The sequence below is a fragment of the Lederbergia ruris genome, from assembly GCF_018332955.1.
Classification (GTDB): domain Bacteria; phylum Bacillota; class Bacilli; order Bacillales; family Bacillaceae_C; genus Lederbergia; species Lederbergia ruris.
In genome coordinates, this window is the sequence record NZ_BORB01000027.1 from 1 (window position 1) to 57,671 (window position 57,671).

The window sequence follows — 57,671 nt, forward strand, 5'->3', positions numbered from 1 at the left end:
TAATGGTCCAACAGGAAGTGTAGTTAATTATTGAGTTGTTAGCAAGTGGCTTTTTCTTTTATGCATAGCCCTATAGGCCATGCATAAAAGAAGTGCCATAACCTACATTTTTAGTTTGCCATAAACATCTTTTATGGTAAGATAAGGAAAACTTTAAATGGAGTGGCGGCAGTGAAAATAAATTTTACGAAAAAGCAGTATAGACAGCTACTTGATCTTGTTTATCTTGGTGAGTGGACGGCTAATTCCTCAAAAGTGCACGAGGAACGAAATGAAGAGTATGATGAAATTTTTCAATATGTCTGTTCCTTTAGCAAATCATTTGGTTGTGAGAATCTTATTGATTTTGATCAATCGTTTGGGGAGTATTTTCCAACGAAGGAATATGAAGAAAGTATGCACTCTTATATTCAGGAAAATGATGATGAGATTTTCTGGAATCAGATTAGTTTGCGACTGGCAAAAAGGGATATCCAAAAAATCGGAAGGAAGTACCGCTCAGAGGAAGAATACTTAAGGCATCTTTTCCAATTGGAGGAGGAATATGAAACTGAATTTGAGAAGCATGGGATTGAACGCCTTGTCATTAGGGAAAAGGAATCGAAATCGTAATAGGGGGCAGGTTTTAACATAATTCAGGATCTTGTCTGAACCTTGCACCCCCGCGAGGAGTAATGAGTGTAGATCACCTTTTTTGGTGTCAAACTTCATATAATATTAATAATGTATTGATTTTATGATAAAAAGGTACGTATTTTTTTAATGCACTCTTCAACAACGTTTTCTGGTGCTTGACCTTTTATCTGAATGTTTCTTGCTTTGAAATCTAAATTTTTTAATTGGTCAGTAATAACCACTCCATCAACCACCGACCCATCTGGCAAATGAACATGGAAGCCCCATTTTCTTTCGGTTCTACTGATTGGACATACTGCTGCATAGCCTGTTGTTCGATTAAAAGCTTCGGGAGACAAAACAATCGCTGGTCTTCTTCCTGATTGTTCTCTCCTTGTTTGAGGGTCAAAATCTAAAAAAACAATATCCCCTCTATCTGGTATCTGCATAAGTTATATTTCTTCCCTTCCCATTGGTGCAGCAAAATATTCTGGATGGGGATTCTCTCCCTCACACTGTGCTAATAGTTCCTCTAAAGTATACTCCTCATTTTCAACACGCTTCAAAATAATTTGTTCTCCGTCATCTGTGATCTGAATTTCCGAACCATTTTCAATACCATATTTCTTTGCTATTCTTTTAGGAATGCGAACGCCTATAGAATTTCCCCATTTTTGTGCTGTGGTCACCATAGTTAACACCTCTTTCTCGCTATTTAAGTCCATTATATCACCTTCCTGCTTATGTGTATATATTAGTATATACGTAAAGCGGAAAAATGATACATGATTTTTACATAAGGACCATCAAACGTAAATCCAAGCTGGGTTTGGATCCACGAAAAAGCGAAAGTTCGTCAAAAATGTAAATCCAAAGTAAGGTTGGATGTACGAAAGGTCGAAGGACCATCGAAAATGTAGATCCAAGCCGGCGTTGGATCTACGAAAAAGTGGAAGTTCGTCAAAAACGTAGATCCAAAGTAAGGTTGGATGTACAAAAAGTCGAAGGACCGTCGAGAATGTAGATCCAAGCTGGGGGTGGATCTACAAAAAAGCGAAAGTTCATCGAAATCGTAAATCCAAAGTAAGGTTGGATGTACGAAAAGTCGAAGGAACATCGAAAATGTAGATCCAAGCTGGGGCTGGATCCACGAAAAAGTGGAAGTTCGTCAAAAATGTAGATCCAAAGTAAGGTTGGATGTACGAAAAGTCGAAGGATCATCGAAAATGTAGATCCAAGCCGGGGTTGGATCCACGAAAAAGTGAAAGATCGACAAAAACGTAAATCCAAAGTAAGGTTGGATGTACGAAAAGTCGAAGGACCGTCGAGAATGTAGATCCAAGCTGGGGTTGGATCCACGAAAAAGCGAAAGATCGTCAAAAACGCAGATCCAAAGTAAGGTTGGATGTACGAAAAGTCGAAGGACCATCGAAACCGTAGATCCAATCTGGGGTTGGATCCACGAAAAAGCGAAAGTTCGTCAAAAACGCAGATCCAAAGCGAAGTTGGATTTACAAAAAGTCGAAGGACCCTCGAAAACGTATTTTTCTTTTGGTGATTATACTGGATGTTCAATAAAAATTGTGGTTCCCCAACCTTTTTTACTCCTGATAATAAAAATGTAATTGTTATTAAACACTAGTGATAAACGCTTTTTAATATTGGCTAAACCAATATGATTTGTGACATATTCATCTTTATCAAGTTCAGCATGTAATTGATGCAAGGCATGTTTACTCATTCCTTGTCCATTATCAGTAATGCGGAATCTCATATTATTATTTCTTCGCTCTATTTTTATCCTGATCTTACTTGTGCGCTCGCCGTGGGTCCCATGCTTAAGGCAGTTTTCTAATATGGGTTGTAATATGAATTTCAAGACTTGCTGATTAAGATCAGTCTGGTTATATTCCCAGTATATATGAAAATCACTTTGGGATCGTATTCTCATGATCTTTACATAATTTTTAGCATTTTCAATCTCCTCTTTCAAGGTCACTGTATGTTTTTTGGTTCTTAACGAGAAATTTAGAATATCGGTTAATGTTTCCAACATCTCAGTTACTTTATTTGGTTTCCCAGTTAAAGCTATTGCCCTCCAATAAATAATAGCTAGTGTATTCGACAAGAAATGAGGATTAATCTGATTATGCAAAGCAGATAACTCTGCTGATTGAAGTTGATACTTTTGTTCGCTTAATTCTTTTTCAAGGTTGTTTTGGTATATATAATTTTTTAAAATTCCTTTGACAATGAAATGATATTCATTGTCCTTGAATGAGATATCGTTGGTTAAGTTTTCTTTCTTTTGATTCGTCATATTTAAGATCGTGATAATATCACTAATATGGCGGGCATTTTTTCGGGATAAATAGTAGATGATTGCAATTCCGATAATAAAAGATAAGCTGGCAAAAACGATGGTTAATAATCGTAACTGGTTGGGGATCCAGTAAATAATATTCTTTTCAACAATGGAGTAGTATCTAAGATGATCATTCTCCGAATGAAGTTGGTTCACAATATAGGCTTTATGATCCATTTTAACTTCAAATGTTTGTTGATCATTTGCGAGATCCCAATCTTCTAGATTTAACATTTCACTATTTTTATTGCCATATAATTTGTTATTCTGATCATCTAAGACAAAAATGCTTTGATTATGATAATTATTCCATTCATTGATTAAGTCTTCAAAATAATCTTGATGTATATTTAGGACGATCAAACCTTCAGAGGTAGGTGCATTCGTTTTGAACACATTTTTAAATACGGTGATAACCGGTTTGGGGTCTTCGAATGGAAATTGTGCCACCTTTCTATTTTTTATCCAAATATTCTCTTCGGTGGATGTGGGATCAAACTCGTCAAACCAAGACTGGTCATTCATGGCATCCATTGTCGTAACCCCTGTTTGGGATGTTAAGACACGATTTTTCGTATTCGTGTAAAATACATAAATGGAATGAATATAAGGTGTGGCAATTTCTTTTCGCCGAAGTGTCCCTTCCCGGTACTGCAGTTTCTGGTTTTGAGTGAGAGTTAAGTAATCAGAATCTAAAATATCTTGAAGAGAAAGGATAATATCAGGATTCCAGTTGTAATCCAAGTTTAACAAGTGCATTTCATTTAATACAATATTTGTTTGTTGCTCTAGCTGTTGTAAGGCATTAAAATTATTACTCGTAATGGATTCCTTCATATATTTATCTGTGACGACTATGGCAAATGATCCTAAAATGAACAAGGGAATTAGTAAAGGAAAAAGAAATAGCAAAGTATTCTTCAATAAGAATTTTCTATTGCTAATCACAATGATACAGCCCTCTGATTTCGATATTCCCGTGGAGATACACCGTAGTACTTTTTAAACATTCTAGTAAAACTCTTTGGATTGTTATAGCCTAATAGGTAACTAATCTCATAAGTTTTATAATGATAATCCACCAATAGTTCTGCAGCCTTCTTCATCCTAATCTCCGCTAAATAAGTAGAAAAGTTCATACCTGTCTTTTCTTTAAAAAATGTACTAATATAATTTGGAGACATTTTCAATAATTGGGATAAATCATCAAGTGTCACCTCTGCGTAATGCTCCTCTGTATACTTTTTAATGGTCTGAGTAATGTTTTCTGAGTAACTATTGGTTGTAGATTGGTTGTTATTCCATTCTTGATCTAAATCTTTTTTGAGAATAGTAAAAACCTCTTCAATTTCTTCGTACTTTCCTGGCTTTACAATATAATCCCTTACCCCATATTTAAGGGCATTTTGTGCATAATGAAAGTCCTTATATCCACTTAGAAAAATGGTTTGAATAGGGAATTTCCTCTCCTTAATCTCCCTAGCTAAATCAATCCCATCCATTACAGGCATTCGAATATCTGTTAATACGACATCTATCGGATTTTCTTTCAAAAACTCAAGGGCTTGTTGTCCGTTTTCGCAATCATGTATAACAGCAAAGCCAAGGTTGTTCCATGGGAAGTAATTTCTTAAACCGAAACGGATTTCTTGCTCATCATCAACAAGAAGTATTTTGTACATATCGAAGCTCCTTCCGCGAAAAAAGGTATCATATTTTATGGAACAAAAGAAGAAAAGATACTTTTATATGTAAACGCTTAACATATTGGTGATTATAAGTAATAGAATGCCTTTTTTTGATTGGAGAATTACTATACTCTTTTTATACAGTCATTTTAATGGAAATGAAGAACAATATCAACTAATGGTGGAAGAGGTGACAAACCATACTTCATGCAAAATTAACGGAAACCGTGTATGTGTTTTGTGTTTACGTATTGAAGCTCGTTTATGTAAATCTTTTGTGGTTCCTTTTCACCTTATTGGGTCTTGGTATACTTGGCATTTTCCCAGCGAGCGTAGCGCTTTGTAAAATACAACAGCAGTGGTTAACACAGAAAAATGAGTCTTCCCCTATATTTATCTTATATTGGCAAGAATATAAGCAAAATTTTTTAAGAGTCAATATGTTAGCGGTTACCTTGTTCGTTATTGGGTTTATTATCTACTTTGATTTAAGGTTTTTTGTACAAAAAGGAGGGATGATCAATCAAATTATCAGTTTAGGTATCTATATTATATCTGTTTGGTATTTGATTGTCTTAATGTATATCTTACCCACGTATACCACATACCAACTAAAACTACACAAATATATTCAATATGCTTTTATTATCGGAATGTTAAATCCATTGAAGACCCTTGGATTAGCCATTGCTGCAGGAGGCATGATGTATCTATCCTTATATTTTCCACAAATTTTGTTTTCGGTGGGGGTGAGTCTAACCTTTTTCATTATCATGATTGTAGGTGGTCAAGCCATCCATCGGGTCACCGTGCTTAAGGGAAGTTTCAGCAAATAATGAAGGAATAAAAGGGGAGAGAAAAATGCACAGGAAAAGGAAATATTGGATCGCTATAATCCTATTATGCTTAACCGTTGGTATGTTGGCAGGTTGTAATTCAAAAAAAGGAAACTCTGGCGGTAAGTCTGATGGAGATCAAGTAGAGTTACGAATGGTATGGTGGGGTTCACAGGACCGACATGATCGCACGCTGAAAGTGATAGATCAGTACATGGAGGAAAACCCCAATGTAACGATTTCCCCTGAGTTTACAGGATGGGATGGTTATTGGGAAAAGATGGCAACACAAGCGGCAGGGGGGAATTTACCGGATATTGTACAAATGGATTATAAATATTTATCAGAATATGTAGGGAAAGGATTGCTAGCAGATTTAAATCCTTTTGTAGAAAATGGTGCACTTGATTTAAGTGATGTGGAAGATACCTATATTAATGGTGGAAAACTTGATGACAACCTGTATGCGGTCAATATTGGGGCCAATGCTCATGCCATTCTGTTGGATAAGGCCATGTTTGAAAAAGCCAATGTACCTATATTAGAACCTGGTTATACATGGGAAGATTTAAAGGATGTGGCCCAACAATTATCAGATAACTTGGGAGATGGTGTGTACGGTGTTCAACCGCATGCAGGCGTTATGGGATTCAAGCATTATTTACGCGAACATGGAAAGTGGTTATATAATGATGAAGGTACCGGATTAGGTTATGAGGATGATCAATTACTCATTGATTTTCTACAAATAACTGTAGATATGTTGGAATCTGGAGCGGCTGCACCACCTGATGTATTTAAAGCTGCTGGTGGCAATGTTGAACAATTACCGATCATTAATGAAAAAACGGCCATTGTGACGGATTTCCATAGTAATCAATTGATTGCCGTTGAAGCGGCTGCTGGTAGACCACTAGATTTAATGATTCAACCCATGCTAGAGGGTGGAGAATTGGGTCATTATATTAAACCAGGACAGTTCCTCTCCGTGTCGGCGCATTCCAAAGAACAGGAAGAGGCTGCGAAATTTATCAGCTATTTTACAAATAGTATAGAAGCCAATGAAATATTAGATGCTGAACGTGGTGTTCCAATTGCAACGAAAGTTCGAGAACATTTAAAAGAAAAAGCATCTGAAGCAGGGAAGAAGATGTTTGAATATGTAGAACTTGCTGGGGAATACAGTCGTGAGATTGACCCACCAGACCCACGGGGTTCAACAGAAATCGAAACATTATTCGAGAATGAAGTAGCAGACCCAATTTATTATGGGGAAATTACACCCGAAAAGGCTGCAGAAAACTTTAGAAAGAAAGCATCAGATATATTAGCTAAAAATAAGTAAGATCGTCTGAAGCCATCTCCTTTGATGGCTTCTCGATTATAATAAATGGGAGGTAGGACAAGGTGGAGATAAAAAAACCGCAACACTTACACCAACCAAATAAACCGCAAAGCCGCTTAAAGGATGATTTAATCGGTTTCGGCTTTATCGCACCATGGTTAATCGGTTTTGTAGGTTTCATTGTTGGACCTATGATTGCGTCTTTATATTTTTCCTTTACCAATTATGATTTATTATCTGAGCCTACCTGGATTGGCTTGGATAATTATATGAAGATGTTTACAAATGATGGCCGTTTTTGGCAAGCGATCAAAATTACCTTTATATTTGTATTTGTTAGTGTGCCCCTTAAACTAGCATTTGCCCTTTTTGTTGCGATGTTATTTAATACAAATCGGCGTGGGGTAGGATTATACCGTACATTATATTATATTCCATCAATTCTAGGTGGAAGTGTAGCCATTGCGGTCGTGTGGAAGCAACTTTTTGGTGGAGAGGGTGCGGTAAATGATATACTATCCCTTTTTGGTATCCCGTCCATTAGTTGGGTTACAAGCCCAGATTTTGCTCTCTCTACATTAATTTTGTTAGTTGTTTGGCAATTTGGTTCGCCAATGCTTATTTTCCTAGCGGGTTTGAAGGCGATTCCCAATGAGCTGTATGAGGCGGCTGCTGTGGATGGGGCCAACCCTATTTTGCGATTTATGAAAATTACACTACCAATGCTGTCACCTGTTATATTCTTTAACTTAGTTATGCAAACGATTCAAGGATTTATGGCTTTTACTCAAAGCTTTCTAATCACAGCGGGTGGGCCAATGGATCGTACTTTATTCTATGCGGTGTATTTATATGAGAAAGCATTCGGTCATTTTGACATGGGCTATGCTTCTGCATTAGCTTGGATATTACTACTTATTTGTGCTGTCTTTACAGCCTTTATTTTCCGAACTGCGAAAAGTTGGGTTTATTATGAGTCAGAAGGAGGGAGATGAAGTTGAAAAAGAATAAAACTTTAAAAACATTTATTTATCATGGCTGTATTTTGGTTTTAGGCTTATTGATGATTTATCCTATATTATGGACGATTGCAAGCTCATTAAAGCCGGAAAGTGAAATCTTTCGAAATGCAGTCTCATTGATTCCTTCTGAATGGAAATGGGAGAATTATGCGACAGGTTGGAAAGGTTTTGGGAACTTAAGCTTTTCGACTTTTTTTCTTAATTCTACATTTGTTACAACGATGGTGGTCATCGGGACTTTATTTTCTTCAACTTTAGTTGCATTTGGTTTTGCTAGGCTTAAATTCCGGTTTCGTACCCCTTTATTTGTATGTATGATCATAACGTTAATGTTGCCTTCACAAGTAACCTTAATTCCGCAATATATTTTATTTCATAATTTAGGGTGGGTGAATACGTATTTACCTTTAATAGTACCTGCATTTATTGGAGGCACTCCTTTTTTTATCTTTCTAATGATCCAATTTATTAGGGGAATACCTAGAGAGTTAGATGAGGCAGCCTATATGGATGGTGCAACTACATTTGGCATTTTTTGGCGGGTGATTTTACCTTTAACTATCCCAGCTCTTGCCACTGTCGCAATCTTTTCTTTCTATTGGACATGGGACGATTTTATGACACCACTTGTTTATTTAAATGATACAAAATTATATACAGTTGCATTAGGTTTACAATTGTTTTCTGATCCTTCGTCTGTATCTGCATGGGGGCCAATGTTTGCGATGTCAGTAGCATCCATCGTTCCTCAGTTACTTATTTTCTTGTTTTTCCAAAAGTACTTGGTAGAAGGAATTACAGCTGGAGGAGTGAAGGGTTAAAAATGAATTGTTTTTCATTAATTAACGTGTAAAAGTTATTCCGCTTTAACGGGCAGTAGACCCCCACTGCAAGATTATAGGAAAAGTGAAGGGGATTGTGCGAGGAGTAAGCGCGCACATCTTCAAAAGAACGGTTCTAGAAAAAGAGAAAACCACCCTACGCCGTCAGAAGGTAAAGGGTGGTTCTCGAAAACAAAGGTAATTTTTTGACAACCACCACCCTGACGGTAGAGGTTGCGGGAGAAGTGTTCGCTGCACTTCTCTTTTTATTATATTCTCATTATGACATAAATAAACTAATAAAGGAAATGTAGAGGCGTTTTTACGTATTGAGTAAAACATCCAAGTTTTGCGGTATCCAGAGAGTTTCTCGATCGAAGATGTAAAGTCATATAATAATTTAGCCGTATTAGAAATTTGCGTATAACGAGGAACGTTTGTTTTTATATCGGATAGCCATTTATATAAAAATATGATAATATCAAACTAGCAACCGGATATTGTTGGGGTGGTTGGTTGTCACTCTTCTTTCCATCTATGGATAAGGAGGTGATAACCATGGAAGTTCTTGAATTTCTAGGAGAGGTTCTAAAGGGGATTGTGCGAGCAATAAGCGCACACATCTTCAAAAGAACGGTTCTGGAAAAAGAGAAAACCACCCTGCGCCGTCACAAGCATAAGGGTGGCTCTCAAAAACAGAATTAATTTTTGACAACCACCACGCTGACGGTAGAGGTTGCGGGAGAAGTGTTCACAGCACTTCTCTTTTTTTATTATATTCTCATTATGACATAAATAAACTAAAAAATAAAGGAAATGTAGTGGCGTTATTTTTTAGTTTATTTAACTCGGGTAATACGAGTAAGAATCGCTCCCTTTCTTCTAGGCTTGTCGTGTTCCTATTAAGCTATAAAGCGAACTATATCAATGGTACTGTCGTATCCATCGATGGTGGTTTCACTTCAATTTAAATTAAAACAAAAGAGGCCCTTTTTAATACCGAGTTCTCTTCCGGAGGACAAAAGATAACACTGGGTACCAGATTCCAACTTTTCACTTTAGATGAGGAATGTCACAAGAAATCCTTCGAACTTCTGTGACGTTCCCATTTCAATTTATATCATCAGGCCGAAACATCAAAAATTGAACTTTTTGCTTGGTGGAGGGGCGGGTTGCCGTCCAAATATCTAGTCCCTGTTCCTCGATTTCTTCCATTAGGCTTTCTAGGGCGCCCGCTACGGCCAAATTTAAGATAGGATGTTGCCCCCAGCCGTCAATGCTTTCTTCTTCCCAATAATAGAAACTCGCAAACGCATCATAATAATTCTCGTACTCCGTGTACGAAACTTGAATGCGCAAGCCCCTATGTGTCGTCCAAAACGTTCCTCCGTCCTTTGGTAATGGTTGCATTTTTATCCCTCCGATTTCGGTTTCCATGATACAACTCTCCGTGCACATAATTTGTTTTCTACTTAAGTGTTGTGATTATAAATACCCATGTCTATTATCTTATAAGGAAAAGAAGATTCCAAATCATTTGATTACCAATTTTACCTCTTCTGAAAAATTAGATGACAAAGGATCCACTGGCTAGCTGACATGAATAAGTTCATTTTCTAGGTAAATTTTATTAAAAAAACCTCCTACTACAGGGAGGGATATAACATTGAAGAGAATGATAGAAACTATTATTGAAGCTTATACTCATACCGTCAGTCAGATATTCCTCGTTCTACTTTTTCCCCATCAATTTATACCATTTCTTAAAGATAAACCTGCTTAGTTCAACCCATCCCCAGCTATATATGAATGAAAAAATGTAAATAAAACCTATAATTTTTATTGAAAGGGATTTACTGGCGATTGGTCCTAAAACGGGGAATTGGACAATGTATAAAAGGAAGCAAATTCCACCTAACAATAATAAAGACGTGAAAACGATGATACCGATTCGTCTTTGTAATATGTGAAGCGCTATCCCGATTCCTATACCTACTAGCCCGGTTGTAAACGGGAAAACAAAAAACTCGCTAGGTTGGATTAGAATTAGTAAAAGAATCGTCAAAACGTAACTTTGAAGCCCAAAGGAAATGGAGACCATGGTACAAATCAAAATAGGAGCAGTGGCAAAAGGACTGATTAAATATCCGACACCCGGCAGAAGATTTCCGGTTGACTGTAGGATAGCTGCAAGTGCCGAAAGAAGGGCGGTTAGTACAAGCTTTTTAGAATAAGAAAATGTTTTTAAATATTGATGAAGCTTGTATGATTCATGTGATAAAATGCTAAACCAATACATAACTTTCTCCTTCGAGAATTTTTGGCTAATGCTGGATCTAGCTCCAGCGCCCAGCGACTATAGTATTAAGTAGAATATAATCGTTATGAATCTGAAACAATTTCAAAAACAGTACCTTGGTTAAAATCAGTCACTTTCATAGAGCCATAAACCCCTAAGAATAATCTGGTTTGATTCAGATTCGTTCCCAGACTGACATAATAAGCTGATTGGGAACCAAAATGATAATCGGTTTTCATCACACTAAAATCATTTAGTTTACCATCTGTTCTTACCCTGGTATAAGCTAAAACCCCTCTAACTGGAGATTGAGATTCTTCGTGCCGGGCAAGATCGGTAAACACAACGCTTCCTGTTAAATCGGAGATTCCATTCCCCATATAGGCCTGCACACCTGTAAGGGCAGTTCCTCCAAATTTATCGGGTCGGGGATCTTTGTGATAATAACTAGTTAAAGGCTGAAGACGCCTCGCTGAAGTTTTTACTGCCTCATTGTAATAAGCCATTGTTTTCTCATCCAAAGTCGGATTGGATGAGCAGCCCCTTATAGTTGAAGTAGGAAAAGCACCTTCCCACCCGCGCCAGCCGAAGTTAATAAATCCCTCTTGGTCAGGTTCAGATTTTAGTAAAGAAGATTGAATAAGCTGAGTAACCGGGATTGGTTGATAATAAACGAATGAAAAAATCGACTCTACCATATCCTGTCCAACATTTCCCACATATTTGATATATTGATTATTCACCCTTTGAAATGTAATGCCTGGTATATTGCGAACCCCTTTGGCAATGACCGTAAGTGTTTCCTGAATCGTTACGGGAAGTTCATTAAAACGTGTGACAACGGGTGGATGATAGATAAATGTATCCTTACTTACATCAATTTCAATTATTTTACCAGCGATTTCCATGTCGTCCTGGCTTAAATTAAATGGATCATAGCCTGCTCCACCATCTCCGGTTGTTAAAACAAGTCTTCCGGTTTCAGGTGAAAAGTTTAAGCTATTGACACCATTATGATTAAAAAATGGTCTTCTTAAATTAAGTAATGTCCGTCGTTTTCGGGAGTGACCATTCGGTTGTAAAATCCATTCTTCAACGGTATCAATATGATCATATTGGGTTTCTCTATTGACCCACCTTAGGTTTAAAGTTTGAGGATCACACGGGTTAGGCTTAAAACGTTCGGAAAGAGCACCTGGACCTTGTGTTCCAGCTACTGAATAATGAAGATAAAACAGACCGTTATAATAAAATTGGGGATGAAATGCTAGTCCTACCAATCCCCGTTCATCATATCCACGACCAGAAACACCTTCTTCAGAGGCACCTAGTTTTATGACCCGCGAGCGTATATCTAAAAACGTCCGTATATCTCCGTTTCCTATGTAGAAGATCTCTCCCACCTGGGTTGCAATAAATAATCTTTCAATGGAGTCACCCGGGGGTATAGTTGTTTTCAAAACGGTGGGTAAATTTATCTTACTTACAATGGGCCGTAAACGAACCTTAACTTTTTTCAACTAACTGTACACCCCCTTCGTATTGTTTTCTTTTATAAGAATATGATAAGAATTGTTCATTTAGTATTAAATGGGGGGAATTGCAGAAAGATTTTAACGCTTTTCACAAGTAGATCGCATCCTTTTGATAAATCTTGGATAAATTTTTGACAAAGCAATTTTCAAATGCCGGTTGCGCCCGGCAGTCCTGTATAGGTGATGCTCGTTATTTAATAAATTAGCAGAACAGAATCGGGAAAATACTTGCCATAAAAGACCATTCCTAATTGTTTTTATACATCATTAAGATGTTCGGATTGATGTGGGCTATATACAATGTTAGAAGGTGTGGCAGAAAAATGGCAGAAAATTTCTATTTAGAAGTGCTAAGATGATATTGTGGTTATGTTGAAGAAATAGGGAAATAGTTGCCGGGTTTTTCCCTCTTTTGTCGAATTGAGTAGATGGGGAAAATCGTGTAAAATATAATGATTGTTATAAACAAAAAGCTGAGGTGGGAAACGATGGTACTATTATTACCCATATTTTTATTAGTTTTATTAGTATTCTTATTAAGGATTTCAAAAGCGATAAGCAAATTTGTAGCGGTTTCTATTGACTTTTTATTCATAGGAGGATTCACAGCCTATTCATTACACGAAAAAGTATCAATAAAAATAGCCAGCGGAAACGCTGTTTATTTTTGGGATATTGTATTTGGTATTGGAGCTTGCATCCTGTACTTTACCTTATTAAGCTATCTAGTTATTAAGTTCCCCAAGATAGCTGCATTAATCAATTATATTATTGCTTGGATCGGAACACTATTGATATACGGAATGATTTGTGTCATTTTCATTGGAAACTTCCCCCGATTGTTAAATAACTATTTTTTAAGTACACTTGTTAACATTATTATCATTACTGTACTTGCATTCATAACATTTAATATCCGAAAAAATATATTTGGCACACAACAAAATTATGAAGAGCATGCCTGAATACAAGGGAATAACTGAGAGAAATAATGGTACCCGATAGGGTGCTTTTTCTTTTTCCCATTTAGTTATTGCAAACATTTTCCAATTATTGGACAATAGTCCTATGTATATCATAGGTGTGTGGACAAAGTGAATATAATTTTTTTCCGTAATAATAAGTTGCATCAGGTTCATCTTTAAAGACAACCATATAATGACCGTGATAATAATCATTATTTATGAGGTATTTCGGTCTACATAATGTGATTCTTCAATTTCGTTTTCTGTGTACCCTTTTCCCTCCAAATAAACTGGAACATTTTTATCTGCTACATATTTTGTATAGGGGTTTCCGTTGTTCAGAACATAAAAAAACCTAATGGGATTGTATAATCATACTTAAGGAAACCCATAAAGCTTTTTTCCTCATAATCTTTTCCCCCCATAAGGCAACGATTCGTAAAATATTTGGAATCCAAATTCATTAGAAAGTTTTAAGTCAACTACTCATGTGAACCGTTTTTTCGAATTCTCGCTTTTTCAACCACCCATTCAAAATGATCGTTCAATTTCTTGATATCTTCTTTAGAAAGGATCGCCCATTTTTGAGACTGTAAAAAATAAGGGGATTTTATTCCTTTATTCGTAAGGTAGTTTGTAATGTCTTTTAATGCTTTCTCATTTTGGTTCAAGTTGCTATCTTCTTCATATTTTTCCCGCGAATCAGGAAATCGAGGGAGACATCGAAAATATCCGCTAATTTTATGAGTGCTTCAAATGGCGTCTTTCCCTCTCTTTCGTAAGACCATACACATTATCTGTAAAACCTAGCTTATGACTTATTTCTTTTTTTGAATAGCCCTTTCTATATTTTATATTCATATATAACCATAAAAATTTTTGACATACATAGTATATAGAGTTACAATAGAGGCAAGAAAACTTAATCTTTACTACTAGGCGAATGGAATGTAAGGGGTTTTATAACTTAAGAGGTTTAAGCTAATTTCGGGATTAGAAAGCTGTGGTAGATAATTAAAAAAACAAAAAAGTCAATAAAACTGGTAGTGACAACACGATGGGATTATTAGGGGACATATAGCTTCGATTCGCTATTATTCGGCCAACGGAAAATAAAAATTAAATTGATTTTCTAACTACTATAGGAAACAAAATAAGAAATATTAATATTGCGCGATAATGCATGCGCCTTCAGAAATGTAAAAAGGGAGGGACTGGATAAAAATAAAATAACTAGGAGGTTAAGGTAGCTCTTTTAGACTGATTTCCCTATGAGAGAACTGTTACCGTTCTGTTGCAAAATGATTTAAGAAATGGGCATTAATTAAAGACTAGGGGGAAATAAGAAAATGCTAAAAGGAATCAACCAATGGTGTTTTCCTGAAAAAACACCTTTAGAAAAGGTATTTGAATATAGTAGGGATGCCGGTTTCGATGCCGTGGAACTCAATCTAAATGAAGCTGGCGGCATTGGCTTGACAGTAGAGACAACCAAGGAGGATGCGTTAAAAATTAAAGCGCTTGCTACCCAATATAAATTAGCGCTTAAAAGTTTATCAACCTCTCTACTTTGGAAGATGCCTCTTTGTTCTCCTAATGAGCAAATTCGACAACAGGGTATACAGGTGATAGAGAAAATGTTGGAAATTGCTAGTTATATAGGGATGGATACGATTCTCGTTGTCCCCGGCGCAGTTTCCGATCAAGTTTCCTATGAAGAATGTTACAAAAGGAGTCAAGAGTCCATTAGAGAAATTATTCCAAAAGCTGAAAAATGTGGTGTGAAAATAGGAATAGAAAATGTCTGGAATAAATTTCTATTATCTCCTCTGGAAATGGTTAGATATATTGATGAATTTGGATCGGATTATGTAGGAGCTTATTTTGATGTTGGAAATGTCTTACAGTTTGGCTATCCAGAACAATGGATCCGCTTACTTGGTAAAAGAATCTTAAAGGTACATGTGAAGGATTTTAATACAAGTGTAGGAAATGGAGCTGGATTTGTTCCTTTATTAGCGGGTGATGTCAACTGGAACGCGGTTATAGATGCATTGCAGGAGATTGATTATGAAGATACCTTGACGGCTGAACTATCTCCCTATTTGTTTTGTCCCCGTACATTGGCAGATGATGTGACACGACATTTAGATGTGATTTTAAAAGTGAGGAGAGATTGAAATGAAAAAAGTTCGTGTTGGTTTTGTAGGAGTTGGTGGGATTGCCAATGCTCACTTAAATAATATTTTTCAAAATGGAGATGCTGAAATTGTTGCGGTCTGTGATATTGAGGAAGAAATAGCTATCAAGCAGGGGGAAAAATATAGAGCTAACGCCTATACAGACTTTGATCAAATGCTGGAAAAGGAAAAAATAGATGCCTTATTTATTTGTGTCCCACCATTTGCACATGGAGATATCGAGGAAAAAGCAGTGCTAAAAGGGATTCATCTATTAGTTGAAAAACCGATAGAATTGGATTTTAATAGGGCGAAAGAAAAAGCTGAAATTATTGGCCGATCAGGTGTGATAAACGCATCTGGATATTGTCTCCGTTATCTAGACACTGTACAAATAGCAAAAGACTATTTGAAGGATAAACAAGTCGCAATGGTGCGAGGGCATTACTTAACTTCATTTGTTCCAACACCATGGTATCGCATCAAGAACAAATCGGGAGGGCAATTGGTCGAGCAAGCAACTCATATTCTTGATTTAATGGGCTATCTCTGTGGGAATATTAATCAAGTGCAAGCCAATATGTCCCTACAAGTTATGAATGATATTGAGGGAATTGATATTCCGGATGTTACATCTGTAAATATTCGCTTTGAATCTGGTGCTGTTGGTCACCTAGATAATTCCTTTATTCAACATGATCACAGAATGGGACTAGAAATTTTAGGGCGTGATTTCCGACTTGAAATAAATGGGACAACTATATCAATTTTTGAAAAGGATAAAACAACTACATATGAATCCAAGGTAAACTTTTATGAAGAACAAGATAATGCATTTATTAAAGCGATACAAACAAACAATCAGGAACTCGTTCTTGCTTCTTATCAGGACGGTTTAGAAACCTTAGGTTGCAGTCTTGCTGCGAATGTTTCGAATGAAAAAGGAAGTATCATTACTATGGAAGAGTTTTATAAAGATTAGACTATTTTTCCAAATTCATTCTAAAAGTTTATAGTTCGCCATTATGTAAAAGAGGTGACAACAAATTGGCCATTCAATCAGAACCTTCTACTAATAAAAGTTTTCAAACAAGGCAATCCAAGAAGAAGTTTTTTACCTCTAAAGATTTGGCTGGATATGTATTTTCAGCACCGCTTGTAATAGGGGTCTTAGTCTTTGCTATTTATCCCATGGTAGGTGCATTAATATTAAGCTTTCAAAAATCATCTACAACCTTCGGTGGGGATTGGGTTGGCTTAGCTAATTATAAGAGCGTCTTCACAGATTCGATATTTTGGAAGTCTTTATATAACACCCTGTATATGGGAGTATTATCTGTCATTTTAGGTGTATCACTATCCTTTATTCTGGCAACGTTAATCTATAATGTTCCGTGGTTAAGGTGGAGGAATTTCTTTAAAGGGATTTATTTTCTACCTAATGTTGTGTCACTTGTTGCGACGAGTATATTGTTTCAGTTTTTATTTAATTCAGGCAGTGAAGGATTATTAAATTATGTTTTAGGGTTTATAGGGGTGGAACCGATCGGATGGTTTACTAATCCAAATGTCTCAAGATTCAGTATTGTGCTAATGACGTTATGGGGAATGTTAGGTTATAACACAATTATTTTCTTAGCGGCATTAACAAGTGTCCCAAGAGATTTATACGAAGCAGCTGAAGTGGATGGAGCCAATTGGTTTAAAAAATGGTATTACATTACGATTCCTTACTTAAAACCTATCATTCTATTCATGGTGATTATGAGTACAATTGGCGCAATGAAACGTTTTACAGAAGTGTGGTTGATTGGTGGTACGGGAGGAAACCCAGCTGGCTCTTTAATGACAGTCGTTTTATATATTTATCGTAATGCTTTTTCAGCTAGTCAAATGGGAATCGCAACAGCCGCATCCTATATCTTGTTTATGTTCATTCTTATTTTGACAGTCATCATGTTGTATTTTAATCGGAAGAATAACTTTGAATAGAGAGGGGTGGAGGTTTTGAGTAATCCAATTGGTGTGCCAAATGTTCAGGTTAGGGATAAAAACTTCAAATATAACTCAATGAAAAAGACGAAACTAGTAGGTAATATAATCATTTCTAGTATTCTCCTTGTAGGGTCAGGGATTATGATTATACCTTTTGTTTGGATGCTCTTGACCAGTTTTGATTGGGGAGCAAGATTAAATATTCCTTATCCGCCAAGATTTTGGCCAAAGGAATTTTCGATTAAAACTTATCAACTAGCTTTTACGAATATGCCTATGATCAAATATATGATCAATTCATTGATCATTTCAGTCGGTGTTATACTTATCAGTTTAATGTCTGCACTATTATCAGGATATGCCATTTCTAAACTTAAATTCAAAGGATCGATGGTGGTGCTAGTATTAGCATTAAGCACCATGATGATCCCTTTTGAAATGACGATGATTCCACAGTATTTGCTTTTCTCTAAAATTCACTTGCTAGATACTTACTGGGCATTTTTCTTACCAGCTCTTAATTATGCATTTGGTACTTTTTTAGCCAAGGCATTTATTGATCAAACACCTTCTAGTTTACGGGAAGCGGCCATTATAGATGGGGCAGGAGAATTCAGGGTGTTTTTTAGTGTGTTTCTTCCACTATGTATTCCGATTGTGGCTACCATGGCGATCTTGCAATTTTTAGCTGTATGGAATGATTTACTATGGCCATTACTTGCCTTAAAAACACCGGATAAATATACTATTCAGCTTGGTCTAGCTATGTTCCGCGTTAATAAAACAGCGCCATTACCATCCATCATCATGGCGGCGACAACCGTTAGTTTAATTCCTGTTGTGACATTATATTTGTTTCTCCAACGATACATCGTAGAAAGCATCGCCCTGTCTGGTGTGAAGCAATAAATTAAATGATGTGATTCAAATTCATTAAAAATCGGAGGTCTTTTATATGAAGAAAATCATTTCAATTTTGACCACATTACTTTTAGTTATTATATTAACAGCTTGTTCATCAACCACGGAAGGCGGAAAGGATACAAGTGATATTGACGTAGTTTCTGATATGGAAGGAACAGTCAGAGTATCAGTTGCTGGATTTCCGCTTGAGGATGGAATTGATCCAATTACCGGGAAAGAAACAATTGGCTTTGAGAATTTCTTGAAAAATGAATTTGAACCTAGATACCCTAATATCGAATTGGAAATATATCAAGTTCCTTGGGACAATGCCCAGGCTAAACAAACAGCTATGTTACAATCGAAAGATGTGGACCTTATTTATTCGGGAGGAGCCTTCGCGGCCCAATGGATGGAACAAGGGTTATTAAGAGGAATTGAAGATTTAATTGAAGATGATTCCGACTTTGATGGAAGTATCTATCTTGAAGGAATATGGGAAAATTCCTATAGTACTGTTAGTTATGATGGTGAACGCTTTGGTCTTCCATCAGTATTAGGAAAACGCGTCACTGTATATGATAAACAACTTTTTGAAGAGTGGGGAGTGGAACCATTATCGGAAAATCCGTCTCCAGAGGAAATATTGGAGAAGGCAAAACAAATGACAGGGAAAAACCCAGTAACTGGTGAAAAAAATTATGGTCTGTATTTTAGTGGAAAAGCCTTAAATGCATCTACATTTGTAGCACTGACACATGCCTTTGGAGCTGAAGGAGCAAAGGGTTCCCTAGACGATTTGAAAAACATCGAATGGAAATTGGATGAACCGGAAATGGTGAAAGTAATGGAATGGCTTGCTGAGGCTGCTCAATATCCTCCAATCGATTTTTTAAATGAAAAGGGAAATGAAAATTTTGGAACAGAAATGAATAATATTGCAATCGCCCTTGATGATGCTGGTGGTCCAGTAATGGGAGAGTACCTAGCAAATGATAATAAAGAAATTTTAGATCGTTATGAAGCAGCATTGAATTTGGGCCCAAATGGGGAAGGCTGGGTAGCGATGGATCCATTTGTAATGGCCAAAGATGCAAAAAATGTAGAAGCATCTTGGGAAGTGATGAAGTTTCTAACCGGGTATGAAACCCAAAAATGGAATTATGATAACTACACAGCTACTCCAACTCTAGTTGATGCTGACTTTGTTCCCAAAGAAGATAAGTTTTCACAAAAAGCGATGGAGATTGCAGACATTTCACCTTCAGTTCTGATGGATGAAGCGAATCCATTCTTTAGTAGTGAGATTGTTCCTGCTGTAAATGGATTTATCAGTAACGCGGCTAATGGAAAAACACCGGATATTGAAAAGTTTCTAAGCGATTTACAAGAACGTGCGGAAAAATGGTCGGCTAATCAATGACAATAGATGATAAAGATAGAATAAAAGAATGGAAACCTTCCGTCCAATTTACGATTGGAATGGCAGGTTTCCATTTTTTTATGTTCAAGTATTTCCCCTTTAGATGGGAGGGGTGGAACGATCATTCTGTAGTACGTATGCTCCCCTAGAAGATATACTAGCTAAATCGAATTATATATCCATTCATGTTGCCTATACAAAAGATACCTATCATTTAATCGGTGAACGAGAAATTGGATTCATGAATGAGCGTTCTTATATTATTAATACTGCTCGTGGAGCGATCATTGATGAAAAGGCTTTAGTTCGTGCACTAAAAGAGAGAAAAATTGGTGGAGCTGGACTGGATGTTTTTGAACATGAACCACAATTGGAGCCGGAGTTATACGGATTGAAAAATGTAGTCCTTTCACCCCATTTAGGGAGTGCGACCGTTAACACACGAACAAAAATGGGGAAGATAGCAGTGGAAAATCTGCTCGAAGTTTTAGAAGGGAGAATGCCATCTAATCTTGTTAATAGGGAGGTTTTTGAAAGTATAGTGTAGATGAGATGAAAGATCAAATAAACATATGAAGGCAACCCTCGATGTATTTGGGAATTAAGCTTTTTGTGGAATCTTTTGACATCGCCATAACAACATAGGTAGGTACACACGCTTTCTGCTTTAAAATCCCGTAGAACCTTATTCTTATGAGCGTTTTGCGGGATTTCGTTTACTTGTCACTGTCGGAGTGGAGAAACATGCCTGGCTGAATTTCATATTGACAAATACATTCAAGCATATAAAATTGGTAGCAAGGGTTGGTGATGGAACGAAATTTGTGATATCGATACCATATATTGAAAAGGCTTCAAAGGGAAATTTTATTAGGCAACGGTACTTTTGGCTTTTACGTTCATCAGCTTATGTAAAAGGAGTGGAAAACAATGAAGTTAGGAATTATTGGAGAACCAAATGAAGCAAGTTTTAAGCTAGCAAAAGAGAAAGGGTTAGAATTTATCGAGTTTTGTATCAATGAGGGAAGTGATATTGAGCAATTTTTGCGTGATGTCGGAAAAATATCTGAGTGGATAGCGACATATGGAGTTGCTGTACAATCCATTGGACGTTGGGGAACGGATAAGATCGATTCAAAAGGTAGATTGATTGAAGAAGAACTGCACTATTCATATCGACTTATAGATGCTGCCAGTGAACTGGGGTGTGAAAATTTTGTATGTGGCTGTAACTATGTAAAAGGACTCTCTTATTATGAAAACTCTTGTCTAGCGATTGAATATTTCTCGAAATTAATTGCGTATGGAAAAGATAAAGGGGTGAAAGTTTCTACTTATAATTGCGATTGGAATAATTTTGTTGATAATGAAATGGCGTGGACAATGATCCATGGACACCTAAAGGATTTAGGGATAAAATTTGATCCTTCTCACTCTCGCTACGCAGGTCGTGACTATCTAAAAGAAATGAAGGAATGGGGAGAAAGGTTTGAGCATGTTCATATTAAAGGATCGGTAATTGTGAATGGAGAAAGATTCGATGATCCACCAGCAGGTCTTGATCAAACCGAATGGCACACATTTATGGCTATTCTTTATGCTAAGGGGTATAACGGTGGTCTTAGTATAGAGCCGCATTCTTCTGTTTGGAAGGGAGAATTAGGAGAAAAAGGAGTCGATTATACGATCCAATACCTAAAGGAGTTAATGGTGTAACGGAAGTTCTATACTAGTGGGGGCTCCTGAAGGTCAAGCCCCTATAGTACCTATCACTTTTTTAAAGAAATGGAATTCCCGCTTTTTTATCGTTTTTTTGTGGTAACGATATCACATATTTATTGACAAAGAATTCAAGTAATACTAGAATATGGTTGTGAAATCGATATCTCAAATAGGGAGGCATTATGAGTTGGCTAATATATCGGATGTAGCCAAAAGGGCGGGCTTATCAGTATCGACCGTTTCACGGGTCATTAATAATCATCCTTATGTTGCTGAAGAGAAAAGAGATGCTGTTTTACAAGCAATGAGAGAATTAAATTATCAACCAAGTGCAGCAGCCAGACAAATGAGGGGACAAAGCTCGAAAATTGTAGGAGTCATTGTTCCAAGGATTACCAACCCTTTCTTTTCTTATTTAGTAGATGAGATTCAGCAAATTGCTTCGCAAAATGATTTTCAAATCATGATATTTCAAAGTAATGAAAACAAGAATAAAGAAACCAGTTTTCTTGAATTACTTGCAAAGAAGCAAATTGATGGGGTGATTATGTGTGCTATGGAGCAAAGTGAAGAATTTATACATTCTTTCACAAAATTTGGTCCTATTGTTTTATGCAATGAAAGTTTTGATGGTGGACTATTACCTACCGTTAATCTCGATCAAGTTCAAGGAGCTTACATGGGTGTGAAGTATCTTTTAGAAAAAGGCTACAGTAAAATCGCATACTGTACTGGCGGCCTTTTTGATGGAAATGGGAAGGATCGAGATCGTAATAAAGGGTTTAATAAGGCGATTTCTGAACATGGTATAAAAGTGAATACAGAATGGTTATTTGTTGATCAACATACGATCGATGACGGTAAAAATATTGCTAGAAAAATTGTAAGCATGGAATATAGGCCAGATGCTATCTTTACAGGAAGTGATGAAGTAGCAGCAGGCCTAATTGTAGAAGCACAAAAGTTAGGTTTGAAAATTCCTCAGGACTTGGCTGTAATCGGATTTGACGATCAACCTTTAGCGGCATTGACAGCCCCTACAATTACCACGATCAAACAGCCGATTCAGGAACTGGGAAGAGAAACCTTTAAACTAATTTTAAGTATCCTGCAAAAAGAAAAATACACGGTTGATGTGAGTAAGCTTGAAATGGAATTAATGATCAGAGAATCTGCGTAACACAAACATTATTCTGACTAGGCAGAGGGTTTTTCATCATAAAGAATTTGGAGGGTTTACGAATGAAGAAACGCTGGAAGATACTTATTTTTGGTGTCATTTTATCTGCGTTGCTTTTAGCTGGGTGTAGTGGTGGCGGTAATTCGAACAGCAAAGGCAAAACGGAAGTAAGTCTGTTGATTGGGAAAGAGGAAATAGCCAAAGAATTAGATGAGACAGTTGAAAAGTACAATGATTCACAGGATAAGTATATTGTGAAGATTATTCCACTCGCAGGACAAAATGCTACGGAAAAATTGACATCTCTTTACGCGTCTAAAAATGCTCCTGTAATGATTAACACAGGCGTTTATTCGGAGCTTTCTCAGTGGAAGGATAAATTCTTAGATTTATCTGATCTTCCTTTAGTTGAAGGGATTGATCAGCAGTATTTAGATGCTGGGACAGTAGATGATAAGCTAATTGGAATTCCAACGACGATTGAGGCATTTGGCTATCTGTATAACAAAGATGTTTTAGATGAAGCCGTAGGTGGAAACTTTGATCCTGAATCGATTACAAGTCGTAAAGACCTTGAAGATTTAATGGGTAAAATTGCCAAGTTGGAAGGGAAAAATGCGATTGAAGTTTCACCGATGGACTGGTCTTTGGGAGCACATTATTCGAATCTATTATTCACAAATCAGTCAGAGGATGCCGATAAACGTTCAACTTTCATGAAGGAAATGCAGGAAGGAAAAGTCGATTTAGACAGCAATCAAGTGTATAACAATTGGGTTGCAACGTTTGATTTGATGAAAGAATACAATGCAGCGAAAAATGGTCCATTATCGGCAGACTATGACTCCGCAACCCTGGGATTGGCAAATGGAGATATTGGCTTATGGTTCATGGGTAACTGGGCATACCCACAATTGAAAGAAGCAAATCCAGATGCGAATATCGGGATAATGCCTGTACCAATGAGCGATGAGGAAAATGGCTACGGAAACACGCAAATTTCCATTGGTGTTCCGCAAACTTGGGCGATTGATGCTAGTCAATCTTCAGAAGAACAACAAGAGGGAGCCAAAGACTTTCTTAACTGGATGTATGAGGACGAAGAGGGACAAGATTACTATGTGAATAAACTTGGCTTTATTCCCATTTCAAAACACAATAAAGTGGAGCCTGAGGATGAACTGTCTAAAGAGGTTTTGAAATATCTAGAGGAAGATAAGTCACTGGAATGGATGAATGCCCACTATCCACCAACTGCTTTCCCAGCAATGGGAGCTAGCCTACAAAAATATTTGGATAACAAGATTGATAAAACAGGGCTTGCTACTGAATTGGAAGATTATTGGAAATCAAGTGCTGAATAGCACTTGTTTCCACTTAAAGTTTGTGTTCAAAAGGGGGATAAAAAGGACCCGTCGGCTAAAGGCGCTGACGTCCTGTCAGCAACGCCGACACTAGCACATCCTGTGCGTCGAAAGGTCGAGTCGGTGCAGTTTCGAGTAGCGGACTTGTACAGGATGTACTGACTTCTGCGTTGCCCACAGGACGTGGCCGGTTTTAGCAGAAGAACTTTTATCCTGATACATAAGCAGCGCAGAAACAAGCCAACGAAGAAATTCACAGTATCATTTTTACCAGACTTTTTGAACACCCTAATAATAGATAACAAAGGATATCATGGGCTAGAGTTAGATCTTGCCAAGCGCTCACCGACTAGCAAACTTTCCGTTTCTTCTTACGATAAGTCAACTACAGATCTCCTTATCCAAGGTCACTGTGTTTTCTTCATCCGTCAGAATCCTAAAAAGTTTCTACGTTGTAAACCGGGCGTATGCTTTTCTAAGAGGAGGATAAAAGATGTATTCTGAGAAGAGCTTTTTTGAAAAGCTGAAGGTCTTTGGACTTTTTGGAGCGATTCCGGTTTTTGCTTTCCTGACAGTCGTCATTATTCCCTTCTTATTAGGAATTTACATGACCATCACTAACTCAACAGGAACCGATCTATCTGTTGATTTTGTCGGAATGAAAAACTACATTGAGGCGTTTACAGATCAGCGCTTTTGGGAAACATTAGTTTTTACTTTCAAATATACATTTTGGTCTTTGATTTTAACAAACTTGATTGCTTTTATATTGGCTTTGTTAGTAACTAGCGGATTTAAAGGGGAGAATTTCTTCCGAATGGGCTTTTTTACCCCTAATCTAATCGGTGGTGTTATCTTAGGGTTTATTTGGCAATTTATTTTCGCAAGAATTTTGGTCTATATGGGTTCAAGCCTTGATATTGGCTTTTTGAGTAATTCATGGTTATCTGACCCAAAATCGGCTGTATGGGCATTGATTATTGTGGGAATTTGGCAGAATTCCGGCTATATGATGCTTCTCTATATTGCAGGACTTGCAGGCATTCCCAAGTCCTTAACAGAGGCAGCCTCTCTTGATGGTGCTAACAGTTGGAAAATCTTGACCAAAATAAAGATACCAATGATGATTCCATCGTTTACGATCAGCATTTTTCTAACACTGCAAAGAAGTTTTATGGTCTATGATACAAATTTATCGCTAACGGAGGGAGGGCCTTATCGTTCCACTGAATTGATTTCGATGCATGTTTATAATGAAGCCTTCCTGTATCAAAATTATGGAACCGGTCAGGCTAAAGCCATTATTCTGTTTCTGATTGTGGCTGCTATTGCCATCACCCAAGTTGCTGTTATGAAGAGAAAAGAGGTGGAAGCATAATGGGAGTAAATGTTCATAGAAAATGGAATAAGATCATTATTTTTATTATCTGTTGTCTACTGTTTGCTCTGTACATTTTTCCATTCCTTCTAATCTTAATCAATTCGTTTAAAGGAAGGTTAGAGGTAGTGGCTAACCCACTTTCTCTACCGTCTTCATTTGATTTGAGTTATTATATTGAGGCTTTTAAAACAATGAACTATGGGGCAGCCTTAATCAATTCATTACTGGTAACAATTTTTTCCGTAACCGTAATTATTGTTTTTTCTTCTATGTTGGCTTATTTTCTTGTTCGGTGGAAATGGAAAATAAATAAATTTATTTTTATGACCATGGTTGCATCGATGATTATTCCTTTCCAAGCAGTTATGATTCCATTTGTAACCATTTATGGGAATATAGGACTACTAAATAGTCGCGGAATGTTGATTTATTTTTATTTAGGATTTGGCGTTAGTATGGCCACTTTTCTATATCATGGTTTTATTAAAAGTGTTCCTATCGAACTTGAGGAAGCTGCTATTATTGATGGTGCTAGCAGATTTCAAGTGTTTTTCCGTGTTGTGATGCCTATGTTAAAACCAACAACTGCGACGATCGCTATTTTAGATGTCTTGTGGGTATGGAATGATTTCCTTTTACCTTCACTTGTTCTCGTTAATGACAATGTACGTACCTTGCCATTGTCAACCTTCTACTTTTTCGGGAAGTACACAGCAAATTATAACGTGGCGATGGCAGCGTTAGTGCTAGTATTGATCCCAGTCTTAATTTTCTATTTTGTTATGCAGAAAAAAATTATTGCTGGAATTGTTGAGGGTGCCCTTAAGTAAAGTTTTATTTGCTAAAAGGAAAACCAGGAACAACTTATACGAGGTTAGGATGGCAACATTAAAAGATGTCGCAAAATCAATGAAGTTTTTAAAAAACATCCTGAAGTAGATGGGATTTTTGCAAGTAGTGATATTATTGGCATGCAAGTAATACAATACTGCCATTCTAATAAGATTGATGTTCCAAATAAATTGAAGGTCGTGGGTTTTGAACAGCCTATTGCGGCGATGTGCGAGCATGCAATTCATTTAATCAGCAAAAGTAACGAGGGGGAAATAATGGCTAAAAAACGTTATTTCCTGTAAACCTCATTGAAAGGCAAGGTACCTAAAGGATTAATTATGTAAGTATCCAGACACCATGCAAAACGGGCAATTTGGATCCTGATTATAGTAGTGTGAGGACCGAAAGATTTTAACTTCTTTTAACTGAGATATTTGCCTAGATCGAGTCCATAGGAATTCCCTTTTAATGGATTGAAACAGGTAATCATTCTCCGTCAATGAAAAAGAAGTTTTTTCTTTTTTAACTGGTCTAAACTTCAGCAGGTGATCTCGGGAAATCAGGAGGGAAAAGATGTTATTTAGACTGAACGACAAAATAAAACTTAAAACAAAAAATAATGATCTCCTAGCAGTAGGAGAGCTTCTAATTGATATGATATCTTCAGACTATACTGAGGACATGGACAGTAATAGTTACAAACCGTTTTTTGGAGGATCGCCTTCCAATATTGTCATGAATGCCAAAAAATTAGGCATTCAATCTCTTGTTGCTGCTGTTGTTGGAAAGGATAGATTTGGTGAGTTTCTTATTCAGCAGTTGCATAACCAGGATATTGAGACAAGCTATGTGCAGCAAGTAAATTACCCAACAAGTATGGTAGTAATAAATAAAAGTAAATCTACACCAGTGCCTATTTTTTATAGAGGGGCTGACTACCATATTACATACACGTCAAAATTAGAAGAGGTCTTGGTTAATTCGAGTATTGTTCACTTTTCTTGTTGGCCCATTTCGATGGACCATGGCCAAAAAACGATAAAAAAAATGCTTAAAATCGCAAAGGAGAACGATATTCTCATTTGCTTTGATCCTAATTATCATCCAATGTATTGGCAAAAGGATGAAGATGGGGTGGAGGTCGTTAAATCATTTATTCGTCAGGTAGATATTATTAAGCCATCTGAAGATGATGCGGAACGATTATTTGGAAAGGATACACCTGAAAACCAGATAGATAAGTTTTTGAAATTAGGCGTCAAGCTTGTAATCATGACCCTTGGTAAAGACGGTGCTATTGTATCTAATGGCAAAGAAACACTGAGATGTCATACTTTTGCCGAGGAGGTTGTGGATACGACTGGAGCGGGAGATGCTTTCTGGTCGGGTTTTTATGCAGCAATTGTGAAAGGATATACGATTGCTGATGCAATCCGATTAGGGATGGGGGTTAGTGCCTTTAAGTTGAAATATACAGGTGCAGTTGTGGACTTACCAAAGATTGAAGAGATTAAAGAAATATATAAAGTATAGGAGGACTAAATATGGCTGTTAAAAATCAGGTTCAGCTTATTACGTATCCAGATTCATTAGGGGGAGATTTAAAGTCTCTCAAACATGTGCTTTTAGAACACTTCTCTGATATTTTCAAAGGTGGGGTACATATACTTCCTCCGTATCCTTCTTCAGGGGATAGGGGATTTGCGCCATTGACGTACTTAGAAATTGATCCTGCATTCGGAACGTGGGAAGATGTAAAATCTATCGGTGAGCACTTTGATATCTTAGTAGATATAATGGTGAATCACATATCAAGGCAATCTGAGTATTTCCAAGACTTTCTTAAAAAGGGGAGAGACTCCGAATATGCTGATCTTTTTATTACATTAGATAAAATATGGGAGGATGGGATCCCCGTACAAGAGGATATTGATAAGATGTTCTTACGCAGATCTGAACCATATTCAACGTTTGAAATTGAGGAAACGGGCGAGGAAGAGAAGGTGTGGACGACCTTCGGTAAGACAGTTCCATCTGAACAAATCGATTTAGATGTAAGGTCTGAGCAGGTAAAACAATTGCTTACGTCTTTTTTTATGAACTTTAAGGAACAGAACATTAAAATTGTACGGCTCGATGCGGTAGGCTATGTCATTAAAAAGTTGGGAACCAGCTGCTTTTTTGTTGAACCGGATATTTATGACTTCCTTGATTGGATCATGGAACTGGCCCATTCTTTAGATATTGAATTACTACCTGAGGTTCATTCCCATTACAGCATTCAATACAAACTAGCCGAACATGGCTGTTGGATTTACGACTTTATTTTGCCTTATCGTGTGCTTGATACGTTAATGAATAAAAATAGTGTGGAACTTCTCCGTTATTTGAAAAATCGACCTCATAAACAGTTTACGATGCTAGATTGTCATGATGGTATTCCGGTTAAGCCTGATCTAGATGGACTCATTAATACAGCAGAAGCGAAAAAAGTAGTAGATGTTTGCTTGGAAAGAGGCTCTAACCTTAGTTTAATTTTATCAGATGAGCATAAGGATCCGGATGGCTTTGATGTTCATCAAATTCGAGGAACGTATTACTCCATACTGAATTGTGATGATGATGCATACCTAGCCGCAAGAGCTATTCAATTTTTCACACCTGGCATTCCGCAAGTATATTATGTTGGCCTTCTAGCTGGGAAAAATGACGAGGAAAACCTGAAAAAGACAGGAGATGGTCGAGAAATCAACCGTCACAACTACAGCCTCAAAGAAATTGAACAATCCCTTGGGAAAGACACGGTACAAAGACTGTTGAAACTAATAAAATTCAGAAACGAATACGATGCCTTTAATGGCGAATTTAACGTACTAGACTCCCCAGCAGATCAAATCAGACTCTCCTGGCAAAAGGAAAATAAGCACTGCACACTATCCATTGACCTAAAAACAAATCGATCTATCATTCAATACAAAGATGAAAACAATCAGGACAATGAGTATATTGTTTAAGGGGACTGTCCCCCACCAAGTTAATGCGTTAAAGGATGGCTTTTCCAAATAAAAAAGCATTGGGAATAAGAACATTCTCAATGCTTTTTACGATTCTTTACAGTACCATACAAGGCGTTAAGGAGTTCTAGGAATAGTAGTGAAGATGGAGACTCCGGAAAATGAAAAATGCAAGTACCATCAGAACTTCTTAACGTCATGGAACATGGGGAAAGCCATATATCTTATAGGACACGTGCGGTTTATACAAGGGGGCAGCCACGAAAATGGATGCCCGACTCTCTTCTGTGCGGTGTGCAATCGCACCTAGTGACGTGTGCTCGCATTCCAACACAATTAGCGAAAGGGTTGAGAGTTGAGTGCCGGTGGCGGTCGTGGTACCTTATGTTAAGAGGGAGGTGAAATCTAGTGGGAAATGCAAGTTCTAGCGGTACGATGGATGGGATTAGCAATTTATTTGAGTGGATCGCAAAGTTAGCTTATCTTAATCTCTTGTGGATTTTGTTTTCAGTTGCAGGTCTTGGTGTTCTGGGAATAGGTCCAGCAACCGTGAGTGTGTTTACAGTAATTCGACAATGGTTGTACAGTGATGGAGACTTTTCAATTTGGAAGACATTTATGGAAACGTATCGTCAAGAGTTTTGGCGGGCAAATGGTCTTATGCTCCTTATTGCCCCTGTTTGTCTCTTTATTTTTGTTGACTTTACGGTTATTCGTACGCTACCAACAAGTTTTCTAATTGACTTTATCGTATTTCCTGCAGTGATTATTCTTACATTAATCACGATAGTTGCCATAAGCTACTTGTTTGCGACATATGTCCATTTTAATGTCCCTTTTTGGGTCAAAGTAAAATATGCATTGCTTATTGCCGGTTTGTACCCGATATCAAGCCTGCTCATACTGGCAGGGCTGTTTATATTTGCAATGATCGCTTTTATTATACCAGCTATTATTCCATTTTTTGCTGTGAGTGTACCGGCCTTCATCATACAAACAAGCGCATTAAGGGCATTTCGGAAGCTGGCTTCCCAACAAAAAGTGATGAGTGATCCAAAACGTTAAACCTCATTAGTGAGGGGGGGTTACTCTCATGAAAAACATAAACAAAGATACAAAAGCTGGATGGTAAAATAGCCGTAGCAAATTCGCAAAAAAGTTAGTGTTGATATTGTCGAAAGAAGCTGAAGTATTGGATGAATAGAATATTATTACATTTTCAGCTTTTTGATGAACTTTGCTTCATAGTTAGCCGCCCAATAATGTGAGTTAAGAAAATTATAAAATCGGCAAAATAAAGAATTGACAAAAGAGGGCTTTCAGCATATATTAAATGTAAAGCGCTTTACTCATGGGGGAATTTATGACTACTATTTATGATATTGCTAAAAAATCAGGTTATTCCATCACAACTGTATCTAAAGTATTAAATCATCATCCTAATGTTAGTGAGAAAGCTAAGGAAAAAGTATTAGCTGCTGTCGAAGAATTAAACTATATGCCCAACTCTACTGCTAGAACGCTAGCTACAAAGAAGTCTTGGATGATCGGTGTTGTATTTAATGAACATTTAGACATCGGAATAGCTCATCCGTTTTTTGGTCAAGTGATTGAAGGAGCTAAGAAACACCTTGAATTTTATAATTATGATTTATTGCTTGTCTCTAGAAATCTAGACACTAAACGCTCTTATTCTGATCATTTGCTTCGTCGTGGGGTGGATGGAGTAATTGTGATTAACCTATCACCCGACGATAAAGAAGTAAAAAAAATTCACGAGGCCTCCATACCAGCTGTTTATATTGATATGGCGCTAGAAAAGGCTAATATAGTTCAGAGTGACAATGTTCAGGGGAGTATGCTTGCGGTTGATTATCTATATGAATTGGGGCATAGGAAAATTGCTCATATTGCGGGAAATTCATCTACCTTTGTGGCTAGAGAACGAATACTAGGTTATCAACAGGCGATGGGGAAATATAGCTTGCCGATCCCTGATGGCTATATAGTTGATGGTGGCTACTATGCCTCTGAAGGTGGACGAAAGGCAATGGTCCAATTGCTAGCGCATACAGAACGACCTACAGCCGTCTTTGTTTCTGGAGATTATATGGCCATTGGGGCAATGGAGGCTGTGAAGGATGCAAGGTTAAGGATTCCTGAAGACATTTCGATCATAGGGTTTGATGATATTTCGGTCGCGAAGTATACCGCTCCACCTTTGACGACAGTCAGGCAAGAAAAGGAATTGATTGGCCGGCAAGCTGCTATGTTATTGCTTGATGAAATCAATGGGCTTTTAAAAGGACCTTTAGCAAGAAAGATCCCTGTTCGATTGGTTAAGCGAGGTTCTTGTATACAGATGAGTGGAATATCGAACACATAATGGAAAATAATAAACTCCCCCCTTCTCTTCATAGAGAAGAATTTTTTACAACAGAATGTAAAGCGCTTTACAGATAAATAAGGTAGTAAGAAAGTTCGATTTATTGAAAGATTCATTGATATAACAAACTATTAAAAAAGGTTTTCTACCTTTTTTATAGAAAAACCGCTTTCCAAAAAGGAGGAAATATAGTGAAAAAATTATTCATGATTGCAGCTGTAGCAAGTGTGATAGCGCTATTAGGTGCTTGTTCAGGTAAAAAGGCTGATTTAACGGTAACTTCTTTTACAGACGAGCTACAGGATGTCATTGATGTATTTGAAGAGAAATATGATGTAACCGTGGATTTGCAAATTATTCCAACAGAGAACTATACGACAACACTTCGTCCATCATTAGAAAGTGGAAAAGGTGCACCTGATATCTTCACGGGAGAAATTGTATACTTAAAGGATTGGGTTGAACAAGACTATTGGGAAACATTATCTCAAGATCCTTATAATGTCCAAGACTGGGAATCTGACTATATGGATTATGTGTTTGATTTAGGGAAGAACGAGGATGGTGAAGTCAAGGCGGTTTCTTGGCAAACAACGCCGGGGGGAATCTACTATCGGCGTAGTATTGCCAAAGAAGTGTTAGGGACAGATGACCCTGAGGAGATTGGAAAGCGCTTTTCAACAATGGAAGGATTAATGGAAGTAGCAGAGGAAATGAAAGCTAATAATTATCGTTTATTTCCTGACGAAGGTTCCATTCAACCTTATACAGATGGCCAAGATCCGCAACCATGGGTAAATGAGAATAATGAACTAGTGATGACAGAAGCTAGATTATCCTATTTTGATTATGCGAAGGAATTTCGTGATAAAAAATACACGGCTCTTGCTCCCGCCTGGTCGCCTGCTTGGTATGAATCATTTAATGGACCAATCAGCTACAACAAAGGTTGGGATGAAATTGAAGAAGATGAAAAGGATTCAGATAAAACAGAAGTCTTTGCTGTATCCTTACCAACATGGGGATTACATTCTGTACTGAAGGAACATGCTACGGAAACTGCCGGGGATTGGGCAGTGACAAATGGGCCAACACCTTATTTCCAAGGTGGAACGTGGATTGGAATGTATAAAGACTCTAAAAATAAGGATTTAGCCTTTAAATTCATCGAAATGCTTGTTCACGATGAGGACTTTTTGGAAGATTGGGTTAAGGAAACAGGTGATGTTCTTTCCTATCTTCCTGTAACAGAAAAAGTGAAAGGCGATTTCTCAGACGAGTTTTTAGCTGGACAAAACAACTATGAATTCTTCCTGGAGGAAGCTGAGAAAATTGATGCAAGTATCATCACAAAATATGATCAATCAATTGGTGATCTGTTTGGAACCGAGGTTGGTAATTATGTTGAAGGAAAGACTACGAAGGAAGAAGCTATTAAAGAGTTTTACAAGCAAGTAAAAAATGCTTATCCCGATATCAAGGTACCTGATGAAAAATAATCAAATTTAAAGAGAGGGGGAGGAAACAGGTTGACCTGTAAGACCCCCCATCTCTTTTATTAAGGAAGGGGAAAGAGCATGATTAAGGATAATAAAAATGCATTTCTATTTATGTTCCCATTCGTTTTTGTCTTTTTGGTTTTTAATATTTATCCAATTCTTTTAACCTTTTATTATAGTTTGACTGATTATACTGGGATGGGTGGAATTGGAAACGCTAATTTCATTGGGGTTGAGAATTATGCCCGTCTAATTGGTGACGGTTATTTCTATAGTGCTTTAGGGAATACTTTAAAAATTTGGGGACTTAATTTTATCGTTCAAATGGGGATTGCGCTTGGCCTTGCGCTGTTGTTCTCTGATATTCGCTTGAAGTTAAAAGGTGTTGGCCTATTTCGCGCGTTATTTTACTTACCAAACATTATTACAATCGCGTCCGTTGCCTTGCTTTTTAATATATTATTAGATTGGAACTACGGGGCATTAAACCAGATGTTATTAAGTTTAGGAATTATTGATTCGCCGATAAATTGGTTAAATAATCCAACATATGCGCAATCCTGGGTTGCCTTAATCGGTGCATGGATGTGGTTTGGGAATTCATTCATTATCTTGCTTGCAGGAATCTCTGGGATCTCGAAAGATTACTATGAGGCTGCTTTAATTGATGGGGCTAATTGGTGGCAATCTTTTACGAATGTAACATTGCCCCAACTAAAACCAGTGTTATTGTATGTATTGATTACCTCTATCATTGGTGGATTACAAATCTTTGATTTACCGATGTTGTTGACAGATACCCGAGGTGCACCAGACGGCGCATTGAACACTATGGTTCTCTATTTATATAATCAATCCTTCAAGTACAATAACTTCGGTTATGGTGCGGCCATTGCCTATGGATTATTTATTATTACGGTTATTTTCTCAGCCGTTACCTTCCGTTCCATGTACCGTAAAAATGCAAGTTAGGGGTGAATTCAGTGAATAAAATCAAAACAGCTAAGGTCTTTATTTATGCTGCATTAATCATCTTGTTGATTATTTGTTTTATCCCATTTTATATGATGATCATTAATGCAACAAGAACGAACTCAGAAATATTGCAGGGATTCTCAATGATTCCTGGAGCCGCCATATACGATAACTACCAAGTTCTTACTCAATATGTTGACGTATGGAGAGGATTTCTCAATAGTTTAATCGTTGCGATTTCGGTGACAGTTTTAAACGCGTATTTCTCTGCTTTAACAGCGTATGCATTTTTGGTCTATAAATTTCGTTTTAAGAATGCTATATTTGTGGCATTTATCGTCATGATGATGGTACCAGGGCAGTTAGGATTACTTGGTCTTTATGATCTTAGTAATGCACTAGGTATGCTAGACACATACTTCCCGTTAATTATTCCGGCGATTGCGGCACCATTTACAGTCTTCTTTTTCCGCCAATACATGGTGACGACAATGCCACTTTCGCTTTTAGAAGCGGGGCGAATTGATGGAGCTACTGAAATTCATATGTTCCATCGAATTGTACTGCCAATTCTGATGCCGGCGATTGCGACAATGGGGATCTTTACCTTTATTGGTTCATGGAATAACTATATTACGCCACTCGTTATTTTGCGATCTCCAGACTTGTTTACACTGCCGGTGATGATGGGAGCACTTCGTGGCTCACCAGTTGCCATGAATTTAGGTGCGATGTATCTAGGGATCGCCATCTCCGTTGTACCGATTATGATTGCGTTCATATTCCTCTCCCGCTACATTATCAACAGTATTTCAGCCGGGGCAGTAAAAGAGTAATTTGAATACCCTTTGGATGCTAAGTAAATTAGTCGATCGGATAAATTCTTGTAAAACCACAAGATAGAAACCGTATTTTAATGTCAATATCTAACTTTTACAGCAAAAAATAATGAAAATAGCCTAGGAGCCTAGTAGATACTGGTTTCTAGGTTGTTTTTCTTTGTTAGAACATTTTTTCGAGAAAATGGTACATGTGCAAAATTCAATCTAGATCCACTTTGGAGTCTAAAACTAATTAAAAAGAGCGGGCCATCTTAATCAAAATATAATTCCCCTAATTGACTTATAACCAATATATTTACTATAATAAAGAAAAAAGGACATATCTATGGTTTCTCCTATTGTTCTATCTAAAAACTTTAGTCAATTTTCAAAAGTTCTATATCACGGAACGACATCCAGTAAATATGAATCACTTCGAGCCGGAGTTAATATTTCCTTCTGTGAGGAATTTACTGACTTTGGAAAGGGTTTCTATTTAACTTCCAATTTTCTACAAGCAAGTAGACATGCGGATAAACGTTCAGGGAATAAGGAAGAATCAATAGTTTTTGTTTATGATCTCGATATACAAGGTTTAAAACAGTTATATCAAGGGTATATACTGAATAAAATGGATGTAGAATGGGCAAAATTTATTTATAACAACCGATCTCGAAAGACTAATTTTACCCATAACTTTGACTATGTGTTAGGTGGAGTCGCCGATGGAGCAATTTTTGACCTTGTAAAAGCCGTTGATTTGGGTCTTGATATTAAAGACTTTTATGAGGAAATTGCCAAATACGGGACTTATGATCAATTATCTATACACAATCAAGATATATTTAAATACAATGTAATCAAATACTCAAAGGTGGCGAAAGCATATGCAAGAAATGAATCGTATGACCAAAGAAGGATTAATGTCATTTCTGAAATTTGAGCATGAAAACGGCTATCCTTCCTTTAGAACTGAAATTGCACAGGTGTTACATGAAAGGTATAATGTTGGCCTTCAAAAGGCAGAGGAACTTGTATGGAATGATTTTATTGGTGAAAAAATAACCGAAGATATTGAGTGGTCGCAGCATATGGGGCCAAACTATTGGGCAAAATTCATTTTAGCCAATTGTAAGGATGCTTTACCCAAAAGAACAGGACGTTTAGTTCCGCAATATTAAAAGAGCCCCTTTTTGTATTTTACTACTTAATGGGGCTTTTTTGTGCCAATCGAGAACACCTTAGGTATATGCCAAGTTCATCACTAAGTGCCGGCTTCTGATACAATTCAGACAGGATGATAATCGCTATTTACTTTAAGAGCCTCTGCCAAAATGCTATATCCCTTGAAACAGGAAGCAAAAAGCCAATTAAGGGTTGTTGCTTTATTCCGCAAAAGAAAGGGGACATTTGTAAGAACACTATGACAAATCTAAAAGTGGGGATAGGTTTTTGGTAGTGCCAAAGTCTAAAATTCCTCCTTCTAATGAAGTTGTTGCCAAGGAACATTATTTCCTTAATGCAAGGGGCGATGGATGTTGAAGTTTCCGTATTGCTTGATGCAATGGGTGACTATAAAGAAGAGAAATATAGCAATTATTCTTTTTATGTTGGGGAGATTGAGGAGCTTCCTGTTGTTGTGTCAAGAACAGAGGTGGGCATGGTCAATGCAGCCGCATCGACCACACTATTAATTGAAAAATATTATCCAAAAGCGATTATTAACCAAGGAACAGCTGGCTAATACTTCATATATCTCTTCCTATACTCAGTTGGAAGTAACCCAGTGGACTGCCGGAAAACATTGCTAAAATACCTTATGTCTTTATAACCTACATTTTCTGCTATTGTGCCTATTTTTAAGTTTGTGAAAGAGAGATAGTTCTTTGCTTTATTTATTCGCATAATGCGTATATATTCATTAAATGTGTGTCCAGTAATATTTTTAAAACAGATTGAAAAGTAGCTTCTACTCATATTAACTTGATTTGCAACGTCATTCGCAGTAAGGGGGGCATCTAAATTTTTCCCGATAATGGAAATTGCCTCCAATATACATTGATTTGCTTCTACTGACACTGATTGACTATATAAAGATGTGCTAATTACATGTTGTATATTTCGCATCTGCTTCTCAATATCATTCCAAAAGTGAAAAATGTGATTTCGCTGCATAGTGTTTGATAGAAAATCTGAATATACCCGAGAACATTCATTAATTGTAACGAGGATTAGATCATTTATCTGGAGCTTGTTCAGTCGTACATTCTTCACTTTTAAAAGGAGTTCTTCTAAATGCTCTTTATCCTTAATCCATTCCATCGAGAGTAATTGCGTTTGGATTTCCTTCAAATACAGATCGTTTTCTAACGCTGGAAAAATAAGCTGGTCTATATCTTTTACCTGTATTTTATTTTCTTCATTTAGTTCATAGAATAATAAGCTGTTTTTATGTTCTGATAATTTTTGTTTCCATGTATTCCAATTCTCCATTTGATTGTTCACTCGAACTATTAATAGCTGATCAAATATACTTTGGTTGGAAATGATATTATCAATCTTCAGGCTTTGGTTCTGTTTGTTCGTCTTAATCACTATTATCTCATCATTTATTTTAATAACTTTTTGCTCAGATATGATTGAGAGTAATAGATTTGAAGTTTGAATCGGTTTGTTTGCTAGTAAAATGATAGAATCTTCAATCCACATATGTTCATCGGATGAGGAGCGATATTTGGAAATCTCTTTCTCAATCCGATGTTGAATTCTTAATAATGTAGAACCCATCGTTTGATCGTCTAATTCAACTTTAGCAATATAATCAATTGCACCTAGACGCATTACTTCTTGAATATATTCAAAATCTTGGTGTAGAGTTAAGACGACCACAAATATGTTTGGGTACAATTTTCTAACTTCCCGGATTAAATCTATGCCTGACATAATTGGCATCGCTAAATCTGTTATCATTAGATCTACGTCTACTTTATTTAATTCCTCTAAAGCCTTTTCTCCATTTTTTGCTTCTGCCACTACCCTCATGCCATAGTTGTCCCAGTTTAATTTATTAATCAAGTTTTTTCTAACCAATTTGTCATCTTCAACGACCATTACTTTAATCATGGATTGATGAAACCCCTTCCTGCAGTGGTATCATTAATGTGACAGAGGTGCCTCTATCTAACTCACTCTCTACTTCAATAGATGCCAAATCCCCGTAAACACGATGTAAAATACGTTTCACATAATTGAGACCGATTCCCATTCCAATTTTAGATTCATCGTGGTCCTTTTGTTTTAAAATAGAATCTACCTTTTCTTTTGGCATTCCCCTACCATTATCGGAGACTTTGATTATAATATGTTCCTTATTCGAACACGCGGTTACAGTTATCTTCCCTTCATCGACAAGTCCATGATAAATGGCATTTTCAACTAGTGGTTGCAATATGAACCGTGGCATCGGGCAGGACATTAGTTTGTTTTGTATATTTATGTTTAACTCATAATCGAAGTCGTAACGTATTTGCTGTAATTTAATATATTGTTCCATCGAGTCTATTTCTTCTTGTAATGATGAGGATGTTCCTAGTTTCCCCATATTGTAGTATAAAATTTTATTTAGAGAGGTTAACAACTGTGTAAGCTCTTCCCGATCTCCAGATACTGCTAGCCATTTTGCTGTATCTAATGTATTCATCAAAAAGTGTGGGTTAATTTGATGTATTAATTTTTCCACTTCCAAATCTGCTCTATCTCGCTCTTTATTTTCTATATCTTTAATCAATCTTACTATTTGTGCTTTCATATTTCTAAACTGATTCGTTAATTCAACAAATTCAGGTATTTTCGTTTTTACTACTTCTGAATGAAAATCAGTCTTCTCCATTAAATAAATTTCATGCCGAAATTTATTTAATGGTTTGTGAAAGCTCTTCCATAAAAATAGGGATGCAATAATACTTATACATACAAATAGTATAATGATATACCTCATCAGGATACTCCATTGTTTCATAGCTTGATCGTAGTGGCTCATAGGAACAAGGGCAATAATACTCCAGCCTTTCGGGGAATTTTCACTGAACCAGTAGTATCCATCTGTTTTGCCATAACCATCTTCATTTACTTGAAAACGATCATTCAAGTGAAATTTTGTATTTTCACTATAAATGATCTTCTGATCATTATTTATTATCAAATAATTGGTGTTATTTAGATGCTGTTCAATTTCTATTATATCACGAGTAATATCTATCTTTGATTCCAAATAGATATAGATGTTTTTCGGAAAACTTAGATCTAATTCTCTTACAGTCGATAAAACATATTGGTCTTTATACCTTTCTTGGCTGATATGAGGACCATAATTGTTCATGTTATGTCCCTCAATCAAGAGGGGAGCATGATGGATATCAAAATCATTTTTAATGCCCTTTGACTTAAAAAGTATTCTATCGTCAGAATCCACATACAAAAGTGAAAGACCTATATTAGGATTACTGAAAGTGATTACATTTAATTCGTCATTTAATTCTTCAAAATGTTTCAATCGGTCATAAGGTGATTCACTTTCTAAATAAACTAGTAAATTATTTCTTAAATTAGAAGAAAACGCTATTTGTTGAGACACATAGTTCATATCATCAATCGCATTCTCAATTGAGACCTTAAGTTGTTTAAGATTGCTTTTATAAGCAGAATGTAATTTTTCAGTTAAAATATTTGACATAGAAAAATATGATATAAAAACTGTAAGCATTAATAATACTAAAGTGCTAAGCCCGAACACTAAAGAAATTCTAGTTTTTAAACTTAAAGACTGAAGAAAATTCTTAAAATATAACCACATCTAATACACCGCCAAGTTTTAGATATATGCAATTATTTACATTTACTTTGAAGGCAGTCCCAATATAGTAGGATACCAGGTTGTACTATATGAAATGTCAATTACCTCAATAGTTCTATTATACCATAAGGATTTTATCATATTTCAATTTGCCTACTAGTAGGTAATCTTAAATTGCAACATTCCACCAAGTTGATGACCATTCATCATTAGTGGTGGAAATCTACAAAAGGACGAAATCATTTAACAGAAAATGTAAAAAATCCCCTGAAAGTGGGTCAAATGTTTAGGATAAGTATAACAAATGTTTCATACCTTGCGGATAGTTAAATTTTTCAAACATTCTTCTAACGAATTCAGATACATTCATCCCGTTGTAAACGCATTCATGTGATTTATAATTAAGTTTGTAAGAACAAATCTTATTTTATTAAGGGGGTACATTAATTTGTTAAAAAGGTCAATGGTTTTAATTTTTGTTATTATGCTGCTTCTTTCAGGGTGTAGTTTAGGTGAATCATCGAGTCAAAAGAAAAAGTCAGAAGGCACCTCACCCAGTAGTATGGAAGATGCGGATCCATTAGGGAAATATGACGAAACAGTTACTATAGCTATTGGTCAGGAAATAGATCCAAGTGACACCAGTTTATCCGAAGCTGGAGATACACCATTGGACAATCAGTACACCCGGAATATAAAGGAAAATTTAAATATTGAAGTGGACCATGCATTTACTGCCTCTCCTTCTAATTATAGACAGAAGGTAAGTTTATCTATAGCGGGGAACGATATACCTGATGCGATGATTGTAAACGCTGTAGAGTTGAGACAAATGGTAAAAGCCGATCAAATCGCCGACTTAACAGATGTCTACAATAATTATGCATCTCCAGTAATTAAACGTATTGTTGAAAGCACAGACGGAATAGCTATGGATGCTGTAACATTTGATGGAAAAATAATGGCAATTCCAAATGTCCAATTATCCGCTGATGGTGTTCATTTATTATGGATAAGGAAAGACTGGTTGGATAAATTAGAATTAGAAGTTCCGCAAACAGTTGAGGATTTAGAAAAAGTTGCAAAGGCATTTGCTGAAGAGGATCCAGATGGAAATGGAAAAGCCGATACAATTGGGTTGGCTGGTCCGGATGTTAAAACTAAACTTTACGCAAACTTCTTGGAATCAACAAATAATCTTTATGGATTTGATGGTATCTTTGGTGCATGTAATGCTTATCCGGGGTATTGGCTAGATGATGGTAGCGGAAATCAAGTATATGGTTCGATTTTACCCGAAACTAAGGAAGCTTTAGGGAAATTACGTGATATGTATGCAGATGGATTAATTGACAAAGAAATGGGTGTACGTGAAGATTCAGGCGAATCAGTAATAGCTGGTAAAACAGGTATGTTCTTTGCACCTTGGTGGATGCCATATGGTCCTATCACCGATGCGGTTACGGAAGATCCTGAAGCTAATTGGCAAGCATATGCTGTTCCTTTAGATAAAGACGGTAAATTTTCACCGCATTTAAGTTCACCAACCAATTCATTTGTTGTGGTAAGGAAAGATTATGAACATCCGGAAGCAGCTATGAAACTATTAAATAATTTGATGGCTGAAGATGCTAAAGGTACGTTTGATGCTAGTAAAGGGGGGCCAGGATATTATCCACTTAGACTGGTATATGCACCGTCGGATGAAACAGAATATAGTGTTTTAGCCTTAAGAGAGGTATTGGAAGGAAATAAAACAGCTGAAGATTTCAAAGATAAACCTGAGTATAAATTATTAGTTAAAGATGCAGAAACAATTAAGGACGTAAAGACCGAACCTTACGATAAATACGATATTCAATATTGGGATATGAATGCTAATAAAGGACAATGGACAAGAGCATACGCCTTATTGGTAGGTGGTTCACCTTTAACTGACAATGAAATAAATGGAGTTTACAGCTCGATTTATAACCAAACAAAAACGATGGAGGATCGTTGGGTTAACTTGAAAAAATTGGAAGATGAAACTTTTCTAAAAATTGTTATGGGACAAGAACCGCTCGATTCATTTGATAAATTTGTAGAAGAATGGAAAAAGCAAGGTGGAGACAAAATCACTGATGAAGTGAATGAAATGGCAAAACAATAAGAAATAGTGAAAGGCGTCTAGCCAAGACGCCTTTATGAAATAAAAGATTTTTTAAAATAAGAACTTACGAAAGGGCAGTCATAATGAAAATAAAAAGCTTTGCTAAACATTATTATATTATGCTCTTACCTGGTTTTATATGGATTATATTGTTTAGTATTGTTCCAATGTTTGGAGTTTTAATCGCTTTTCAGGATTACAACCCTGGAAAAGGAATTTGGGGATCGGAATTTGTTGGTCTAGAAACCTTTAAATACATGTTTGAGTTAAAGGATACTATGCAAGTATTTTTTAACACCATCTATATCGCTGTTATGAAAATTATTGGGAATTTAATAGTACCATTATGTTTTGCTTTACTATTGAATGAAGTACGTTATATGGGATTTAAACGGACTATACAAACAATTGTATACTTACCACACTTTCTATCTTGGGTTATTCTTGGAGGAGTACTGTTAGACATTTTTGCATTTGGAGGACCTATTAATCAATTGTTAGGTGTCTTCGGAATTGAGCCAATACTATTTTTCGGAGAGGCCAAATTATTCCCTTTTTTGGTAGTTGGAAGTGATATTTGGAAGGAGTTTGGTTTTAACACGATTATTTATCTTGCTGCACTGACTGGAATTAATCCAGCATTGTACGAAGCGGCAAGTATAGACGGTGCAAATCGTTTTAGATTGCTATGGCATGTGACTCTTCCTGGGATCCGGACTACAGCAGTACTATTAGCAGTTTTAAGCTTAGGAAATGTGCTGAATGCTGGTTTTGATCAAATTTTCAATCTATATAACCCGCTTGTTTATTCTACAGGAGATATTGTTGACACATGGGTTTATAGAGCTGGATTGTTGAATTTACAATATGAGCTAGCAACTGCAGTTGGTTTACTTAAATCCGTAGCTGGATTTATTTTAATCAGTTTATCGTATTTTCTGGCCTATAGATTTACTAATTATCGAATTTTCTAAAGGGGATCACAATTATGCTTAGTCGAAACACCTTGTCTTCAAAGATAATAGACGTGACAATTATCATTATTCTTTTGCTAGTCGCAATAACTTGTATATTGCCTTTATGGTATACATTATCGCTTTCATTCAGTTCAAAATCAGCAGCGGCTGCGGGAGCTGTTACTTTATGGCCAGTAGACTTTAATTTGAATTCTTACAAGCAACTTTTGCAGGACACCCAATTCTTTAAATCATTTTGGATTTCGGTTAAAAGGGTTGTATTAGGTGCGGGCTTGAATTTTATAATTGTACCATTAATGGCTTACCCTTTGTCTAAAACTGTAAAAGATTTTAAAGGACGAAATGTATTAACGTGGACTTTGATATTCACTATGTTATTTAATGGAGGATTAATTCCCATTTATTTGACAATCAAAGGATATGGCCTCATGAATAGCATATGGGCGCTAGTTTTGGTTGGCGGAGCTCAAACTATCGTATTCAATATTATATTGGCAATAAACTTTTTCCGAAATTTACCGAACGCGTTAGAAGAAGCGGCGTTGGTGGATGGGGCAGGACCTTGGTATATTTTATTTAAAATATATATACCACTCTCAATTCCAGTATTAGCAACAGTATCTCTTTTCAGCATTGTTTATCATTGGAACGAATTTTTATACGGGCTGGTTTTTATGACGAGAGAAGAATTTTATCCACTTCAAACATATATTCAGCAGTTAGTAGTGTCTGTAGATCCTTCTACGATGACGGAGGACCAATACAAAAGGATGAGCGAGATGTCGAATAGAACCTTGGATGCTGCAAAAATATTCATTGCCATGATTCCTGTTTTAGTCATTTATCCATTTTTACAAAGATATTTTATTCACGGTATTACACTCGGTTCTGTAAAAGAATAAAGATAGTGTCAAGTTCTATGAGTTATTGTTAAAAAGGGACCCAATCGCTATTGGCAACAAATCTACAAGCAAAGGTAGCCAAATGATCCCACAAGTAGTTTTTGAAAAAAGTTCTTGAGGGCTGTTTAAATAATGAAGGTTGAAAAGAGTAGTTATGAACTTAAAGTAAAACAATTTTCAAATAACCGAGAAAAAGAAAAGGGGTATTTAAAGATGAAATTTACTGATGGTAACTGGCTTATACGTGAAGGATACGAGATTCATTATCCTCACATGGTGTTTGACATGGATGTAACGGATGAAAGTTTAACTCTTTATACTCCGTGTAGGGACATCGACCATCGCGGAATGACATTGAATTGTCCACAATTAACAATCAAGTTAACGGTCCCAAAGGAAAATGTCATACGTTTACAGACTTGGCACCACACGGGAGGTGTAAAGCGTACGCCTGCTTTTGATGTGGCTGATGAAAAGTTGACATCTACCTATGTATCTGAAGAAAATGAACTCATTTTTGGGAATGGAGATGTAAAAGTTAAAATCCAAAAAAGACCATTCCATATGACATTTTATTATAAAAATGACATGATGACAGAAATGGATGCAAAAAGTTTTGCATGGATTGAAGGTCCGGAAAATACAAACTATATGAGGGGGCAGCATCGCCTATCCGTTGGGGAATATCTATACGGCCTAGGAGAGCGCTTTACTACTTACGTGAAGAACGGACAATCAGTAGATATTTGGAATAAAGATGGGGGAACTAGCTCAGAGCAAGCTTACAAAAATATTCCCTTTTATTTAAGCAACCGAGGATATGGAATATTTGTGAATCATCCTGAAGAAGTAAATTATGAATTGGGTTCAGAATATACCTCTAAGGCGCAATTTAGCATTAAAGGGGAATATCTAGATTACTATTTAATTATTGGACCAGAGCCAAAAGGTGTAGTAAGCCGATATACAGAATTGACTGGAAAACCAGCACTACCACCCGCTTGGTCATTTGGATTATGGTTATCTACTTCTTTTACGACGGATTATAACGAGGAAACCGTCAATCGCTTCGTTGATGGTATGATAGAACGAGATATCCCATTAAGTGTATTTCACTTTGATTGTTTTTGGATGAAAGGTTTTGAATGGAGTAACTTTATTTGGGATCAAGATAATTTTCCAGACCCTGAAGGAATGTTACGTAGATTAAAAGAGAAAGGTTTAAAAATCTGTGTTTGGATCAATCCTTATATTGCTCAAAAATCCCCATCGTTTGAAGAAGGAGCTAAAAACGAGTATTTATTGAAAAAGGAAGACGGCAGTATTTGGCAATGGGATTTATGGCAAGCAGGAATGGGGATTGTTGATTTCACAAATCCCAAAGCATGTGAATGGTATACAAGTAAGCTAAAAATATTGATGGATATGGGCGTTGATTCCTTTAAAACCGACTTTGGTGAAAGGATTCCAACGGATGTCGTTTATTTCGATGGTTCTGATCCAGTCAAAATGCATAACTACTATTCCTATATTTACAATAAGGTCGTGTTTGATCTATTAGAAAAAGAAAGAGGAAAGAATGAAGCAGTCCTCTTTGCCCGATCCGCTACAACAGGGGGGCAAAAATTCCCAGTTCACTGGGGTGGAGACTGTGATTCAACTTATGAAGCGATGGCAGAAAGTTTACGGGGAGGTTTGTCTTTAACAACATCAGGATTTGGATATTGGAGTCATGATATAGGTGGGTTTGAAAATACAGCAACCCCGGATGTATTTAAACGTTGGACAGCGTTTGGTCTGCTATCGAGCCATAGTCGTCTACATGGTAGTTCCTCTTATCGGGTGCCATGGAATTTTGATGAAGAAGCTGTTGATGTCACTCGCCAATTCGCAAAACTGAAAAATCGTTTAATGCCATATCTATTCGGTGCCGCAGTAGAAAACCATCATACAGGTGTTCCAGTCATGCGGTCCATGTTGCTAGAATTTCCGGATGATCCAATTTGTGAACCACTAGATCGTCAGTATATGCTGGGAGATGCTTTGTTAGTTGCACCGATATTTAATGAAGAAGGTATCGGTTCCTTCTATTTGCCAAAAGGCAGATGGACATGTCTTTTAACAGGAGAAGTAGTGGAAGGTGGTACTTGGGTGAAGGAAAAATTTGATTATTTAAATTTACCACTTTATATTCGTCCTAACACAATTTTACCAATTGGATTAACGGATAATACACCGGTCTATGATTATACCGAAAATTTGACTATCAAATTAGTAGAAATAGAAGATGGTGCAAATATTGACCGGATGCTTGTTAATGCTGATGGAGAAGAAATTGGCCATATACATGTAACACGTACCGGAAACGAAATTTCCATCACAACAAGTGGATTAGAAAAACCATATACAATCGAAGTATCCGGAAAGCAGAAGCTAGAGGTAGAAGCGGGGAAACAGGAAATGAAAATACTAATATAATGATTTAAGGCTCGTTATCAACGGTGAATATTCACCGTTGATAATGGTCTTCCGCGACGTGGTCGATATTTTTAATGGCGTGAAGGTTGGAATAAACAATGGTTGAAAATAGATGACAAGAGAATGGATAGTGAAATTTTGTTGGGAGAATTGCATTGAAGGTTTTTAAGTTTACCCGAAAATAAACCTTGACCTTTAAACAAATACAGGTATCCAAAAAAGTTAGGTGAAAAACCAAGCTTTTTGGATGCCTATATGGCTTTTATGAAGTAAAAAAGCCCCCCGAAATGTGTTGAAATTTTATTGACCAAAACAAAACAAAAACACATAAGAAGGAGGACTTTCTGTGAAAAATTACACCACACTTTCACAAGATATTTTATACTGCTTTTCGGTAGGAATAAAGGCAATATTGGAAAAGGATTCCGTAGGTATTCAACATTTTAAGTACATAGAAAAGCCGTGCGCTCCCAAGCAACCTGTGTTTCAACTTTGAAGAAATAAATTGAATATGAAAGGTTATCAGTGATTCTAGTGAAGATGCATACCGTTGTTAGAAATGCGTTGATTGGAGTGGCGGCTGGCGACTCCTGCGGGAATGAGCGTGCAGCTTGAGACCCTGCAGGAGCGAAGCGACGAAGCGGCTCAAGACACGCCCCGCGGAAAGCGTCCAGCCGAAACGGAAATCAACATCTTCATCCTACCATTAACCTTTATAAAAAATGTGCCTAACCGCACGTTTATTTGTATTACATAAAATGTGTAAACAGAAATCAACCCAACGATTTCTGTTTCGAAAATGTCTGGTTGATGAAAAAATCCTTCATATCTAATGAAAATCGGTAAACTTAAAATAACTCTTCATTGTTTTTTATACATCATTAAGATTAACTTGAGTTAATAATTTGTTCGGATGGATATGGGCTATATGCAATGTTAGGAGGTGTGGCAGAAAATTTCTATTTAGAAGTGCTAAGATGATATTGTAGTTATGTTGAAGAAATAGGGAAATAGTTGCAGGTTTTTTCCATCTTTTGTCGAATTGAGTAGATGGCGAAAATCATGTAAAATATAATGATTGTTATAAACAAAAAGCTGAGGTGGGAAACGATAGTACTATTATTACCCATATTTTTATTAGTTTTATTAGTATTCTTATTAAGGATTTCAAAAGCGATAAGCAAATTTGTAGCGGTTTTTATTGATTTTTTATTCATAGGAGGATTCACAGCCTATTCATTACACGAAAAAGTATCAATAAAAATAGCCAGCGGAAACGCTGTTTATTTTTGGGATATTGTATTTGGTATTGGAGCTTGCATCCTGTACTTTACCTTATTAAGCTATCTAGTTATTAAGTTTCCCAAGATAGCTGCATTAATCAATTATATTATTGCTTGGATCGGAACACTAGTGATATACGGAATGATTTGTGCCATTTTCATTGGAAACTTCCCCCGATTGTTAAATAACTATTTTTTAAGTACACTTGTTAACATTATTATCATTACTGTACTTGCATTCATAACATTCAATATCCGAAAAAATATATTTGGCACACAACAAAATTATGAAGAGCATGCCTGAATACATGGGAATAACTGAGAGAAGAGAGAAATAATGGTACCCGATAGGGTGCCTTTTCTTTTTCCCATTTAGTTATTGCAAATGTTTTCCAGTTATTAAACAATAGTCCTATGTATATCGTAGGGGTGTGGACAAAATGAATATAATTATTTTTGTTATAGGATTCTTCTTCACTATCGGATTAATAGCAGCAATAACAACTGTATTAAATAGGGATTTTAAGGGAGGGGAACTGTAAAAGATAATATTGCTGTACTACTCGATAAATGTTATATTAAATATGATATATTAATAAAAATGATACTCAGGAGTTTTCAATATGTCCAATGAAACAAGAGAGCCGCTTTATTTGCAGATTAAGGAGTACTTCCAAGATTTAATTTCTTCTAAACGGTTGTCCGCTCACGACCGAATACCAACAGAACGTGAGATTATGGAAAAATTTAGTGTTAGCCGGATTACCGTTACGAACGCTTTAACAGAATTAGTAAGGGAAGGATGGATTTACCGAATTCCAGGAAAAGGCAGCTTTGTACAAGATGGGGGAGAGAAAACTCCTCATGAAATGAATAATCTAGATGAGATAACGACAAAAAATAGTTTGATTGATTCCTCAACCGGTACAAATTCAAAACGCAAGATGATAGGGCTTATCATGCCGACCATTGAAGACTTCTTTGCTGTAAAGTTAATTAATGGTATTTATGGAGTTTTGCTAAATACGGAATACACTGTCTCCATTATTCTCACTCACAATTCAAAAGAAAAGGAACAAGCAGCCATTAGAGAATTCCTACGTATGCAAGTGGTTGGACTACTTATTTTTCCAATTGATGCCCAAACGTACAATGAGGATATTCTAGAATTGAAGGTGAAAAACTTTCCTTTTGTTTTAATCGACCGATATTTGCCAGGTATTGAGACGAACTTTGTCGGTTCTGATAATATCGAGGGTGCAAGGTTGGCAGTTTCCCATTTATGGGATTTGGGGCATCGAAATATTGTCATTTGCGCGGATTCAGCTAAAACAACGGTTTCTGTAGAGAATCGGATTAAAGGCTATATGGATGTGTTTACGGAAAAGGGAGCAATGATTAACCCGTCATTTATTGTAACGGATTTCACAGTGAATTATTCCAACCTAGAAGAGAGTTTCCCTCTTAAAAACCTTATCCAGAATAAGGTTGCTACTGCCTTTATCGCGTTAAACGCAAAATTGGGTCTGCATATTTATAAATTGGCTAAAAGTATGAATTTGAACGTTCCGGATGATCTATCCATTATATCGTTTGATGATCCTTATTTTGATTCTGAGTTAGGTGCTTTTACACATATCTCTCAGTCCGAACAACTTATAGGGGAAGGGGCGGCGAATATATTAATTCAGTTACTGGATAAGCGCCATAATAATGAAGGATATAAGAAAAAGAACATTCCGCCCAAACTTGTTGTGAAGGGTACAACCGGTACCGCACCAAAAGTACTGCTTGATTAAAGAAGGGGAAGTCTTTTTAAAAGAAAGGAAATATAAATTTGACCTGGGCCTGACAAATTTTCAATTGAAAAAAATCACAGATTGGGGATGAGTCCTCAGTCTGTGATTTTAACATTATTAATCCACTACTCTACCATATATTTCAACATCAGCAATCCTTGCGGTATCATCTGCACCTGGATTATCAATTGTAAGCCTTAAATATCTGGCTTCTACTGGATCGAATTCGATATCTGTTACATTTAATTGATTCCCTCTATAATCATCGATTAATTCCCATGTTGAGCCATCTGTGCTTACTTCTACTCGATAATCGCGTGTATTCAACTCTTGTTCGAGGCTATGTTCCCCTGCATGTCTGATCACATACCGATTGATCTCATATGTTTCGCTGAAATCAAATTCCAACCAATTTTCTTCCTCTGAAGAAGACCAAATATCAGCGAAGGTACCGTTAATAGTAACTTTTGGATCTACTGTAGTATCACTTGCTGTTACTGTGGTATGCTCTGACATCGCTAAGTTAAACGGTAAGTGATTTGCTTCATTATACAATGCAAAGAAGTGATCTGCTCGAACAAATTCAACATTCCCATCATACTGTTCATTCAGCTTATCATGAATTTCTATGATTACTTCTGGTTTTAACTCGCTCCAAATATCGACTTGATAAGATAAGAAATATGGAGATTCCCCATCCCATTTATTAATCTCAGTTGTCATATCACCGAAGATATGATCGTAGCCACTTCCGTATGGAATCCTTAATTTTTCAAAAGGTACTCGATCATTTTCGATACTTCCCGCAACAGAAGGTACATCCCTAAAGTTCTGAACGGTTGCTCCATATAAGTTACGACCATTTCTTTCATAAGCTTCTCTAACCATTGGTGAAGCATCATCCCAGATCGTGACAACTCTAATACCTGATCTTTGTAAGTAGGTTTCTGTTAAGCGCGTATATCCATCGGCTGCACCCTCATCCGTCAAGATATCTTTTACTGGGGCACCAGGCTCATTTAGTGTATTATAAGGCATCATGTAGCCCATCCCAGAAGGTCCAGTTACAAAATATTCATTTTCTGTTGCATCTTGATAATAATAGTTTAATAGTCCAGGACCAATATCAACAAGGCCAGGAGCAATTGTCCAGTTCATCGGAATTTGTCCTCGATAGTCTTCATTCTCATCCCAAATCACCCTCATCGCCCGTTGTGTATATTGAATATTATCACCATCGCTTATATATATAGCGATATATACTTTATTTTCTAACTCAGGTTTATTCGGAACTGGCGGAGGTGTTATGGTATGATCATTTCCGCTATATACACTACCACTTATATAAAAATCAGCAGGCATTGTGCCTATGCCAAACTTTGATGCTAACGTAATGCCAGAACGCTCGGTCGTATACCAACCAAGTGCAATTGCATTTCCTGGTTCCATATCTCCATAAAACTTTTCAAGTACTTCTCTCTCGTCATCGTCTAATGTATCAAGCCAAAGAACTGTCTCACCAGTTGCTGCTATAATATCTCTCGTATGATGATGGTCTCCACCTTCATCATATGGTTTAGCATTTAAAATAACCCGTTTCTGTGAGTCATCCCAATAATTATCATAGAGATAGTTATAGATTTCAATCGGAGTCGTAAAAGTCATTTCTGTGAGATCTTCTACTACATCTAATTCTATCCCTTTAGCCTGCATTTCTTCATATACACTTTCAGCTACAGGTATAGCATTCTTTATTCCAGCCATTGTTCCCGCTAAATTTCTATAATGGGGACTTATTGTTGGATCATACAATATGACGCCATCGACTTCGTCTGCGTACTTGGCAAGTAAATCGAATTTAGTAGTTTCTAAATAGACTTCACGATTTTCAAAACCAATGATTGGTGTCATCGGCCATGTAAAAGCACCTTCATCTGCACCAGAGTCAAGCAATAAAATTCTAGGTTTTTCTTTATTCACAAGCCCTTGTAATGCAGAAAAAGTGATCGCTTCATCTGGCGTAAATGCTTGAACCAATATTGTATCAAGCGTATCTTCAGGTGTTGCAAATGTAGGCAATGCTTGCCCTTCTGGCCAAGAAATGCCATTTTCTATGTTTGTTACTTCGGGGTATGGCGTATAATGATTTGTTTTATTTTCGTAGCTTTCCATAAGACTACATCCTCCTAATATACATCCAAGTAATAAGAAACGAATCGGAAACATGAGAGATCCTTTATGCATATAAATTCTCCTCGTAAATTTTCACACTTCAAAAATTAACATAGATTTAGATTCCGATCTGCAGGCCCTTTAGGCAATTGTTTAATGTTTGCTTGCATGATATTCCTCCCCAACATAACTGATTCATTTTGATTAACAGGAAAAACGTTTGTCCGGTTTGCCCACTCATACCATGTCTTTTTCAACTGGTCGACTAGTTCTGGGTAATCTTATCATTGCACTCTCCCAAATATAAAAAATAAAGGGCATACCCTTCTCTTCTTTGTAAGGTGAAGAATATGCCCAATCATTATTTGAAAATATCATACAACCATTTCTTTATTCTGCTCCCATTGCCTCCTGAATCTTTGCAGCTGATTCTTCTGCGACAAGACGCAAATATTCATTTCGATCAATGTTCATATATTCCTCATCATTTAACCAACGGTGTACGTTAAAATCAACATAGTCATCCCATCTACTAATATGCTCCGGTGGGCTTGCAGGCGGATGAGTAAAAATAGATTGCATATTTTTATCATGCGTTGATTCATAATCTTGGAAGAATTGTTCTAGAACTTCATCTTCTACACTAGTAGGCCCGAGACCAATTCGAGCAGCAAATGTCTGATATTCTGTTTCGGTAAAATAAGTGATCACTTTAAACGCTGCGTCTTTGTTTTCACTTAGAGGGCTGATATTCCAAGGAAGGATCCCAAAATCAGGTCGATGCGTTACTTTTGGTCCACCCTCCCATGTAGGGAGTGCTGTAACATCATAATTAAGGCCTTCTGCTTCTGACCACCAATCTACTGCTTGAACAAACTCAACGAACATGGCTGTAGAACGTTCATCAGTAAATTTAGCTGGGTCGAAGAAAGGTTCACCTGAATTATCTAGTGCTCCTATATCTTGGATTAAATCTAGATACCTAGCAAATTCCTCTTCCTCTTGGATTAAAACTTCACCTGTTTCAGGATCAGTGCGATTCACTGAAAATTGTGCAAATGGTACATGCGCAGGTCCTAAATCTAAACCACGATAATGAACACCATTTCGCTCACCAGATACTTTACTTGCTAAATCGATCGCTTCATTCCAAGTCATATCCTCTGTTGGATAATCAACACCAAAGGTATCGAAAATATCTTTATTATAGAACAACACCCAGTTGACAATCTCATATGGCATACCTAAAAGTCGTCTTTCTGGATCTTTAGCTCGAATAGCGTCTAAATAAACAGGGTTGATATGGCTCACATCATAGCCATGTTTTTCGATTAGTTCATCTAGATCGTAATCAAGTCCAAAGTACTCCATATTGTCGGGAGAGATTTGAAAGATAATATCTGGATTCAAATCTTTAGCAAACAATTCTTCTAACTCTTCTCTACCAGAACCTGATTGAATATGTTCAATTGTAATCCAAGGAAATGCTTCTTCGATCGGATCTTTAAAACGATCGTTAAACATTTCTTCATCCCAACCTACAACTACTTGTAGAGTAACTGGATCCGGTTCTCCCTCTTCCACTTCATCACCTGCTGTGTTATCCTCATCATTTGGTTCAGTATTCGTATCATTAGCACAGCCAAAAGCAACTATCACTAATAAAAAAAGCAGACACATCATTAGGAATTTTTTTATCTTTATACTCACGCAATTAACCTCCCGTATTTTTAGGTAATTTCAACAATTTCTTAAGACCTTGCTTGTTATCAACATGTTGTTACAATTTCCGAGGATTATCTAAGCGCTTTCAATTATAGACTTTCAAGTGACAATGGCATAATGCATAGAGGTTTTTATTGTTTATTTAACCCCGCTCAGTTTCTCTGGCTGTTTACAAATTCATTATTTGCAACCTACTTTCAACTCACCTCCCTTCACAGATACTTTACTAAAGGAGAAAACTGCAAAGTAATTCAAATACTTAAAATAAATGGAATATAGCCAATATAGCCTAATTTGTTATAACAGTCAAGGTGTTATTGATATGTCATTAAGTGCATATTTAACAATTTTCTCATATTTCTCATGAGAGAAGGGAAAGGATGAAGTATTTAGACTAGAATTTTAAAATTTATTTAATATAATATTATATTAAATAAATAGAATTAAGAGATGTTAGAGAGGTGTTAGAAATGAAACCGTTGTACTTACAAATATATGCATCCTTGAGATAGGACATAATATAGGTAATGCCTGAAGCCAAATATTCCATTGGTGGGAGGAGTGGGACGGTATGTTTCGTTCCTTTTTGTGGTGATGAAAAAATTACAGCTTTTACGAACGAGAAAGCCCGCTCCTTTAGGGGTGGGCTGATAGTGAGTTCGGACTGGGGCACCCCCTTGTGGGTCATACATGTCCGACAAAAACCACTCTCCTCGTTTTATTTTTATTATCTTTTTGAGTATGTTCATATTCAATACATGCACAAAATATGTTATAATAGGAACATGATAGAAGAATATAGACATACCAAAACCACTGTAAGCCTTCTCAACTATCATTTTGTGTTTTGTCCTAGATACAGGCGAAAAATTTTTTTGAACGAGGCGGTAGATTTAAGATTTAAGCAACTCGTTCAAGAAATTTGTGAGGAGTATGGATTCGAGATAGTCGCAATGAAGACGGATAAAGATCACTGCCACTTAATTGTGAACACACTTCCTACTTTCAGCCCAGCGGATGTCATGAACAAAGTGAAAGGAGGAACTTCAAAGATACTTCGAGAAGAATTCGCACACTTGAACAAAATGCCAAGTTTGTGGACTCGAAACTACTTTGTTTCAACTGCTGGTAATGTATCCAGTGAAACCATTAAACGATACGTTGAGATGCAGCGAAAACGCTAGAAAGGGGGCGAAATCAATGAGGAAATCGAATACGCCTAGTTATGTTCTTGAATTAGAACTTGATGTAAACAAGAAGGATGTTGCTATTCTAGAAAAGAAAATGCGAATAGCGAAGAACATCTATAATTCATGCCTTAGGTACGCTCTCAAACGTTTAGCTGAACTACGCTCAGATAAAGAATATCGTGAACTTGTGAAAGATAAGAAAGCTAAAGCTAGAACGAAACGGCTAAAGGAAATCGAACAGTCACACGGTTATTCTGAATACCAACTCCATGATTTCGTAAAACCAATACAAGCAAAGTATAAGAAAAATATCGGTTCCTTTGAAGCACAGAAGCTTGCCTCACGTGCATTCAATGCAGTAGAGAAATTGAAGTTTCGACAAGCACAACATGTTCACTTCAAACGACCTGAAGACGATATGTCCGTAGAGAACAAATCCAATGGTACAGGGCTTCGTTTTGATGGCGAATTTCTTCTTTGGGGAGAACAAACTCGGGTATCTAAGAAGAATCCTGTAAGTCAACCTACGAAAGGTGCTCTGAAGCTGAGGGGATTCGTGAAGCCAAATGATCTCTATGCTCAAGAATCCCTTAATGACAGAACAAAATATTGTCGGGTTATTATGCGAGAAATCCGTGGGACAAAACGTTTCTTCGTTCAGCTGGTACAAGAAGGATTCCCTCCTGTAAAACGAGATAAAGACACTGGTTTAAAAAAACACCCTGTCGATAAGTCAGACAAACGGGTTGGCATTGATATCGGTCCATCCACCATAGCTACTGTTTCTGAGGAAAAGGTTCAACTTGTTGAGTTGGCTGAGAATTGCATTATGGATGCCAAAAAGCTTCGCCATATTGAGCGAAGAATGGATAGGTCGAAACGTGCATCCAATCCAGACAACTACAATGAAGATGGCACCATCAAACGTGGAAAAAAACTTTCTTGGAACTTTTCTAAGCGATACATGAGCTTGAAAGCCAAAAGGAAGGACATTCATAGAAAACTTGTGGCTAAGCGAAAACAAGCGCATGAAACACTTGCCAACGATATTCTTTTCCAAGGTTCAGATGTTCGAGTAGAAACCATGCGCTTTCAATCTCTTCAAAAGAAAGTGAAGAAGACGACTCGAAACAAAAAGAATGGTCGTATCAATAGGAAAAAACGGTATGGAAAGAGCCTATTGAACCATGCTCCTGCTATGTTGATAACGATACTTGACCGAAAACTTGGCTATCAAGGAAAATCGGTCAAAAAAATAGATACATATGCCACAAAAGCGAGCCAGTTCAATCATGGGACTGGTGATTATACAAAGAAACAACTCAACGAGCGTTGGATCCTAGGTTTTCCGGTCCAACGTGATATATACAGCGCTTTCCTTATTAGGAACACCAAAGATAGCTTAGATACCGTTGATGTGGGTCTTTGCAACACACAATGGGATGATTTTTTAGAACTGCACAATCGTGAGATTGCACGAATTCAACAATCATCAAGCAAGACACTCTACTGGTTTGTGAAGCCAGACAAAACGAAAAGGCTGCCGTAGTAGCCTAGGAATACAAAATCAAATTAGGTTGTCGCTTGGACTGACTGGCACCAAGAGAGTTCTCCTTAAACTCAAGTATGCGATAGTAAAGTCGATGTACGGTCTCTTTTGGGGCTAGGCATGTGTAAGCGAGCTATACGCCACGCGCTATCGTGAAAGACTTGCTAAATTCATCCAGTGCTTAGGATGCAAACTCAATCGCAAGGTTGATAAGGTACCTTTGAGAAGATGAAACGCTTGTATTCTTCGTGGCATACAGGCTGCAAGCCACCTGCTGTCTAGGTCGTGGGAACCCCACGTCTTTAGGCGTGGGAGCCGTCAGAGATTGGTAACCGTGGTCAGACTCTATGTAAGACATAGAACCAAGATTAAGAGAAGTGAAATCTTTCTGATGAATAGACCGATCATCATTATTGTTAAGATGTGAATGACCAGAGAGAGTAATGACTTGCGGATAATCCTTTAGGTCAATATTTAAATTTGGATTGGATGCCTGTTGTCCATCCATCACGGTATTAGATTTGTATCTGTCATATTTTTTTCTTTTTAGGTTATCTAAAAATATTTCTTTTACTATTTTATGATCATTCGGTTTATCAAACCCATTATCGTTTATCATGTCTCCTACCGACAAAATTGCATCCGGTTTAGGAAAAATTGATGCAATGGTGTCAAAAAAACTTTTTCTTGACTTTATTAACATAATGGCACCTCCAAATAATACTTTTACTTATTTAATAGATTTTAACCTGCAATACTCCAAGGGACAGAAACAATACCATTTTGCCAAACTATAGCAACGAAAATAATGCTTACATCCATATTAAAATAAATACAATGTTAACCCCTCCTTATCAGACTACGTAAAAACACACTAAAAATTGTTGTTTTAGTTTTTTGTTGCTAAGGAAATTATAAAATCCTAGCTTGTAGATAAGTTGCTTATGTTGCGGTTGACATCTAGCTCCAGCGCTAGCGACTAGCAAATTTACGCCTTCTTCCTACGATAAGTCAACATCGACTCCTTCGTCGCCGTGTTTCCTTTATCTCGTCAGAAGTCTTTAAATTTGTACGTCGCTGAACAGGCGCTTGCGCTTTTGTTCTGGTCTAGGAAATTATAAAATTCTCGACTTGTGGATAATTGTTCGATAAAATGTTCGTATACAAATTTGTGGGGTACTGATATGGAAAAGGGTAACAGTGGTGTAATCAAAAGAATATTGAAGGACCATTTTGATGGTTTTTGGAAAATACATTCTGACCTTTTTCCAGCATCATATCGCGAGGATATTAAAGAGACGGTTGAAAAGGCTATTAGATGTGGTTCCAGTGACCTTGGCTATGCACGTTATGAATGCTTAGGTTGTGAAGGAGATCCTAATCCTGTTTTTGTATGCTTCACTTGTAAGAGTCGGTTCTGTCAT

51 protein-coding genes and 1 pseudogene (1 of these 52 running past the window's edge) are annotated in these 57,671 nt (G+C 36.8%); 38 read left to right on the forward strand and 14 right to left on the reverse strand.

The window, feature by feature from the left end:
• Positions 1 to 171: 171 nt before the first annotated feature.
• Complete coding sequence (locus KI363_RS14430) at positions 172 to 612, forward strand: hypothetical protein (RefSeq protein ID WP_158321688.1); 441 nt, start codon at positions 172 to 174, stop codon at positions 610 to 612.
• A 122-nt stretch (positions 613 to 734) separates the two neighbouring features.
• On the opposite strand, the gene KI363_RS14435 is transcribed toward KI363_RS14430, so the two are convergent.
• The 4 genes from KI363_RS14435 to KI363_RS14450 form a co-directional block, all read right to left on the reverse strand.
• On the reverse strand, positions 735 to 1,064 hold the full coding sequence (locus KI363_RS14435) for a type II toxin-antitoxin system PemK/MazF family toxin (protein WP_212966769.1): 330 nt from the start codon (positions 1,062 to 1,064) through the stop codon (positions 735 to 737).
• Between the two features lie 3 nt (positions 1,065 to 1,067).
• On the reverse strand, positions 1,068 to 1,340 hold the full coding sequence (locus KI363_RS14440; RefSeq protein WP_246516885.1) for an AbrB/MazE/SpoVT family DNA-binding domain-containing protein: 273 nt from the start codon (positions 1,338 to 1,340) through the stop codon (positions 1,068 to 1,070).
• Positions 1,341 to 2,173: 833 nt separating this feature from the next.
• Positions 2,174 to 3,928 (reverse strand): sensor histidine kinase, encoded by a 1,755-nt coding sequence (locus KI363_RS14445; RefSeq protein WP_212966770.1) that lies wholly within the window; start codon positions 3,926 to 3,928, stop codon positions 2,174 to 2,176.
• Entirely contained in the window at positions 3,925 to 4,662 is a 738-nt protein-coding gene (locus KI363_RS14450; RefSeq protein ID WP_212966771.1) for a response regulator transcription factor, read from the reverse strand. The genes KI363_RS14445 and KI363_RS14450 overlap by 4 nt, the downstream gene beginning before the upstream one ends.
• Before the next feature lie 239 nt (positions 4,663 to 4,901).
• Between KI363_RS14450 and KI363_RS22565 the strand changes: the two genes are divergently transcribed.
• The 5 genes from KI363_RS22565 to KI363_RS14475 all read left to right on the forward strand — a co-directional run bounded on the left by KI363_RS22565 (position 4,902) and on the right by KI363_RS14475 (position 9,397).
• Positions 4,902 to 5,504 carry a YesL family protein gene (locus KI363_RS22565; RefSeq protein ID WP_505744241.1) on the forward strand — a complete coding sequence of 201 codons (603 nt, stop codon included), beginning with the start codon at positions 4,902 to 4,904 and terminating at the stop codon, positions 5,502 to 5,504.
• Positions 5,505 to 5,529: 25 nt separating this feature from the next.
• Complete coding sequence (locus KI363_RS14460; protein WP_212966773.1) at positions 5,530 to 6,849, forward strand: ABC transporter substrate-binding protein; 1,320 nt, start codon at positions 5,530 to 5,532, stop codon at positions 6,847 to 6,849.
• Positions 6,850 to 6,917: 68 nt separating this feature from the next.
• Positions 6,918 to 7,844, forward strand: a complete 927-nt coding sequence (locus KI363_RS14465; protein WP_212966806.1) for a carbohydrate ABC transporter permease — start codon at positions 6,918 to 6,920, stop codon at positions 7,842 to 7,844.
• Entirely contained in the window at positions 7,841 to 8,692 is an 852-nt protein-coding gene (locus tag KI363_RS14470; protein WP_191967418.1) for a carbohydrate ABC transporter permease, read from the forward strand. The genes KI363_RS14465 and KI363_RS14470 overlap by 4 nt, the downstream gene beginning before the upstream one ends.
• Before the next feature lie 558 nt (positions 8,693 to 9,250).
• Positions 9,251 to 9,397, forward strand: a complete 147-nt coding sequence (locus KI363_RS14475; protein WP_191967419.1) for a hypothetical protein — start codon at positions 9,251 to 9,253, stop codon at positions 9,395 to 9,397.
• A gap of 405 nt (positions 9,398 to 9,802) precedes the next feature.
• Here KI363_RS14475 and KI363_RS14480 read toward each other — a convergent pair whose 3' ends face one another.
• From KI363_RS14480 to KI363_RS14490, 3 genes are all read right to left on the reverse strand, one after another.
• The gene (locus tag KI363_RS14480; protein WP_212966774.1) at positions 9,803 to 10,129 is read right to left on the reverse strand and encodes a hypothetical protein; all 327 of its coding nucleotides are present in this window, start codon (positions 10,127 to 10,129) and stop codon (positions 9,803 to 9,805) included.
• Positions 10,130 to 10,424: 295 nt separating this feature from the next.
• On the reverse strand, positions 10,425 to 10,991 hold the full coding sequence (locus KI363_RS14485) for a hypothetical protein (RefSeq protein WP_212966775.1): 567 nt from the start codon (positions 10,989 to 10,991) through the stop codon (positions 10,425 to 10,427).
• Between the two features lie 83 nt (positions 10,992 to 11,074).
• Positions 11,075 to 12,511 carry a PQQ-dependent sugar dehydrogenase gene (locus KI363_RS14490; protein ID WP_212966776.1) on the reverse strand — a complete coding sequence of 479 codons (1,437 nt, stop codon included), beginning with the start codon at positions 12,509 to 12,511 and terminating at the stop codon, positions 11,075 to 11,077.
• A 503-nt stretch (positions 12,512 to 13,014) separates the two neighbouring features.
• Here KI363_RS14490 and KI363_RS14495 point away from each other — a divergent pair.
• Positions 13,015 to 13,491: a hypothetical protein gene (locus KI363_RS14495; RefSeq protein WP_212966777.1), complete on the forward strand. Its 477-nt coding sequence runs from the start codon at positions 13,015 to 13,017 to the stop codon at positions 13,489 to 13,491.
• 216 nt (positions 13,492 to 13,707) lie between these two features.
• On the opposite strand, the gene KI363_RS22075 is transcribed toward KI363_RS14495, so the two are convergent.
• A complete protein-coding gene (locus KI363_RS22075) occupies positions 13,708 to 13,851 on the reverse strand; it encodes a DUF3139 domain-containing protein (RefSeq protein WP_306345180.1) in 144 nt (47 codons plus the stop codon).
• Between the two features lie 122 nt (positions 13,852 to 13,973).
• A complete protein-coding gene (locus tag KI363_RS14505) occupies positions 13,974 to 14,162 on the reverse strand; it encodes a hypothetical protein (protein WP_212966778.1) in 189 nt (62 codons plus the stop codon).
• Positions 14,163 to 14,840: 678 nt separating this feature from the next.
• Between KI363_RS14505 and KI363_RS14510 the strand changes: the two genes are divergently transcribed.
• The 22 genes from KI363_RS14510 to KI363_RS14615 all read left to right on the forward strand — a co-directional run bounded on the left by KI363_RS14510 (position 14,841) and on the right by KI363_RS14615 (position 36,912).
• Positions 14,841 to 15,671: a sugar phosphate isomerase/epimerase family protein gene (locus KI363_RS14510; RefSeq protein ID WP_212966779.1), complete on the forward strand. Its 831-nt coding sequence runs from the start codon at positions 14,841 to 14,843 to the stop codon at positions 15,669 to 15,671.
• A 1-nt stretch (position 15,672) separates the two neighbouring features.
• On the forward strand, positions 15,673 to 16,653 hold the full coding sequence (locus KI363_RS14515) for a Gfo/Idh/MocA family protein (protein WP_212966780.1): 981 nt from the start codon (positions 15,673 to 15,675) through the stop codon (positions 16,651 to 16,653).
• Positions 16,654 to 16,718: 65 nt separating this feature from the next.
• Entirely contained in the window at positions 16,719 to 17,663 is a 945-nt protein-coding gene (locus tag KI363_RS14520; protein WP_246516887.1) for a carbohydrate ABC transporter permease, read from the forward strand.
• Positions 17,664 to 17,741: 78 nt separating this feature from the next.
• Entirely contained in the window at positions 17,742 to 18,575 is an 834-nt protein-coding gene (locus tag KI363_RS14525) for a carbohydrate ABC transporter permease (protein ID WP_212966808.1), read from the forward strand.
• A 46-nt stretch (positions 18,576 to 18,621) separates the two neighbouring features.
• Positions 18,622 to 19,992, forward strand: coding sequence for an extracellular solute-binding protein (locus KI363_RS14530; RefSeq protein WP_212966781.1), 1,371 nt, complete (start codon positions 18,622 to 18,624; stop codon positions 19,990 to 19,992).
• A 112-nt stretch (positions 19,993 to 20,104) separates the two neighbouring features.
• Positions 20,105 to 20,539 (forward strand): NAD(P)-dependent oxidoreductase, encoded by a 435-nt coding sequence (locus KI363_RS14535; protein WP_212966782.1) that lies wholly within the window; start codon positions 20,105 to 20,107, stop codon positions 20,537 to 20,539.
• A gap of 383 nt (positions 20,540 to 20,922) precedes the next feature.
• Positions 20,923 to 21,708: a sugar phosphate isomerase/epimerase family protein gene (locus KI363_RS14540; protein WP_212966783.1), complete on the forward strand. Its 786-nt coding sequence runs from the start codon at positions 20,923 to 20,925 to the stop codon at positions 21,706 to 21,708.
• Positions 21,709 to 21,901: 193 nt separating this feature from the next.
• A complete protein-coding gene (locus KI363_RS14545) occupies positions 21,902 to 22,894 on the forward strand; it encodes a LacI family DNA-binding transcriptional regulator (RefSeq protein WP_212966784.1) in 993 nt (330 codons plus the stop codon).
• A 62-nt stretch (positions 22,895 to 22,956) separates the two neighbouring features.
• On the forward strand, positions 22,957 to 24,258 hold the full coding sequence (locus tag KI363_RS14550) for an ABC transporter substrate-binding protein (protein WP_212966785.1): 1,302 nt from the start codon (positions 22,957 to 22,959) through the stop codon (positions 24,256 to 24,258).
• A gap of 493 nt (positions 24,259 to 24,751) precedes the next feature.
• Positions 24,752 to 25,636 carry a carbohydrate ABC transporter permease gene (locus KI363_RS14555; RefSeq protein WP_212966786.1) on the forward strand — a complete coding sequence of 295 codons (885 nt, stop codon included), beginning with the start codon at positions 24,752 to 24,754 and terminating at the stop codon, positions 25,634 to 25,636.
• Entirely contained in the window at positions 25,636 to 26,469 is an 834-nt protein-coding gene (locus KI363_RS14560) for a carbohydrate ABC transporter permease (protein ID WP_212966787.1), read from the forward strand. Before KI363_RS14555 ends, KI363_RS14560 begins: the two co-directional genes overlap by 1 nt.
• A 57-nt stretch (positions 26,470 to 26,526) precedes the next feature.
• Positions 26,527 to 26,775: a substrate-binding domain-containing protein gene (locus KI363_RS22395; RefSeq protein ID WP_505744242.1), complete on the forward strand. Its 249-nt coding sequence runs from the start codon at positions 26,527 to 26,529 to the stop codon at positions 26,773 to 26,775.
• Between the two features lie 271 nt (positions 26,776 to 27,046).
• A complete protein-coding gene (locus KI363_RS14570; protein ID WP_212966788.1) occupies positions 27,047 to 28,006 on the forward strand; it encodes a carbohydrate kinase family protein in 960 nt (319 codons plus the stop codon).
• An 11-nt stretch (positions 28,007 to 28,017) separates the two neighbouring features.
• Positions 28,018 to 29,487 (forward strand): sucrose phosphorylase, encoded by a 1,470-nt coding sequence (gene gtfA, locus KI363_RS14575; protein ID WP_212966789.1) that lies wholly within the window; start codon positions 28,018 to 28,020, stop codon positions 29,485 to 29,487.
• Positions 29,488 to 29,895: 408 nt separating this feature from the next.
• Positions 29,896 to 30,552 carry a YesL family protein gene (locus KI363_RS14580; protein WP_212966790.1) on the forward strand — a complete coding sequence of 219 codons (657 nt, stop codon included), beginning with the start codon at positions 29,896 to 29,898 and terminating at the stop codon, positions 30,550 to 30,552.
• A gap of 298 nt (positions 30,553 to 30,850) precedes the next feature.
• Positions 30,851 to 31,873 carry a LacI family DNA-binding transcriptional regulator gene (locus tag KI363_RS14585; RefSeq protein WP_212966791.1) on the forward strand — a complete coding sequence of 341 codons (1,023 nt, stop codon included), beginning with the start codon at positions 30,851 to 30,853 and terminating at the stop codon, positions 31,871 to 31,873.
• A gap of 191 nt (positions 31,874 to 32,064) precedes the next feature.
• Entirely contained in the window at positions 32,065 to 33,372 is a 1,308-nt protein-coding gene (locus tag KI363_RS14590; RefSeq protein WP_158321699.1) for an ABC transporter substrate-binding protein, read from the forward strand.
• Between the two features lie 78 nt (positions 33,373 to 33,450).
• On the forward strand, positions 33,451 to 34,344 hold the full coding sequence (locus KI363_RS14595; protein WP_212966792.1) for a carbohydrate ABC transporter permease: 894 nt from the start codon (positions 33,451 to 33,453) through the stop codon (positions 34,342 to 34,344).
• Between the two features lie 11 nt (positions 34,345 to 34,355).
• The gene (locus KI363_RS14600; protein ID WP_212966793.1) at positions 34,356 to 35,183 is read left to right on the forward strand and encodes a carbohydrate ABC transporter permease; all 828 of its coding nucleotides are present in this window, start codon (positions 34,356 to 34,358) and stop codon (positions 35,181 to 35,183) included.
• Positions 35,184 to 35,514: 331 nt separating this feature from the next.
• Positions 35,515 to 36,111 (forward strand): DUF3990 domain-containing protein, encoded by a 597-nt coding sequence (locus KI363_RS14605; RefSeq protein ID WP_212966794.1) that lies wholly within the window; start codon positions 35,515 to 35,517, stop codon positions 36,109 to 36,111.
• Positions 36,056 to 36,349: a hypothetical protein gene (locus tag KI363_RS14610; RefSeq protein ID WP_158321702.1), complete on the forward strand. Its 294-nt coding sequence runs from the start codon at positions 36,056 to 36,058 to the stop codon at positions 36,347 to 36,349. The genes KI363_RS14605 and KI363_RS14610 overlap by 56 nt, the downstream gene beginning before the upstream one ends.
• Positions 36,350 to 36,699: 350 nt before the next feature.
• Positions 36,700 to 36,912, forward strand: a complete 213-nt coding sequence (locus tag KI363_RS14615; RefSeq protein ID WP_246516888.1) for a phosphorylase family protein — start codon at positions 36,700 to 36,702, stop codon at positions 36,910 to 36,912.
• Here KI363_RS14615 and KI363_RS14620 read toward each other — a convergent pair.
• Positions 36,909 to 38,291 carry a response regulator transcription factor gene (locus KI363_RS14620; protein WP_212966795.1) on the reverse strand — a complete coding sequence of 461 codons (1,383 nt, stop codon included), beginning with the start codon at positions 38,289 to 38,291 and terminating at the stop codon, positions 36,909 to 36,911. The genes KI363_RS14615 and KI363_RS14620 overlap by 4 nt on opposite strands.
• Entirely contained in the window at positions 38,284 to 40,020 is a 1,737-nt protein-coding gene (locus KI363_RS14625; RefSeq protein WP_212966796.1) for a sensor histidine kinase, read from the reverse strand. The genes KI363_RS14620 and KI363_RS14625 overlap by 8 nt, the downstream gene beginning before the upstream one ends.
• Before the next feature lie 463 nt (positions 40,021 to 40,483).
• On the opposite strand from KI363_RS14625, the gene KI363_RS14630 reads away from it, so the two are divergent.
• The 6 genes from KI363_RS14630 (at position 40,484) to KI363_RS14655 (ending at position 49,611) form a co-directional block, all read left to right on the forward strand.
• Positions 40,484 to 42,172 carry an extracellular solute-binding protein gene (locus tag KI363_RS14630; protein WP_212966810.1) on the forward strand — a complete coding sequence of 563 codons (1,689 nt, stop codon included), beginning with the start codon at positions 40,484 to 40,486 and terminating at the stop codon, positions 42,170 to 42,172.
• An 83-nt stretch (positions 42,173 to 42,255) separates the two neighbouring features.
• Positions 42,256 to 43,146, forward strand: a complete 891-nt coding sequence (locus tag KI363_RS14635; protein ID WP_158321706.1) for an ABC transporter permease — start codon at positions 42,256 to 42,258, stop codon at positions 43,144 to 43,146.
• Between the two features lie 14 nt (positions 43,147 to 43,160).
• The gene (locus KI363_RS14640; protein WP_158321707.1) at positions 43,161 to 44,051 is read left to right on the forward strand and encodes a carbohydrate ABC transporter permease; all 891 of its coding nucleotides are present in this window, start codon (positions 43,161 to 43,163) and stop codon (positions 44,049 to 44,051) included.
• A gap of 213 nt (positions 44,052 to 44,264) precedes the next feature.
• A complete protein-coding gene (gene yicI, locus KI363_RS14645) occupies positions 44,265 to 46,529 on the forward strand; it encodes an alpha-xylosidase (protein ID WP_158321721.1) in 2,265 nt (754 codons plus the stop codon).
• Between the two features lie 1,074 nt (positions 46,530 to 47,603).
• The gene (locus tag KI363_RS14650) at positions 47,604 to 48,116 is read left to right on the forward strand and encodes a hypothetical protein (protein WP_246516889.1); all 513 of its coding nucleotides are present in this window, start codon (positions 47,604 to 47,606) and stop codon (positions 48,114 to 48,116) included.
• Between the two features lie 319 nt (positions 48,117 to 48,435).
• The gene (locus KI363_RS14655) at positions 48,436 to 49,611 is read left to right on the forward strand and encodes a GntR family transcriptional regulator (RefSeq protein ID WP_158321708.1); all 1,176 of its coding nucleotides are present in this window, start codon (positions 48,436 to 48,438) and stop codon (positions 49,609 to 49,611) included.
• 117 nt (positions 49,612 to 49,728) lie between these two features.
• Here KI363_RS14655 and KI363_RS14660 read toward each other — a convergent pair whose 3' ends face one another.
• Positions 49,729 to 51,855 (reverse strand): galactose-binding domain-containing protein, encoded by a 2,127-nt coding sequence (locus tag KI363_RS14660; protein WP_212966797.1) that lies wholly within the window; start codon positions 51,853 to 51,855, stop codon positions 49,729 to 49,731.
• Between the two features lie 318 nt (positions 51,856 to 52,173).
• Entirely contained in the window at positions 52,174 to 53,493 is a 1,320-nt protein-coding gene (locus KI363_RS14665) for an ABC transporter substrate-binding protein (RefSeq protein WP_212966798.1), read from the reverse strand.
• Positions 53,494 to 54,293: 800 nt separating this feature from the next.
• On the opposite strand from KI363_RS14665, the gene tnpA reads away from it, so the two are divergent.
• Both tnpA and KI363_RS14675 read left to right on the forward strand, forming a co-directional pair.
• Entirely contained in the window at positions 54,294 to 54,692 is a 399-nt protein-coding gene (gene tnpA / locus KI363_RS14670; protein WP_212966811.1) for an IS200/IS605 family transposase, read from the forward strand.
• A gap of 16 nt (positions 54,693 to 54,708) precedes the next feature.
• Positions 54,709 to 56,247: a transposase gene (locus KI363_RS14675; protein WP_212966799.1), complete on the forward strand. Its 1,539-nt coding sequence runs from the start codon at positions 54,709 to 54,711 to the stop codon at positions 56,245 to 56,247.
• A gap of 331 nt (positions 56,248 to 56,578) precedes the next feature.
• On the opposite strand, the pseudogene KI363_RS22080 reads toward KI363_RS14675, so the two are convergent.
• Positions 56,579 to 56,725, reverse strand: a pseudogene (locus tag KI363_RS22080) (phosphatase); the annotation flags it as partial.
• 706 nt (positions 56,726 to 57,431) lie between these two features.
• Between KI363_RS22080 and KI363_RS14685 the strand changes: the two are divergent.
• On the forward strand, positions 57,432 to 57,671 hold the 5' portion of the coding sequence (locus tag KI363_RS14685) for an IS91 family transposase (protein ID WP_212966801.1). Its footprint extends 999 nt past the window's final position; the window shows 240 of its 1,239 coding nt (coding positions 1–240); its start codon is at positions 57,432 to 57,434; its stop codon lies off the right edge, out of view.

What these genes read in the sequence shown, in the direction of transcription:
- KI363_RS14435 (WP_212966769.1), bottom strand. Translation starts at nt 1,064, where the DNA reads ATGCAGATACCAGATAGAGGGGATATTGTTTTTTTAGATTTTGACCCT.
- KI363_RS14440 (WP_246516885.1), bottom strand. Translation starts at nt 1,340, where the DNA reads ATGGACTTAAATAGCGAGAAAGAGGTGTTAACTATGGTGACCACAGCA.
- KI363_RS14450 (WP_212966771.1), bottom strand. Translation starts at nt 4,662, where the DNA reads ATGTACAAAATACTTCTTGTTGATGATGAGCAAGAAATCCGTTTCGGT.
- KI363_RS14460 (WP_212966773.1), top strand. Translation starts at nt 5,530, where the DNA reads ATGCACAGGAAAAGGAAATATTGGATCGCTATAATCCTATTATGCTTA.
- KI363_RS14470 (WP_191967418.1), top strand. Translation starts at nt 7,841, where the DNA reads ATGAAGTTGAAAAAGAATAAAACTTTAAAAACATTTATTTATCATGGC.
- KI363_RS14475 (WP_191967419.1), top strand. Translation starts at nt 9,251, where the DNA reads ATGGAAGTTCTTGAATTTCTAGGAGAGGTTCTAAAGGGGATTGTGCGA.
- KI363_RS14480 (WP_212966774.1), bottom strand. Translation starts at nt 10,129, where the DNA reads ATGGAAACCGAAATCGGAGGGATAAAAATGCAACCATTACCAAAGGAC.
- KI363_RS14485 (WP_212966775.1), bottom strand. Translation starts at nt 10,991, where the DNA reads ATGTATTGGTTTAGCATTTTATCACATGAATCATACAAGCTTCATCAA.
- KI363_RS14495 (WP_212966777.1), top strand. Translation starts at nt 13,015, where the DNA reads ATGGTACTATTATTACCCATATTTTTATTAGTTTTATTAGTATTCTTA.
- KI363_RS14510 (WP_212966779.1), top strand. Translation starts at nt 14,841, where the DNA reads ATGCTAAAAGGAATCAACCAATGGTGTTTTCCTGAAAAAACACCTTTA.
- KI363_RS14515 (WP_212966780.1), top strand. Translation starts at nt 15,673, where the DNA reads ATGAAAAAAGTTCGTGTTGGTTTTGTAGGAGTTGGTGGGATTGCCAAT.
- KI363_RS14525 (WP_212966808.1), top strand. Translation starts at nt 17,742, where the DNA reads ATGAAAAAGACGAAACTAGTAGGTAATATAATCATTTCTAGTATTCTC.
- KI363_RS14530 (WP_212966781.1), top strand. Translation starts at nt 18,622, where the DNA reads ATGAAGAAAATCATTTCAATTTTGACCACATTACTTTTAGTTATTATA.
- KI363_RS14540 (WP_212966783.1), top strand. Translation starts at nt 20,923, where the DNA reads ATGAAGTTAGGAATTATTGGAGAACCAAATGAAGCAAGTTTTAAGCTA.
- KI363_RS14550 (WP_212966785.1), top strand. Translation starts at nt 22,957, where the DNA reads ATGAAGAAACGCTGGAAGATACTTATTTTTGGTGTCATTTTATCTGCG.
- KI363_RS14555 (WP_212966786.1), top strand. Translation starts at nt 24,752, where the DNA reads ATGTATTCTGAGAAGAGCTTTTTTGAAAAGCTGAAGGTCTTTGGACTT.
- KI363_RS14560 (WP_212966787.1), top strand. Translation starts at nt 25,636, where the DNA reads ATGGGAGTAAATGTTCATAGAAAATGGAATAAGATCATTATTTTTATT.
- KI363_RS14570 (WP_212966788.1), top strand. Translation starts at nt 27,047, where the DNA reads ATGTTATTTAGACTGAACGACAAAATAAAACTTAAAACAAAAAATAAT.
- gtfA (WP_212966789.1), top strand. Translation starts at nt 28,018, where the DNA reads ATGGCTGTTAAAAATCAGGTTCAGCTTATTACGTATCCAGATTCATTA.
- KI363_RS14585 (WP_212966791.1), top strand. Translation starts at nt 30,851, where the DNA reads ATGACTACTATTTATGATATTGCTAAAAAATCAGGTTATTCCATCACA.
- KI363_RS14595 (WP_212966792.1), top strand. Translation starts at nt 33,451, where the DNA reads ATGATTAAGGATAATAAAAATGCATTTCTATTTATGTTCCCATTCGTT.
- KI363_RS14605 (WP_212966794.1), top strand. Translation starts at nt 35,515, where the DNA reads ATGGTTTCTCCTATTGTTCTATCTAAAAACTTTAGTCAATTTTCAAAA.
- KI363_RS14610 (WP_158321702.1), top strand. Translation starts at nt 36,056, where the DNA reads ATGCAAGAAATGAATCGTATGACCAAAGAAGGATTAATGTCATTTCTG.
- KI363_RS14615 (WP_246516888.1), top strand. Translation starts at nt 36,700, where the DNA reads ATGGATGTTGAAGTTTCCGTATTGCTTGATGCAATGGGTGACTATAAA.
- KI363_RS14620 (WP_212966795.1), bottom strand. Translation starts at nt 38,291, where the DNA reads ATGATTAAAGTAATGGTCGTTGAAGATGACAAATTGGTTAGAAAAAAC.
- KI363_RS14625 (WP_212966796.1), bottom strand. Translation starts at nt 40,020, where the DNA reads ATGTGGTTATATTTTAAGAATTTTCTTCAGTCTTTAAGTTTAAAAACT.
- KI363_RS14630 (WP_212966810.1), top strand. Translation starts at nt 40,484, where the DNA reads ATGGTTTTAATTTTTGTTATTATGCTGCTTCTTTCAGGGTGTAGTTTA.
- KI363_RS14635 (WP_158321706.1), top strand. Translation starts at nt 42,256, where the DNA reads ATGAAAATAAAAAGCTTTGCTAAACATTATTATATTATGCTCTTACCT.
- KI363_RS14640 (WP_158321707.1), top strand. Translation starts at nt 43,161, where the DNA reads ATGCTTAGTCGAAACACCTTGTCTTCAAAGATAATAGACGTGACAATT.
- yicI (WP_158321721.1), top strand. Translation starts at nt 44,265, where the DNA reads ATGAAATTTACTGATGGTAACTGGCTTATACGTGAAGGATACGAGATT.
- KI363_RS14650 (WP_246516889.1), top strand. Translation starts at nt 47,604, where the DNA reads ATGATTGTTATAAACAAAAAGCTGAGGTGGGAAACGATAGTACTATTA.
- KI363_RS14655 (WP_158321708.1), top strand. Translation starts at nt 48,436, where the DNA reads ATGTCCAATGAAACAAGAGAGCCGCTTTATTTGCAGATTAAGGAGTAC.
- KI363_RS14660 (WP_212966797.1), bottom strand. Translation starts at nt 51,855, where the DNA reads ATGCATAAAGGATCTCTCATGTTTCCGATTCGTTTCTTATTACTTGGA.
- tnpA (WP_212966811.1), top strand. Translation starts at nt 54,294, where the DNA reads ATGATAGAAGAATATAGACATACCAAAACCACTGTAAGCCTTCTCAAC.
- KI363_RS14675 (WP_212966799.1), top strand. Translation starts at nt 54,709, where the DNA reads ATGAGGAAATCGAATACGCCTAGTTATGTTCTTGAATTAGAACTTGAT.